General features: G+C 61.4%; 55 protein-coding genes and 1 pseudogene (2 of these 56 cut by a window edge). 31 read left to right on the top strand and 25 right to left on the bottom strand.

The genetic code is table 11. The annotated features are described in order from the left end of the window. Both BFP95_RS16925 and BFP95_RS16920 read left to right on the top strand, forming a co-directional pair. Window positions 1-939: the 3' portion of an MFS transporter gene (locus tag BFP95_RS16925; protein ID WP_065882120.1), read on the top strand. The gene continues 384 nt to the left of window position 1, outside the view; only the last 939 of its 1,323 coding nucleotides appear in the window; its start codon lies beyond the left edge, outside the window; its stop codon occupies window positions 937-939. 55 nt (window positions 940-994) lie between these two features. Next, window positions 995-2,314 carry an MFS transporter gene (locus tag BFP95_RS16920; RefSeq protein ID WP_175405784.1) on the top strand — a complete coding sequence of 440 codons (1,320 nt, stop codon included), beginning with the start codon at window positions 995-997 and terminating at the stop codon, window positions 2,312-2,314. On the opposite strand, the gene BFP95_RS16915 is transcribed toward BFP95_RS16920, so the two are convergent. Then, complete coding sequence (locus BFP95_RS16915) at window positions 2,292-2,471, bottom strand: hypothetical protein (RefSeq protein WP_049709480.1); 180 nt, start codon at window positions 2,469-2,471, stop codon at window positions 2,292-2,294. The genes BFP95_RS16920 and BFP95_RS16915 overlap by 23 nt on opposite strands. A gap of 129 nt (window positions 2,472-2,600) precedes the next feature. Here BFP95_RS16915 and BFP95_RS16910 point away from each other — a divergent pair, with 129 nt between their 5' ends. Next, complete coding sequence (locus tag BFP95_RS16910; protein ID WP_065874789.1) at window positions 2,601-3,524, top strand: LysR substrate-binding domain-containing protein; 924 nt, start codon at window positions 2,601-2,603, stop codon at window positions 3,522-3,524. Window positions 3,525-3,573: 49 nt separating this feature from the next. Further along, window positions 3,574-3,936, top strand: a complete 363-nt coding sequence (locus BFP95_RS16905; protein WP_065874790.1) for a 5-carboxymethyl-2-hydroxymuconate Delta-isomerase — start codon at window positions 3,574-3,576, stop codon at window positions 3,934-3,936. Window positions 3,937-3,967: 31 nt separating this feature from the next. Here BFP95_RS16905 and BFP95_RS16900 read toward each other — a convergent pair whose 3' ends face one another. From BFP95_RS16900 to BFP95_RS16885, 4 genes are all read right to left on the bottom strand, one after another. Beyond that, window positions 3,968-4,903: a LysR family transcriptional regulator gene (locus tag BFP95_RS16900; protein WP_065874791.1), complete on the bottom strand. Its 936-nt coding sequence runs from the start codon at window positions 4,901-4,903 to the stop codon at window positions 3,968-3,970. Between the two features lie 137 nt (window positions 4,904-5,040). Next, window positions 5,041-6,228, bottom strand: a complete 1,188-nt coding sequence (locus BFP95_RS16895; RefSeq protein WP_065910460.1) for a cyanate transporter — start codon at window positions 6,226-6,228, stop codon at window positions 5,041-5,043. A gap of 134 nt (window positions 6,229-6,362) precedes the next feature. Then, window positions 6,363-7,805: an aldehyde dehydrogenase family protein gene (locus BFP95_RS16890; protein ID WP_065874793.1), complete on the bottom strand. Its 1,443-nt coding sequence runs from the start codon at window positions 7,803-7,805 to the stop codon at window positions 6,363-6,365. Continuing rightward, window positions 7,802-9,427: a 5-guanidino-2-oxopentanoate decarboxylase gene (locus tag BFP95_RS16885; protein ID WP_065910459.1), complete on the bottom strand. Its 1,626-nt coding sequence runs from the start codon at window positions 9,425-9,427 to the stop codon at window positions 7,802-7,804. Before BFP95_RS16885 ends, BFP95_RS16890 begins: the two co-directional genes overlap by 4 nt. A 111-nt stretch (window positions 9,428-9,538) precedes the next feature. On the opposite strand from BFP95_RS16885, the gene BFP95_RS16880 reads away from it, so the two are divergent. Further along, complete coding sequence (locus BFP95_RS16880; protein WP_065910458.1) at window positions 9,539-10,417, top strand: LysR substrate-binding domain-containing protein; 879 nt, start codon at window positions 9,539-9,541, stop codon at window positions 10,415-10,417. Window positions 10,418-10,533: 116 nt separating this feature from the next. On the opposite strand, the gene BFP95_RS16875 is transcribed toward BFP95_RS16880, so the two are convergent. Together BFP95_RS16875 and BFP95_RS16870 are read right to left on the bottom strand one after the other, a co-directional pair. Then, window positions 10,534-11,148 (bottom strand): NAD(P)-dependent oxidoreductase, encoded by a 615-nt coding sequence (locus BFP95_RS16875; protein WP_065874796.1) that lies wholly within the window; start codon window positions 11,146-11,148, stop codon window positions 10,534-10,536. Window positions 11,149-11,182: 34 nt separating this feature from the next. Further along, entirely contained in the window at window positions 11,183-12,049 is an 867-nt protein-coding gene (locus BFP95_RS16870) for an MBL fold metallo-hydrolase (RefSeq protein WP_065890375.1), read from the bottom strand. Window positions 12,050-12,153: 104 nt separating this feature from the next. Between BFP95_RS16870 and BFP95_RS16865 the strand changes: the two genes are divergently transcribed. Together BFP95_RS16865 and BFP95_RS29810 are read left to right on the top strand one after the other, a co-directional pair. Next, on the top strand, window positions 12,154-13,059 hold the full coding sequence (locus BFP95_RS16865) for a LysR family transcriptional regulator (protein WP_065874798.1): 906 nt from the start codon (window positions 12,154-12,156) through the stop codon (window positions 13,057-13,059). A 100-nt stretch (window positions 13,060-13,159) separates the two neighbouring features. Next, the gene (locus tag BFP95_RS29810) at window positions 13,160-13,336 is read left to right on the top strand and encodes a hypothetical protein (protein ID WP_165448105.1); all 177 of its coding nucleotides are present in this window, start codon (window positions 13,160-13,162) and stop codon (window positions 13,334-13,336) included. Window positions 13,337-13,465: 129 nt separating this feature from the next. Here the strand turns inward: BFP95_RS29810 and BFP95_RS16860 are convergent, their stop codons facing one another. Next, a complete protein-coding gene (locus tag BFP95_RS16860) occupies window positions 13,466-14,344 on the bottom strand; it encodes a helix-turn-helix domain-containing protein (protein WP_065874799.1) in 879 nt (292 codons plus the stop codon). Window positions 14,345-14,533: 189 nt separating this feature from the next. Between BFP95_RS16860 and pobA the strand changes: the two genes are divergently transcribed. Next, window positions 14,534-15,718, top strand: coding sequence for a 4-hydroxybenzoate 3-monooxygenase (gene pobA, locus BFP95_RS16855; RefSeq protein ID WP_175405785.1), 1,185 nt, complete (start codon window positions 14,534-14,536; stop codon window positions 15,716-15,718). A 65-nt stretch (window positions 15,719-15,783) separates the two neighbouring features. Next, complete coding sequence (locus tag BFP95_RS16850) at window positions 15,784-17,301, top strand: MDR family MFS transporter (protein WP_065874801.1); 1,518 nt, start codon at window positions 15,784-15,786, stop codon at window positions 17,299-17,301. 130 nt (window positions 17,302-17,431) lie between these two features. Here BFP95_RS16850 and BFP95_RS16845 read toward each other — a convergent pair whose 3' ends face one another. Together BFP95_RS16845 and BFP95_RS16840 are read right to left on the bottom strand one after the other, a co-directional pair. Further along, a complete protein-coding gene (locus BFP95_RS16845; protein WP_065882132.1) occupies window positions 17,432-18,271 on the bottom strand; it encodes a cache domain-containing protein in 840 nt (279 codons plus the stop codon). A 40-nt stretch (window positions 18,272-18,311) separates the two neighbouring features. Continuing rightward, window positions 18,312-19,082 (bottom strand): transporter substrate-binding domain-containing protein, encoded by a 771-nt coding sequence (locus BFP95_RS16840; RefSeq protein ID WP_065874803.1) that lies wholly within the window; start codon window positions 19,080-19,082, stop codon window positions 18,312-18,314. Between the two features lie 344 nt (window positions 19,083-19,426). Here BFP95_RS16840 and BFP95_RS16835 point away from each other — a divergent pair, with 344 nt between their 5' ends. From BFP95_RS16835 to BFP95_RS16815, 5 genes are all read left to right on the top strand, one after another. Then, window positions 19,427-20,797 carry a glutamine synthetase family protein gene (locus BFP95_RS16835; RefSeq protein ID WP_065882134.1) on the top strand — a complete coding sequence of 457 codons (1,371 nt, stop codon included), beginning with the start codon at window positions 19,427-19,429 and terminating at the stop codon, window positions 20,795-20,797. Window positions 20,798-20,899: 102 nt separating this feature from the next. Then, the gene (locus BFP95_RS16830; RefSeq protein WP_065882137.1) at window positions 20,900-21,496 is read left to right on the top strand and encodes a class I SAM-dependent methyltransferase; all 597 of its coding nucleotides are present in this window, start codon (window positions 20,900-20,902) and stop codon (window positions 21,494-21,496) included. Window positions 21,497-21,618: 122 nt separating this feature from the next. Then, complete coding sequence (gene rnd / locus BFP95_RS16825) at window positions 21,619-22,752, top strand: ribonuclease D (RefSeq protein ID WP_049709462.1); 1,134 nt, start codon at window positions 21,619-21,621, stop codon at window positions 22,750-22,752. Then, window positions 22,749-23,042 (top strand): YcgL domain-containing protein, encoded by a 294-nt coding sequence (locus BFP95_RS16820; protein WP_003189597.1) that lies wholly within the window; start codon window positions 22,749-22,751, stop codon window positions 23,040-23,042. Before rnd ends, BFP95_RS16820 begins: the two co-directional genes overlap by 4 nt. A 107-nt stretch (window positions 23,043-23,149) precedes the next feature. After that, window positions 23,150-24,082, top strand: a complete 933-nt coding sequence (locus tag BFP95_RS16815; protein ID WP_065910457.1) for a D-2-hydroxyacid dehydrogenase — start codon at window positions 23,150-23,152, stop codon at window positions 24,080-24,082. Between the two features lie 32 nt (window positions 24,083-24,114). On the opposite strand, the gene BFP95_RS16810 is transcribed toward BFP95_RS16815, so the two are convergent. Next, window positions 24,115-24,699, bottom strand: a complete 585-nt coding sequence (locus BFP95_RS16810; RefSeq protein WP_065882139.1) for a nitroreductase family protein — start codon at window positions 24,697-24,699, stop codon at window positions 24,115-24,117. Between the two features lie 154 nt (window positions 24,700-24,853). Between BFP95_RS16810 and BFP95_RS16805 the strand changes: the two genes are divergently transcribed. Together BFP95_RS16805 and BFP95_RS16800 are read left to right on the top strand one after the other, a co-directional pair. Then, window positions 24,854-25,303: a YcgN family cysteine cluster protein gene (locus BFP95_RS16805; protein ID WP_065874809.1), complete on the top strand. Its 450-nt coding sequence runs from the start codon at window positions 24,854-24,856 to the stop codon at window positions 25,301-25,303. Window positions 25,304-25,315: 12 nt separating this feature from the next. Further along, complete coding sequence (locus tag BFP95_RS16800; protein WP_065882141.1) at window positions 25,316-26,533, top strand: hypothetical protein; 1,218 nt, start codon at window positions 25,316-25,318, stop codon at window positions 26,531-26,533. 120 nt (window positions 26,534-26,653) lie between these two features. Here BFP95_RS16800 and BFP95_RS16795 read toward each other — a convergent pair whose 3' ends face one another. The 3 genes from BFP95_RS16795 to BFP95_RS16785 form a co-directional block, all read right to left on the bottom strand. Further along, the gene (locus tag BFP95_RS16795) at window positions 26,654-26,995 is read right to left on the bottom strand and encodes a YgaP family membrane protein (RefSeq protein WP_065882142.1); all 342 of its coding nucleotides are present in this window, start codon (window positions 26,993-26,995) and stop codon (window positions 26,654-26,656) included. Between the two features lie 68 nt (window positions 26,996-27,063). After that, entirely contained in the window at window positions 27,064-27,531 is a 468-nt protein-coding gene (locus BFP95_RS16790; RefSeq protein WP_003189607.1) for an RNA methyltransferase, read from the bottom strand. 169 nt (window positions 27,532-27,700) lie between these two features. Next, complete coding sequence (locus tag BFP95_RS16785) at window positions 27,701-28,075, bottom strand: YajD family HNH nuclease (protein WP_003210675.1); 375 nt, start codon at window positions 28,073-28,075, stop codon at window positions 27,701-27,703. A gap of 98 nt (window positions 28,076-28,173) precedes the next feature. Between BFP95_RS16785 and BFP95_RS16780 the strand changes: the two genes are divergently transcribed. Continuing rightward, window positions 28,174-29,094, top strand: coding sequence for a ParB/Srx family N-terminal domain-containing protein (locus BFP95_RS16780; RefSeq protein WP_065910456.1), 921 nt, complete (start codon window positions 28,174-28,176; stop codon window positions 29,092-29,094). 45 nt (window positions 29,095-29,139) lie between these two features. On the opposite strand, the gene BFP95_RS16775 is transcribed toward BFP95_RS16780, so the two are convergent. Next, window positions 29,140-29,826 carry a spermidine synthase gene (locus BFP95_RS16775; protein WP_065874813.1) on the bottom strand — a complete coding sequence of 229 codons (687 nt, stop codon included), beginning with the start codon at window positions 29,824-29,826 and terminating at the stop codon, window positions 29,140-29,142. Between the two features lie 78 nt (window positions 29,827-29,904). On the opposite strand from BFP95_RS16775, the gene BFP95_RS16770 reads away from it, so the two are divergent. Further along, window positions 29,905-30,183: a hypothetical protein gene (locus tag BFP95_RS16770; protein ID WP_065910455.1), complete on the top strand. Its 279-nt coding sequence runs from the start codon at window positions 29,905-29,907 to the stop codon at window positions 30,181-30,183. Here the strand turns inward: BFP95_RS16770 and BFP95_RS16765 are convergent. Continuing rightward, a complete protein-coding gene (locus tag BFP95_RS16765) occupies window positions 30,180-30,653 on the bottom strand; it encodes a cyclic nucleotide-binding domain-containing protein (RefSeq protein ID WP_049709454.1) in 474 nt (157 codons plus the stop codon). The two genes, BFP95_RS16770 and BFP95_RS16765, sit on opposite strands and share 4 nt — an antisense overlap. Window positions 30,654-30,723: 70 nt before the next feature. Then, a complete protein-coding gene (locus tag BFP95_RS16760) occupies window positions 30,724-32,766 on the bottom strand; it encodes a S9 family peptidase (protein WP_065910454.1) in 2,043 nt (680 codons plus the stop codon). A 24-nt stretch (window positions 32,767-32,790) separates the two neighbouring features. On the opposite strand from BFP95_RS16760, the gene BFP95_RS16755 reads away from it, so the two are divergent. From BFP95_RS16755 to BFP95_RS16745, 3 genes are read left to right on the top strand one after another with little or no spacing between them, the layout of a single operon-like run. Further along, window positions 32,791-33,327, top strand: a complete 537-nt coding sequence (locus tag BFP95_RS16755) for an MFS transporter (RefSeq protein WP_065882151.1) — start codon at window positions 32,791-32,793, stop codon at window positions 33,325-33,327. Between the two features lie 21 nt (window positions 33,328-33,348). Beyond that, entirely contained in the window at window positions 33,349-34,125 is a 777-nt protein-coding gene (locus BFP95_RS16750) for a class II glutamine amidotransferase (protein WP_065874817.1), read from the top strand. Between the two features lie 11 nt (window positions 34,126-34,136). Then, window positions 34,137-34,679: a DUF2937 family protein gene (locus tag BFP95_RS16745; protein ID WP_049709451.1), complete on the top strand. Its 543-nt coding sequence runs from the start codon at window positions 34,137-34,139 to the stop codon at window positions 34,677-34,679. A gap of 206 nt (window positions 34,680-34,885) precedes the next feature. Here BFP95_RS16745 and BFP95_RS16740 read toward each other — a convergent pair whose 3' ends face one another. Further along, window positions 34,886-35,806, bottom strand: coding sequence for a LysR family transcriptional regulator (locus BFP95_RS16740; RefSeq protein ID WP_065874818.1), 921 nt, complete (start codon window positions 35,804-35,806; stop codon window positions 34,886-34,888). Window positions 35,807-35,981: 175 nt separating this feature from the next. Here BFP95_RS16740 and BFP95_RS16735 point away from each other — a divergent pair, with 175 nt between their 5' ends. From BFP95_RS16735 to BFP95_RS16725, 3 genes are read left to right on the top strand one after another with little or no spacing between them, the layout of a single operon-like run. Further along, entirely contained in the window at window positions 35,982-36,722 is a 741-nt protein-coding gene (locus tag BFP95_RS16735; RefSeq protein ID WP_065874819.1) for a 5-oxoprolinase subunit PxpA, read from the top strand. After that, complete coding sequence (locus BFP95_RS16730; protein ID WP_065874820.1) at window positions 36,719-37,423, top strand: 5-oxoprolinase subunit B family protein; 705 nt, start codon at window positions 36,719-36,721, stop codon at window positions 37,421-37,423. Before BFP95_RS16735 ends, BFP95_RS16730 begins: the two co-directional genes overlap by 4 nt. Continuing rightward, entirely contained in the window at window positions 37,420-38,334 is a 915-nt protein-coding gene (locus BFP95_RS16725; protein ID WP_065910453.1) for a 5-oxoprolinase subunit C family protein, read from the top strand. Before BFP95_RS16730 ends, BFP95_RS16725 begins: the two co-directional genes overlap by 4 nt. Before the next feature lie 106 nt (window positions 38,335-38,440). On the opposite strand, the gene BFP95_RS16720 is transcribed toward BFP95_RS16725, so the two are convergent. The 3 genes from BFP95_RS16720 to BFP95_RS16710 all read right to left on the bottom strand — a co-directional run bounded on the left by BFP95_RS16720 (window position 38,441) and on the right by BFP95_RS16710 (window position 41,640). Continuing rightward, window positions 38,441-39,619, bottom strand: coding sequence for a vWA domain-containing protein (locus tag BFP95_RS16720; RefSeq protein WP_065910452.1), 1,179 nt, complete (start codon window positions 39,617-39,619; stop codon window positions 38,441-38,443). Further along, on the bottom strand, window positions 39,619-40,464 hold the full coding sequence (locus BFP95_RS16715) for an AAA family ATPase (protein ID WP_003210690.1): 846 nt from the start codon (window positions 40,462-40,464) through the stop codon (window positions 39,619-39,621). The genes BFP95_RS16720 and BFP95_RS16715 overlap by 1 nt, the downstream gene beginning before the upstream one ends. Before the next feature lie 99 nt (window positions 40,465-40,563). Next, complete coding sequence (locus tag BFP95_RS16710; RefSeq protein ID WP_049709445.1) at window positions 40,564-41,640, bottom strand: DUF748 domain-containing protein; 1,077 nt, start codon at window positions 41,638-41,640, stop codon at window positions 40,564-40,566. Window positions 41,641-41,765: 125 nt separating this feature from the next. Here BFP95_RS16710 and cysK point away from each other — a divergent pair, with 125 nt between their 5' ends. Both cysK and BFP95_RS16700 read left to right on the top strand, forming a co-directional pair. Beyond that, the gene (cysK, locus tag BFP95_RS16705) at window positions 41,766-42,740 is read left to right on the top strand and encodes a cysteine synthase A (protein ID WP_065874822.1); all 975 of its coding nucleotides are present in this window, start codon (window positions 41,766-41,768) and stop codon (window positions 42,738-42,740) included. Window positions 42,741-42,849: 109 nt separating this feature from the next. After that, on the top strand, window positions 42,850-43,785 hold the full coding sequence (locus tag BFP95_RS16700) for an aspartyl/asparaginyl beta-hydroxylase domain-containing protein (protein WP_065874823.1): 936 nt from the start codon (window positions 42,850-42,852) through the stop codon (window positions 43,783-43,785). A 125-nt stretch (window positions 43,786-43,910) separates the two neighbouring features. On the opposite strand, the gene acnA is transcribed toward BFP95_RS16700, so the two are convergent. Next, entirely contained in the window at window positions 43,911-46,652 is a 2,742-nt protein-coding gene (gene acnA, locus BFP95_RS16695) for an aconitate hydratase AcnA (RefSeq protein WP_065882175.1), read from the bottom strand. A gap of 191 nt (window positions 46,653-46,843) precedes the next feature. On the opposite strand from acnA, the gene rlmM reads away from it, so the two are divergent. Both rlmM and tusA read left to right on the top strand, forming a co-directional pair. After that, window positions 46,844-47,920 carry a 23S rRNA (cytidine(2498)-2'-O)-methyltransferase RlmM gene (rlmM, locus tag BFP95_RS16690; protein WP_065874825.1) on the top strand — a complete coding sequence of 359 codons (1,077 nt, stop codon included), beginning with the start codon at window positions 46,844-46,846 and terminating at the stop codon, window positions 47,918-47,920. A gap of 132 nt (window positions 47,921-48,052) precedes the next feature. Next, window positions 48,053-48,304, top strand: coding sequence for a sulfurtransferase TusA (tusA, locus tag BFP95_RS16685; RefSeq protein WP_065874826.1), 252 nt, complete (start codon window positions 48,053-48,055; stop codon window positions 48,302-48,304). On the opposite strand, the gene BFP95_RS16680 is transcribed toward tusA, so the two are convergent. Continuing rightward, entirely contained in the window at window positions 48,301-49,695 is a 1,395-nt protein-coding gene (locus tag BFP95_RS16680) for an MATE family efflux transporter (protein ID WP_065874827.1), read from the bottom strand. The two genes, tusA and BFP95_RS16680, sit on opposite strands and share 4 nt — an antisense overlap. Window positions 49,696-49,835: 140 nt before the next feature. Here BFP95_RS16680 and pdxB point away from each other — a divergent pair, with 140 nt between their 5' ends. Continuing rightward, on the top strand, window positions 49,836-50,978 hold the full coding sequence (pdxB, locus tag BFP95_RS16675) for a 4-phosphoerythronate dehydrogenase PdxB (protein WP_065910451.1): 1,143 nt from the start codon (window positions 49,836-49,838) through the stop codon (window positions 50,976-50,978). 58 nt (window positions 50,979-51,036) lie between these two features. Here pdxB and BFP95_RS29805 read toward each other — a convergent pair whose 3' ends face one another. After that, window positions 51,037-51,204, bottom strand: a complete 168-nt coding sequence (locus tag BFP95_RS29805) for a PA1571 family protein (protein ID WP_175405982.1) — start codon at window positions 51,202-51,204, stop codon at window positions 51,037-51,039. 237 nt (window positions 51,205-51,441) lie between these two features. On the opposite strand from BFP95_RS29805, the gene BFP95_RS16670 reads away from it, so the two are divergent. Both BFP95_RS16670 and BFP95_RS16665 read left to right on the top strand, forming a co-directional pair. Next, on the top strand, window positions 51,442-53,217 hold the full coding sequence (locus BFP95_RS16670; RefSeq protein ID WP_175405981.1) for an ABC transporter transmembrane domain-containing protein: 1,776 nt from the start codon (window positions 51,442-51,444) through the stop codon (window positions 53,215-53,217). A gap of 63 nt (window positions 53,218-53,280) precedes the next feature. Beyond that, a pseudogene (locus tag BFP95_RS16665) lies at window positions 53,281-54,045 on the top strand (Fic family protein); the annotation flags it as partial. 118 nt (window positions 54,046-54,163) lie between these two features. Here the strand turns inward: BFP95_RS16665 and BFP95_RS16660 are convergent. After that, on the bottom strand, window positions 54,164-55,596 hold the 3' portion of the coding sequence (locus BFP95_RS16660) for a transglycosylase SLT domain-containing protein (RefSeq protein WP_065910449.1). The gene runs 496 nt beyond the window's last position; the window shows 1,433 of its 1,929 coding nt (coding positions 497-1,929); the start codon falls outside the window, past its right edge — the gene reads right to left on this strand; the stop codon is at window positions 54,164-54,166.

Here is a 55,596-nt window from a genome sequence, read left to right as displayed (position 1 = left end):
TGGGGCGAGCCGGTCGGGGTGAGCAACACCGCCGAATGGTGGCCGGTGGAGCGTCGCGGGTTTGCCCTGGGCGCGCACCATACGGGCTACCCGATTGGCGCCATGCTCAGCGGCATTGTCGCGAGTTTTGTCATCACCGTGTTTGGTGAGGAGAACTGGCGCTACGTGTTCTTCTTTGCCTTCGTGGTGGCGCTGCCGCTGATGATCTTCTGGGCGCGTTATTCGACGGCAGAGCGCATCACCGCGCTGTACGTCGACATCGCCGCCAAAGGCATGACCCCGCCGGACAACGCCCCCGCCAGCCAAGTCAAAGGCGAGGCCTGGCGTACGTTTATCGCCACCTTGCGCAACCGCAATATCGCCCTGACCGCCGGTAATACGATGCTCACGCAAGTGGTGTACATGGGCGTGAACATTGTGCTGCCGGCCTACCTTTACAACATCGCCGGGCTGTCGCTGGCGGAGTCGGCGGGGATGAGCGTGGTGTTCACCCTCACCGGGATTCTCGGGCAATTGGTGTGGCCGTCGCTGTCGGACATCATCGGCCGGCGCACCACTCTGATCATCTGCGGGCTGTGGATGGCGGCAAGTGTCGGCGCGTTCTACTTCGCCAATACGCTGACCTTGATCATCGTGGTGCAACTGCTGTTCGGCCTGGTAGCGAATGCGGTGTGGCCGATCTACTACGCCGTGGCCTGCGACTCTGCCGAGCCGTCGGCGACCTCCACCGCCAACGGCATCATCACCACCGCGATGTTTATCGGTGGCGGCCTGGCGCCGGTGCTGATGGGCAGCCTGATTGCCATGGGCGGCGGCTGGACCACGCTGCATGGCTACACCGTGTGCTTCTTCGTAATGGCCGGCTGCGCCCTCGGCGGTGCGCTGCTGCAGCTGTTTTCCCATCGCCCGCCGGCGTTGGCTGTGCAACTCGACTCCTAGAACAACACCGATGCGCCCCCCAGCCCGGCTGGCGGGGCGCCAAGAGGAATTGCCGATGACTATCGCCACCCCCGCCCGCGAGCCGCAGGCGTTGAACAAACTGATGTTCGTCAAGCTGATGCCCTTGCTGATCATCGCCTACATTTTGAGCTTCCTGGACCGCACCAACATTGCCTTGGCCAAGCATCACCTGGATGTCGACTTGGGCATCTCTGCCGCTGCATACGGATTGGGCGCGGGGCTGTTTTTCCTGACCTATGCGCTGTCGGAAATCCCCAGCAACTTGATCATGCACAAGGTCGGCGCGCGGTTCTGGATTGCCCGGATCATGGTGACCTGGGGCCTGATCTCGGCGGCCATGGCCTTTGTACAGGGCGAGACCTCGTTCTACGTGCTGCGCCTGTTGCTGGGAATTGCCGAAGCCGGTCTGTTTCCCGGTGTCATGCTCTACCTCACCTACTGGTTCAACCGTGAACAACGGGCGCGGGCCACCGGTTACTTCCTGCTCGGCGTGTGTTTTGCCAACATCATCGGCGGCCCGGTGGGCGCGGCGTTGATGCGCATGGACGGTCTGCTCGGCTGGCACGGCTGGCAGTGGATGTTCCTGCTCGAAGGTTTGCCGGCGGTGGCGTTTGCCTGGGTGGTCTGGCGCAAACTGCCGGATCGTCCGAGCAAGGCGCCGTGGCTGTCGGCCGAGGAAGCGCGCGGGATCGAACAGCGCATCGCCCTGGAAACCGAAGAAGGCGCGGGCGAGGGCGGTCACTCGTTGAAAAACTGGCTGACCCCGCAAATCCTGCTGGCGATCTTTGTGTACTTTTGCCATCAGATCACCATCTATACGGTGATCTTTTTCCTGCCGAGCATCATCAGCAAATACGGCGAACTGAGCACCATGAGCGTCGGCCTGTTGACCTCATTGCCCTGGATCGCGGCGGCGCTCGGCGCGGTATTGATTCCGCGTTTTGCCACCACGCCGGGGCGTTGCCGTCGCTTGTTGGTCACGGGGTTGCTGACCATGGCGTTGGGCCTGGGTATTGCTTCGATATCGGGGCCGGTGTTCAGTTTGCTGGGCTTTTGCCTGTCGGCGGTGATGTTCTTTGTGGTGCAGTCGATCATCTTTTTGTACCCAGCCTCGCGCCTCAAGGGTGTGGCGCTGGCGGGCGGGCTGGGTTTCGTCAACGCCTGTGGGCTGTTGGGCGGGTTTGTCGGGCCGTCGGTGATGGGGGCGATCGAGATGAGCACCGGCAATGCGATGAACGGCTTGAAAGTGATTGCGGTCGTGTTGGTGATCGCGGCATTGGCAGCCTTGCGTTTACGTCAGGGCCAGGAGCAGGCGCCCGCGCCACAGGCAATCATGAAACCAGCAACGAAATAGGAAAGCCCGACGCCAGCACCACATACGCCACCATCGCCGCCAGGCACAGACCGACAAACACTCGCAACAGTGTGCGGGCGGTGGGGTTGGCAATCAGCTGGATGACCCAGATACAAAACCCGGCCAATACAATGGCCGAGGCGAGAATGACCAGCACGGTAGTGTTCCTGCGAGCTTGGAGAGCTGTTTTATAGCCGCAAAGCGGCTGGATGAACAGTGTGCACATAGACGCAGGCCCCCGCGCTTTCTAAACTGCGGCTTGTCTTGGGGAAAGGGGCAGGCGCCGATGAATCGCAATGAATTACGCAAGGCTGACATCAACCTGATGGTGGTGTTCGAAGCGCTGATGCTCGAGCGCAATGTCACGCGGGTGGCGGAGAAGCTGTTTCTCGGCCAGCCGACCATCAGTTCGGCCCTCAACCGCTTGCGCACCTTGTTCAATGACCCGCTGTTCATTCGTGTCGGCCATCGCATGGAGCCCACCGCGCGCGCCGAGGAAATCATCCAGCACCTGTCGCCGGCCCTGGACTCATTGTCATCGGCCCTGAGCCTGACCCACGATTTCGACCCGTCCATCAGCACCATGACTTTTCGCATCGGCCTGTCCGACGATGTCGAGTTCGGCCTACTGCCACCGTTGCTGCGCGCCTTGCGCCAGGAAGCGCCGCAAGTGGTGTTTGTGGTGCAGCATGTGGACTACTGGCGCATTCCGGACCTGCTGGCCTCCGGTGATATCACCGTCGGCATCACCCAGACCCGTGGCTTGCCGGCGAATGCCAAGCGCAAGCTGCTGCGCCATATCCGCCCGCGTTTGCTGCGCGCCGATGCCTCCGACACACCGCTGACCCTCGATGAATATTGCTCACGGCCCCACGTGTTGGTGTCCCACACCGCCAACGTGTCGGGGTTTGCCGATGAGTGGCTGGCGGAAATCGGCCGCAAACGCCACGTGGTGTTGTCGGTGCCGCAATACAGCGCGCTGCCGGCGTTGCTCGCCGGCACCGACCTGATCGCCAGCCTGCCGGACTACACCGCCGAGGCCATGGCGGTGTCGGGCCACCTGTTCTGTGAGCCGTTCCCATTCGAGACGCCGACCCTGGATTTGTCCATGGTCTGGCTCAGTCATGTGGACACTGACCCGGCTGAGCGCTGGGTGCGTTCACGGCTTGAGGCCTTCATGAGTGATCGAGGGTTGGCGACCCAGGCCTGACTCGCGTGGTATACCTGCGAAACTTCCTACAAAAAATTTGGAGCTCTTCATGCCACACCTGCACCTGGAATACACCGCCAACTTGACAGGCCTGGCCGTCGAGAAAGTCCTGTTGCGGCTCAACAACGTGCTGATGGTGTCCGGCCAGTTCGGTTCCGAGTTCGATATCAAGAGCCGTGCGCTCAAGGTCGAGAGTTTCCAGGTCGGCACCTCTCTCGACCCCCGTGGGTTTGTCGCGTTGAAGCTTTCGCTGCTCAGCGGGCGGTCACCACAGGTCAAGAAGCAGTTGTCGGAAAGCTTGCTGGCGGCGTTGCAGGACGCGGGCGACTGGCCGGCGGATATACAGGTTCAACTGAGTGTCCTGTTGGTGGACATGGACCGCGATTCCTACAGCAAAGCCGTCATCGGCTGACACCGCAACGATGCCATCGGCGTAGGGGCGATCACAGCAATCCCTGGTCCGCGCAGACTTTTACAACCTGCTCACGAAACCAGGTATTGGCACTGTCCTGTCCACTGGTTTCATTCCACTGCATCTCCAGCGTGAACCCCGGCAAACCGTTGGGCGCCTCGCAATGGCCGAACACCGTCACAGGCGCTAGCAGCTTTTGCACGCGGCGCGGCAGGGTGACGATAAAGTCGGTGCCGGTGATCATCTTCAGCGCCGCGCTGTAGCTGTTGGCGCGGGCGATCACTTGGCGCTTGTGCGCCTGGCGCGCCAGCCAGCCGTCGATCATGTTGGTGTCGGAGGTCCAGGGCGTGGGGAACACGTGGCGCCGCTCAACGAACGATTGCAGGCTGAAGGCCGGCTCGCGCGGTGCCGAGCGTTTGTCGAACACGCACACAAGGTCGTCTTCGAGCAGCATCTGGGTGCGGAAGTCTTTATGGGCGCGGTGGAAGTTGGGGCCGAAACAGATCACCAGATCGAGACGGCCATCGCGTAGGTCGTCGGCGGGGATGTCGGTTTCCAGCTTTTGCACATTGACGATCACCGGCAGGTCGGCGCGGTCAAAGTGCTTCAACAGGCGCGGCAGGATCAACTGTTCGAAATATTCCGGCGCGCACACGTTGAAGGTCACGGCCTGCTGCGTCGGGTCGAAGGCCTGGCCACCGGCGTGGCACAGGTTGATGCTCTCGAGGATTTTCTGCACATGGCCGTACATGGTGGTGGCCTTGTACGTCGGCCGCATGCCCGCCCGTGTGTTGATAAACAGCTCGTCTTCGAAACTGGTGCGCAGCTTCTTCAGGCTGTAGCTCACGGTGGACTGGCTGACAAACAGCGTTTCGGACACCTCGGTAACGCTGCTCTGGTCATAGACGGCGATAAACACCATCAAGTCCTGCATATCGAGCTTTCTGAGCAAGTTACTGTTTAGCATCGGTTTCGTCCGTAAACCCGTTGTACCGAACTCAGTACAAGACAGCGCAAAAGCTTAACGGAACGGACGTGCCAATAGAAAGCGCTGTAGGGCGTTTCTATGTTTGGCGTGAGACAAATACTGTTTGCAACACGACCTCAGCGGATATGCCGCGCGTAATGCTTTGGGTTGAAGCGCGTGACGATCAGCAGCATCACTACAATGACCGCCGTCAACGACCACCAGGCCCATTCGAAGCTGCCCAGTTGATCGCGGATCATCCCCGCGATCAGCGGCGACAGCCCGGCAATCAAGTAGCCGATACCTTGCACAAACGCGGTGAGGCCACCGGCGCGGCGGGGGTTGTCCAGGTGGTCGAGGGATAGGATCAAGCTCATCGGGAACAGACCGCCAATGCCCAGGCCGAGCAGGCAGGGCCACAGCAGGCTCAGGTATTGCGGGCTGAGAATCAAACCGCAGAAACCGAGGATGATCAGCACAAGCAGCACCGCAACCACACCGCGTTTATCCCGGCGACGGTTGGCGATGGCGGGGGTGATCAAGCCGGACACCACTTCCATTGCCGTCAAAAAGCCCAGCAGCAAACCAGCGTTCTGTTCGCTCCAGCCTTGCTCCACGTAGTACGGCGCGAGCCAGGCGAGTACGCAGGTGTAGGCCGCAGTACCAAGGCCGAAAAAGACGGCCAGCAACCAGGCCCGGCCGTTACCGAAAAATGATTCCTGCGGGCCGGTGGACGCTTGCGGCAACGGCGGCAGCACCGAGCGCTGTGCAAACCAGAATGCCAGCGCCAGTACTGCGAGCACTGCCCAGATTGCCAGGCCGATGCGCCAACTGCCGGTCTGCACTTGCACGAACGGCGCAAACGATGCCGCCAGCGCGGCACCCCCCATGATCGCGGTGACGTACAGGCCCATGAACAGCGAGACGTTATCGCTGAATCGCGACTTGATCAGCGCTGGCATCAACGCTTGGATCATCGCAATGCCCACTCCGGCTGCGATGGCGCTGATGATCAACTCCAGCGCCGAATCCAGGAACAACCGCGACAGCGTGGCCACGCCAATCACCAGCAGCGACAGCACAATGCTGCGGTGCTCGCCAAAACGCTTGGCCATGGCCATGCCAAAGAACATCGCCAAACCCATGGCCATCACCGGCAACATGGTCAGCAACGCCGCGCTGCTGAAACTCAACGGCACGTCGCCGCGAATCGATGACAACAATGGGCCCACGGCGGCCATTGATGGCCGCAGGTTAAGGGCGACCAGCACGACACTGATCATCAGCCAGAGGGCGGTGGTGGGTTTTGTTTGAACGGTTTCCATGGGAGGGCCTTGAGTGAGCAAGGGCGAATCAGGCCATGGGTGGGAGAAGGGCGGCAAATGAGAAAGTCGCAGGGGCTATCTAAAAATTGCATTCAACTGACACACCAAAAATCAAAAATGTGGGATCTTCGGTGTTAGTTGGACCGGATCACATGCTTGATCTCCTGAAACGCCGCCAACCCCCACGGCCCTAGCTCGCGGCCGATGCTGCTCTGCTTGTAACCGCCCCACGCCGCTTGCGCAAAGATCACTTGCGGCGCGTTGATCCACACCAGCCCGGCCTGCAAGGCATTCGCCACGCGCTCGGCGGTTTCGTTGTCACGGCTGACCACGCTTGCCACCAAGCCGAAATCGCTGTCGTTGGCCAGGGCAATTGCCTCGTCCTCAGTTGCGAACCGTCGTACACACAGCACCGGGCCGAAGATCTCTTCATTCCACAACGCGCTGTCCAGTGGCACATCGGTGAACACAGTCGGGCGAATGAAAAAGCCCTTCGGCAAATCCGCCGGCCGTGCACCGCCACACAGCAATCGCGCGCCATCCTCAACGCCACGCTGTATGTGCCCCAGCACACGTTGATACTGCACACGGTTGATCAGCGCGCCCATTTCCACCTCATCGGAAAAAGGGTCAGCCACACGGATTCCTTCAACACGTTTGTGCAACCGCTGCAGGAATGCATCCGCCAGGCTGTCAGCGACCAGCACACGACTGGTGGCGGAACACATCTGCCCGGCGTTGAAAAATCCACCGCCACAGGCCAGCTCCACCGCCAGGTCCAGGTCGGCGTCCGCCAGCACCACCAGTGAAGATTTACCGCCCAATTCCAGGCTCACACCCTTGATGGTTTCAGCCGCGCGCTGCATCACCTGCACGCCGACTGCGTTGCTGCCGGTGAAGGAAATTTTCGCCACCCGTGGATCCGCCGCCAACGGCGCCCCGACCGCCAAGCCCGTGCCACACACCAGGTTAAACACCCCGGCCGGGAGCCCCGATTCAGCGATTATTCGCGCCAGTTGCAGCTCTGCCAATGGCGTCACTTCTGACGGCTTGAGCACCACGCAGCAACCCGCCGCCAGTGCCGGGGCGAGTTTCCAGGCAGTGGTCACCATCGGGAAGTTCCACGGCACGATCAGCCCCACCACGCCACAAGGTTCACGGCGCAGGCGAGCGCTGAAGTCAGCGCTGGGCAGGTCCACCGGGCAATCCTGGCCGGCGTCCATCGCTTCGGCCACGCCGGCGTAGTACTCGAACGTGGCGATCACGTCGTCCACATCAATCGCGGCTTCAAACAGCGGTTTGCCGTTGTTGCTCGACTGCAGGTGCATCAGCAGTTCGCGCTGCTCGCTCACCCCTCGGGCGATTTTGCGCAGCAGGGCGGCGCGATCACGGCCGGTGCTTTTCGACCAGTCACTGAAGGCCGCGCTGGCCGCGTCGACCGCTTGTGTCACGGCCAGCGCATCGCCCACGCTCACCTGGGCCAACATCGCTTCGGTGGCCGGATTGATTACTTCCAGCACGGTATGGCCGGCACGCCACGCACCACCGACATACACACCGTTCAATACCGTGCTCATAGCGCCAACTCCGTCATCCAAAGGCCCTGGTCGATTTCAATCAGTGTCGGCCCCGGGCGATCAACTGCGGCGCGTAGTGCCACGCGTAACGACTCAACACCCTTAATACTATCGGCCGCGCAGCCCAGCGCCTTGGCGACGCCGATGAAGTCCGGGGTGTAGATGTCCACACCGACCGGTTCGATCGCCCGGTTGACCATGTATTTCTTGATCTCTTCATAGCCGTGGTTATTCCACAGCAGCACGATGATCGGCACGCGTGCTTCCACCGCGCTGGCGAGTTCCGGCAGGGTGAATTGCAGGCCGCCGTCGCCGATCAGGCAGACCACCGGCTGCCCGTCGCCACGCCCCAGCCAGGCGCCGATGGCGGCGGGCAGGGCGTAGCCCAGGGTGCCGTAGCCGGTGGACGAGTTGAACCAGCGGCGCGGGTGGTCGAGGTTCAAGGTGAGGTTGCCGCTGTACACCGGTTGGGTGGAGTCGCCCACTATGACGGCGTTGGGCAATGCCGCCAGGACGGTGTTGAGGAACAGGGTTTGCGCGCGGGTGGCGGCGTCCCAAGTGGGGGTCAGTTCGGCCCACAAGCGGGCGACGCGGTGAGCGCCCCACGTGCTGTTGCGTGGCGGCAATGGCTGGCGGTCCAGCTCGGCCAACAAGGCGTCGGCGGCGATTTGTGCATCGGCGACCAGCGCCACTTGCGGGGGGTAGTTGCGCACGGTCTGGTCCGGGTCGATGTCGATGCGCAGCAAAGCGCCCGGAATCTCGAAGCCGCCGGCGAAAGTGACGTCGTAGTCGGTCTCCGCCAGCTCTGTTCCGATAGCCAGCACCACGTCCGCTTCGGCCACCAACGCGCGGGTGGCGACCAGGGTTTGGGTCGAGCCGATCAGCAGCGGGTGATGGGCGGGCAGCATGCCTTTGGCGTTGATGGTCAGGGCCACCGGCGCGCCGAGCGCCTCGGCCAGTCGCGTCAGTTCTGGCGCCGCGTCAATGGCGCCGCCACCTGCCAGGATCAGTGGCTTCCTGGCTGCCGCGAGCAACTGGCTCATCTGCTTGACCGCCGATGGCGCCGCGCCGGCACGGGCCACGCTGACCGGCTCAGTGCCCAGCAGCGCGTCGGCATTTTCCACCAGCACATCCAGCGGGATTTCGATATGCACCGGGCGCGGCCGCCCGGCTTGGAACACTGCAAAGGCCCGCGCCAACACGCCGGGCAACTCCGCCGCCGACATCAAGGTGTGCGAGAACGCCGCCACGCCGGCCATCATTGCTGCTTGGTTCGGCAGCTCATGCAGCTTGCCGCGCCCGCCACCCAACTGGCTGCGCGACTGCACGCTGGAGATCACCAGCATGGGGATCGAGTCAGCATAGGCCTGGCCCATGGCGGTGGTGATATTGGTCATGCCGGGGCCGGTGATGATGAAGCACACGCCGGGCTTGCCGCGGGTGCGCGCATAACCGTCGGCCATGAACCCGGCGCCCTGTTCGTGGCGCGGGGTGACGTGGCGGATGCTGGAACGGGCCAGGCCGCGATACAACTCCACCGTGTGTACGCCGGGGATGCCAAATACCTGATCCACGCCGTAGCCTTCCAGGAGGTTGACCAATACTTCGCCGCAGGTGGCCATAAATGTCGCTCTTATTGTTGAGATAAGGCGGTATTGGACCGGCTGGCCGGTAGCGGCAACAATCGATAAAAAGTCATACTAGCCATGTTCTCACGTCATGGCTCAGCCCTTATGAAGCGCCTTCCGCCGCTGCCCGCGCTGCACACCTTCTGGGTCACGGCCCAGTGCTGCAACTTCACCCGTGCTGCCGAGCAATTGCACATCACCCAGGGCGCGGTGAGCCGGCAGATCGCCGGGCTGGAAAGCCATTTGGGCTACGCGCTGTTCCGACGCCAGGCGCGCGGCTTGAGCCTGACCGAAGAAGGCCGTGAATGGTCACTGCGCGCCCAGCAAGTGTTTGGCCTGATCGGCGAGGCGGTGGAGCAGATCGGCAACCGCCGCCAGACCCTGCAGCTCAAAGCGTCCACCTGCGTGATGCGCTGGCTGCTGCCGCGCCTGATGCAGTGGCAAAAGGAGCGCCCGGACGTGCCGGTGGAACTCACCACCACCGTGGCCTACACCGTGGACTTTCGTCGCGAGCAATTCGATGCGGCGGTGATCTATGCGCCCACCGCCGAGCAGTCGGCCGAGGCGCGGCATTTATTCGATGAACAGCTCACGCCCGTCTGTGCGCCAGCGTTGCTGGATGTTTTGCACACGCCCGCAGATTTGCAGCAACAGGTACTGCTGCACCCCACGCGGGACGAGCGGGATTGGGCGTTGTGGCTTTCGGCTGCGAACACGCAGTTGAGCAATTTGAGCCAGGGGCATCATTTTGAAACGCTGGACTTGGCGATGACGGTGGCGTCCCAAGGTTCCGGCGTGGCGATTGGCGACAGTGCGTTGATTGGCGAGGATGTGAAGGCAGGACGGTTGGTGATGCCGTTTGAACTGCAGGTGCCGACGGGGATGGGGTATTACCTGGTGTATCCGCCGGGGACGGCGCCGTCGGCCGGGCTTGAAGCCCTGATGAACTGGTTAGTGAGCCAGGCGCAATATCCGGAACACTGAAGATCACAACGTGGGAGCTGGCTTGCCTGCGATAGCGGTCGATCAGTCAGTACATCATTGACTGACACACCGCTATCGCAGGCAAGCCAGCTCCCACAGTTTTAAACCGCGTTGGGTCAGTAGCCCACGGTGAAGCGCTGGCGGGAGTGCTTTGGTGCTTCGACTTCGTCGATCAAGGCGATGGCATAGTCGGCGAAACTGATCCAACTACGCCCCTCACTGCTCACCAGCAAATCATCCTGGCCTACACGGAATTTACCGGTGCGTTCGGTCTCAACGAACTCCGCCGATGGCGACAGGAAGGTCCAATCCAGTTCCTTCTCCTGACGCAGCGCATCGAGAAACGCGGCCCCCGCACTGGCCTCGGCTTTGTACTCTGCCGGGAAGCCTTCGCTGTCGATCACCCGACCGCCACCCGGCAGTAACAGCGAACCGGCACCGCCCACCACCAGCAGGCGTTGCACCCCGGCTTTTTTCACCGGCCCGATCACGGCGCTGGCGGGCAGGGTGGCGAAGTGTGCGGCGCTGATTACCACATCGCTGCCGCTGACGGCGTGTTGCAGGGCGTCTGCGTCCAGCGCATCAACCTGTTTGACGGTGACGCCAGGGCGAACGGCCAGCTTGTCGGTATTACGTGCGATGGCTACAACGCTATGCCCACGGCGCAGTGCTTCTTCCAGCAGTTGGCTACCGGCACGGCCAGTGGCCCCAATGATTGCAATCTTGCTCATGACGTTCTCCAGTACGGTTAAGGTTTGAAACGCTTCACCACTTCATTTCGCCCTTGGCGACTTTGGCGCTCAGTTCCAGCGAGCTTTCGTCGGCGAGGGTCGGGTAACGTTTTTTCATGGCCGCGATCAGGGCAGCGGAATCCTTGGCCTTGGCGGTCTCGGCGTCAAAGGCCTTGATGTAGTTGGCGGTAAAGGCCACCGATTTCAGCGACGGTGTGCCCAGGTAGTGGCCTGGAACCACGGTGCGAGGTTTGAGCTGTTCGATGCGTTGCAAAGTGGCGAGCCAATCTTTGTGGGATTGCGCGCTCTGGGTGTCGGCCATCCACAGGTGGATGTTTTCAGCGACGACCACACCACCGACCACGGCCTTGATCGACGGGATCCACACAAAGCTGCGATCCGGCTGCGGGCCATCCAGGCCGATGACATCCAGTTGTTGGCCTTCGAGGCTCAAGCTGTGGCCTTCAAGCACCTGCGGCACGATGGTTTTGGCCGGCTTGTCGGCGCCCATTTTCGGGCCCCAGAACTCAAGTTTGCCGGCAACAGTCGCCTTGATATGGTCGACCACCGGTTGCGCTGCCAGCACCTTGGCGTCGGGGAACGCGGCGGTGAGGGTATCGAGGCCGAAGTAGTAGTCCGGGTCGCCATGGCTGATGTAGATGGTGGTGAGGTGTTTGCCGCTGGCGCGGATCTTTTGCACCAACTGCTCGGCCTGGCCCTTGCCGAATTGAGCGTCCACCAGGATGGCGTCCTTGGCGCCGCTGACCAGCACCGAGCTGACCGGGAAGATCGCGGCTTCGCCAGGGTTGTACACGTCCAGCGTCAGGTCGGCGGCAGCCGCATGTGCGGCGAAGGCCAGGGCGGCGGTGGCCAGGGTCAGGCGCTTGAAGGTTGAGAACATCGGGCAGCTCCAGCATGGGTAGGGGACGCACAGAGCTTAGTTGCACAAAACCAGACTAAAAATGCGATGCTGGGACATAGTTTGTTTCTAAAATCGGGCAAATCATGGATCGTCTTCAAGCAATGCGCGTGTTTGTCACGGTGGTGGACCTGGGTAGCCAGTCTGCCGCCGCCGACCATCTGGACCTGTCGCGGCCGGTGGTGTCACGCTACCTGGCCGAGCTGGAAGACTGGGTCGGCGCACGTTTGCTGCACCGCACCACGCGCAAGCTCAGCCTTACGGCGGCCGGCAGTGAAACCCTGCCGCGCTGTCGGCAAATGCTGGAACTGTGCGGCGATATGCAGGCCGCCGTCAGCGAGCCCGACGACGCGCCCCGTGGCCTGCTGCGCCTGAGTGTCAGTACGTCTTTCGGCCAGGCGCAATTGGCGCAGGCCATCGCCGAGTACGTCAAGCGCTACCCGCTGGTGACGGTTGACCTGCAGATGCTCGACCGCACGGTGAACCTGGTGGATGAGCGTATCGACCTGGCCATCCGCACCAGCAATGACCTGGACCCCAACCTTATCGCCCGGCGGCTTACGGTGTGTCGCTCAGTGGTCTGCGCCACGCCGGCTTATCTGCTGGAGCATCCGGCCCCGCAGAAAGTCGAAGACCTGGCCGGGCACAACTGCCTCACCCACTCTTATTTCGGTAAAAGCCTGTGGCATTTCGAAGAGCGTGGCGAGCACGTCTCGGTGCCCATCAACGGCAATATCACTTCCAACGAGGCCAGCACTTTGTTGCGCGTGACGCTGGCCGGGGCAGGGGTGTCGATGCTGCCCAGTTACCAGGCCGGCGACTACATCCGTCGCGGTGAACTGGTGCGCCTGCTGCCCGATGCCGAGCCTCGCCGGATGAACATTTACGCGGTATACGCCTCGCGCAAGCACATGCCATCGGCGCTGCGCAGCCTGTTGGATTTCCTGGTGCTGCGGTTCCCGGAAGAGCCCGCATGGGATGCGGGTCTCTAGGTCGACATAAACGTGTTGAATGTCGCCCGATAATGGCAACTCGCGCGCGTTGACCTATGCTTTGGAGAGCACCGTGTAGATCCGCTCAGAGGTCTGTGCCATGAGTATTAAAACCAGAAAGTACCTGATGATTTTCAGCCTGTGCGCACTCGCCAGCGCGCTGTACGGGACTGCCGCCTACCGTGTCGAGCAAACGCGCATGCAGCCGACCTTTGCGATCAGTTGCCATCAGGATCAATGCGTTCCGCGTACCGGCAGTTTCAGTGCTCTGCGATAAGGATGACGCGCTGAATATCCAAATGTGGGAGCGGGCTTGCTCGCGAATGCGGTGGATCAGTTTGCAGATATGTAGCTGACCCAGCGCATTCGCGAGCAAGCCCGCTCCCACAAAAGCCCGCTCCTACATTCAGCTATGTGGTGCCTCGGCTTTAAGTTGTTCACGAAACGCCTTGGGCGAAAACCCGACCCGTCGGCGAAACAGCCGTGAGAAGTTGGTCGGGTCGGAAAAACCCAACACCTCCGACATTTCATTAATGGTCATGCTGGTGTAAGTCAGCAAACGCTTGGCTTCCAGCAATTGCCGGTCATGCATGATCTGCAGCGCAGGCTGCCCGCCCAACTCTCGACATGTTCCGTTCAAGTGTGAGACCGAGATCCCGAGCTTGTGGGCCAGGTCCTCGATCTTCGGGTGTTCGCGGTAATGCTGCTCGACCAGCTGGGTAAAGCGCCGGAAGTATTCACGCCCCCTGGGCGCCCGAGGGTGGCGATGCTGGATGGCCTGGCGGCTGATCCACACCAGCAGCACGCTGACCAGCGCATGCAGCATCATGTCCCGCGCCGGTTGATCGTCGGCGTATTCAACCTGCAGGCGGGCGAACTGACTGTTCAGATAATCACTGTCTTTGCCTGCCGGGTAACTGCCCAATGCCTGCAATCCGTCTACCGTTGCGCCCAGCTGTGCTTGCAGATGGCTGACCAGTGGCGCTGCCAGCGTCACGACATAGCCTTCAACATCCTCGGGAAAGCGAAACCCGTGCACACACAACGGCGGCAATACCTGCAGGGTCGCTTCGTTCAGCGTGGTGCGCTGGCCTTCGATTTCCAATTGTGCCTGGCCTTTGTGCACGTAGAGCAACTGGCACAGATCCGCGTGCCGGTGGGGCTGGATTTCCCACTGGTATTCCCGACTGCGCCGGGAAATGGTTTCACAGTGCAACAAATCGGGGGTCGGCCATTGCTGGTCTTCCCCGTAAAGCTTGAAGACCGGAATCGCGGTTTTGGTCATGGTTTCAATCCGATACTCAGGACAGTGGTGCGGTAATCGCCCCAATTGGCAAAAAGCGCAGGCTTTGGCTCAGTTTTCACCTTCTTATGCTGCTCGCTCAAGTGAAAAATGTCAGCAACAAGACCAATGACAACTCTTTCACCCTGTCTGTTCGGGTGGAATTTGCGGGCCATAAAAATAATGAAAACGCTGAAAACCCAAGTCGCCATCATCGGCGCCGGTCCCTCTGGACTGCTGCTCGGTCAACTGCTGCACAATGTGGGTATCGAGACCCTTATCCTAGAGCGCCAGAGCGCCGATTACGTGCAAGGGCGCATTCGTGCCGGGGTGCTGGAGCAAGGCATGGTCGACCTGTTGAGGCAGGCCGGCGTCAGCCAGCGAATGGACAGCGAAGGCCTGGTGCATGACGGATTCGAGCTGGCGCTGAACGGCCAGCTCACCCATATCGACCTCAAGGGCTTGACCGGCGGCCAGTCGGTGATGATCTACGGCCAGACCGAAGTCACCCGCGACCTGATGGCCGCGCGTGCCGCCGCTGGCGCCACCACGTTTTATGAAGCCCATAACGTGCAGCCCCACGGCCTTAAAAGTGATCGACCCTGGCTGACGTTTGAGCACCAGGGTGAGGCGTTTCGCCTGGAGTGTGACTACATTGCCGGTTGCGACGGCTACCACGGCGTTGCGCGCCAATCGATCCCGGCCGAATCGCTCAAGGTCTTCGAACGGGTCTACCCCTTCGGCTGGTTGGGTATCCTGGCCGACACACCGCCCGTGCACGCTGAGCTGGTCTACGCCAAGCACGCGCGCGGCTTTGCCTTGTGCAGCATGCGTTCGTCGACCCGCAGCCGCTATTACCTGCAAGTGCCGCTGGAAGAACCTATTGATGAATGGCCTGACGCACGTTTCTGGGACGAGCTGAAAACCCGCCTGCCCAGCCACCTCGCCGAGAACCTGGTGACCGGTCCGTCGATCGAAAAAAGCATCGCGCCGCTGCGCAGTTTCGTGGTGGAACCGATGCAGTACGGCCGCCTGTTCCTGCTGGGCGACGCGGCGCATATCGTGCCGCCCACCGGCGCCAAGGGCTTGAACCTGGCGGCGAGTGACGTGAGCACCCTGTATCGGATTCTGCTCAAGGTCTACGGCGAGGGGCGCGTGGATTTGCTGGAACGCTATTCCGCCATCTGCCTGCGGCGGGTGTGGAAGGCTGAGCGGTTTTCCTGGTGGATGACCTCGATGTTGCATCAATTTCCCGAGGCGGACGGTTTCAGCCAGCGCATTGCTGAGAGTGAGCTTGAGTACTTCATCCACTCCGAGGCGGGGCGCAAAACCATCGCAGAAAATTACGTCGGACTTCCTTACGAAGCTATCGAATAGCCTGCTATCGTATCGAGCATTCCCGCGGGCCGACTTTCCCGCGGGCTCTGCTCGAAGGTCTTGCCGTGACGCACCTCAATCAGCCCGCTCCGCCGCTTCCCGCTGTGCGCAGTATCCTCGCCTCACTGATGATGGCGATCTTCCTGGGTGCACTGGACCAGACCATTGTCGCCGTGTCGATGCCCGCCATCTCCGCGCAGTTCCACGACGTCAACCTGCTGGCTTGGGTGATTTCCGGCTACATGGTGGCGATGACTGTGGCCGTGCCGATCTACGGCAAGCTCGGCGACCTGTATGGGCGCCGGCCGATGATGCTGATCGGCATGGGCCTGTTCACCCTGGCCTCGCTGTTCTGCGGCATGGCGCAAAGCATGGAGCAACTGGTGCTGGCGCGGATCCTCCAGGGCATCGGCGCCGGCGGCATGATTTCGGTGAGCCAGGCGATCATTGGCGACATCATCCCGCCCCGTGAACGCGGACGCTACCAAGGCTATTTCAGCAGTATGTACGCGGTGGCCAGCGTGGCCGGGCCGGTGCTCGGCGGCTACATGACCGAGTACTTGTCGTGGCGCTGGGTATTTTTGATCAACCTGCCATTGGGCGCCGGCGCCTGGTACGTGGCCCACCGCACCCTGGTGGGGCTGCCGGTGCCGCAGCGCAAGCCGATCATCGATTACCTCGGCACCGTGCTGATGATCGTCGGCCTGACGGCGTTGCTGCTGGGCATCACCGAAATCGGCCAGGGCCATCATTGGCGTGACAATGAAGTGCTGGGCCTGCTGGCGTGTGCGCTGCTGGCGTTGAGCCTGTTTGTCTGGCACGAACGCCGTGCGCGGGAGCCGTTGTTGCCGATGCATTTGTTCGCCAACCGCAGCGCGGTGTTGTGCTGGTGCACGATTTTCTTCACCAGCTTCCAGGCGATTTCCCTGACGGTGCTGATGCCGCTGCGTTATCAGACGGTGACCGGCTCGGGTGCCGACAGCGCGGCCTTGCACCTGCTGCCGCTGGCAATGGGTTTGCCGATGGGCGCCTATTTTGCCGGGCGCATGACCTCGGTGACCGGGCGTTATAAACCGATGATCCTCAGCGGCGCGCTGTTGAGCCCCTTTGCGATTTTCGGCATGGCCTTGAGCGCGCCTCAGGCGGTGTGGCTGACAGCCGTGTTTATGCTGCTGTGCGGGATCGCGGCCGGCATGCAATTTCCCACCTCGCTGGTGGGCACGCAGAACTCGGTGGAACAACGCGATATCGGCGTCGCCACCAGCACCACCAACCTGTTCCGTTCCCTCGGCGGGGCAGTGGGGGTGGCGTGTATGTCGGCGCTGTTGCTGGCGCTGTTGCAGGATTCCAGCTTCGCCCACCTGGCCAGCGGCGCGCTGGCCGTTGAAGGCAGCTCCGGTAACGTGTTGCTTGACGGCCTCAACGCCGCACCCGGCCCGGCGCAGGACGCCTTGCGCGGGGAATTGGCGGTGACGTTCCGGCATTTGCTGATGGTGAGTGCGGCGGTGTCGTTGTTGGGCTTGGCGGCGGCGATTGCGATGCCCAACCGGGTGCTGCGCGGCCGCGAAGACAAAGCGCGCTAACTGACCCTGTGAAGATCAAACTGTGGGAGCGGGCTTGCTCGCGAATGCGGTGGTTCAGTTGAAGCATCTGTAACTGACACACCGCATTCGCGAGCAAGCCCGCTCCCACAGTTTTGACCGCGCTCCAGCTTCAGGGGCTGTAGTAACCCACCGCCACCATGAAATGCCCGGCCTTGCGCACATACGCATGCTTGTTCTCGACCTTGCCGGTCACCGGGTTTTTCCAGCGGTATTTGTATTCGCCCTGGTCCTGCTCGGCCATCAGCTTGAGGATCGGTTCGCCCACCGGCTTGCCGTCGGGGTCCTTGATCTTGCCGAAGTCGGTGTTGATCAGCCGCAGGGTGGTGCCGTGGGCCACGTAGCGTCGGGTATTGAGGTCGACGACAAACACGTAGAGGTCATCCTGCAAGAAGCCGCCTTGCAAGGAGTTGATCGCCTTGAGCGTGCCCGACTCATCCTTGAGCAATGCGTTCACCGCCTTGTTGCGCAGGGCCCGCGCCTGTTCCGGTGTGGCCCGTGGCAAGTAATAACCCACCGCCAGGATGCGTTCGCCCACGCGCTGGTAGAACACGTGCTTGTGCTCGACCTTGCCATCGTTCCAGTTCTGCCAGCGGTAATCGGCCTGCTGGATGCCCTGGCCTTCCGGCACCTTCAGCGCGTCTTTAAATGACTGGCGCAGATCCGGTCCCAGTACTTCGGATACATCGCGGCCGATCAAGGCGGAGGAGGGCCCGCCACTGGCCAGCAGCACGCCCTGGGTATCGACCACGAACACATAGCGATCCTGCTCAATAAACTCCCCCTGGCGACTGAACGCGGCAAAGGCCTTGTCGCCGTTGCTCTGGTAGTAGGCCACGGCTTTCTCCAGCAGCGCCTTGGCCGCCTGCGCATCCTCATCCTGAGCCGTCGCGGCATGCACCTGGCTGAAACACAACAGCAGCAGCCAGGTGATTCGAAGCAATCGCGTCATAACCCATCCCTCGTTCTTATTGATGTGACAAGAGCGTAGCTCAGGGCGCCGCCAGCCATTGACTGACGATGCCGTCATACACCCCGGTGGCCACGCTCAGGTGCAACCATTGGTCGACATAGCTTTTCCACGCCACATCATCGCGGGGCAGCATGAAGGCTTTTTCGCTGTACTGCATCTGCCGCTCAGGGTTGACCGCGCACAGCCCTGGCTTGAGCTTTTGCTGGTAACGCGCTTCGCTGGCGTCGGTGATCATCACGTCGGCCTTGCCCGCCAGCAGTTCGTCGAAGATGGTCACGTTGTCATGCAAGCGGATTTGCGCCTGGCCCAAGTGGGCGCGGGCGAATACTTCGTTGGTGCCGCCGGCGGGCTCGATCACGCGGACCTGCGGTTGGTTGATCTGCTCGACGGTCTGGTAACGCTGCACATCGGCGCAGCGCACCAGCGGGATCTTTCCGTCGACGCCGAGGGCCTGGCTGAAGAAGGCTTTTTTCTGGCGCTCCAGCGACACTGAAATGCCGCCCACGGCAATGTCGCAGCGTTGGGCGAGGAAGTCCGGCATCAGGGTTTTCCAAGTGGTGGGCACCCACTGGATGTTGGCGTTGAGGCTCTTGGCCAGGGACTCGGCCATGGCGATGTCGATGCCTTCGTAGCTGCCATCGGCGCGCAGGGAGGTGTAGGGCTTGTAGTCGCCGGTGGTGCAGACGCTGAGCGTGCCGCGTTGGAGCACCTGGTCCAGGCGCGAAGGGGCGGCGTCGGCCAGGACGCTGGTGGCCACGCTTAATACACACAGGGCAAAAAGAGCTTTCATGCGGTCGAGTCCTTGGGGCATGGTCTTGGGCGGTCATTATTTCCAGCGTTGGGCGGGGTGGCAAGGCGCTGCGAATGTTTAGCCAAGTCGCAACCAAACTCCATCAACCCTGGATTTACCCACCTATGCAGGCGTGTGAGGCTGGCCGCTATCTTCAGCACTGTGATCCCTGCATGGACGGCTCTCTCGACACCCACCCCGCGACACTGCCGTCCGATCTCGCGTTCTGGGCCCTGTTCCACTGCCGTCACGCACGCCCACCAGATACTTCATTCCTACGTTGATCCATCCCTTGGATGGCGTGCACCTGCGCGTCTGCTTTACACACACGTATGAGAATGCCCATGAGTGTTTTTGCCTGCCTGAACGAAGCCCAGTCTTACCTCGAACACAACCCAGACATCGAACTGTTCGAGCTGTTTATCCTCGACAACAATGGGGTGCCACGCGGCAAGTTGCTGCACCGCGATGAACTGCTGGCGGTGTACGAGAGCGGCCGGCCCTTGCCCAGCACTATCCTGGGCCTGACCATCAATGGCGACGACGTGGAAAACTCTGGGCTGGTGTGGGAGGTGGGCGATATCGACTGCCGCGCCTACCCGATCAGCGGCAGTTTGCAACGCATGCCGTGGCGGCTGATCCCGACGGCGGCGGTGCAGGTCAGCATGCACCCCACCGAAGGTCTGCCCGCCACCGTGGCGGATCCCCGGCATTTGCTGGCCAAAGTGATCGACGGGCTCAAGGCCGATGGTTATTACCCGGTGATGGCGGCGGAGTTGGAGTTTTACCTGCTCGACCAGAAACCCGACAGCAATGGCCGGCCACAACCGGCACGGGATGTGGATGGCGGGCGCCCGCGTTCGACCCAGGTCTACGGCCTGCGCGAGCTGGAACAGATCGAGCCGTTCCTCGCCGACCTCTACAGTGCCTGCAAACTGCAAGGCATCCCGGCGCGCACGGCGATTTCCGAATACGCCCCCGGCCAGGTGGAAATCACCCTGGAACACCGTACCGACGCCCTGCAAGCCATGGATGAAGCGGTGCGCTATAAACGGCTGGTGAAGGGCGTGGCGCACAAACACGGGATGACCGCCTGCTTTATGGCCAAGCCGTTCGATGACCTGGCCGGCACTGGCATGCACATGCACGTGAGCCTGGCGGACGCCGCGGGCAATAACCTGTTCGCCAGCGAAGCCACTGACGGCACGCCGCTGCTGCGCCAGGCGGTGGGTGGCATGCTCAGCACCTTGCTCGATTCGCTGTTGCTGTTCTGCCCCAATGCCAACTCTTACCGTCGCTTCCAAACCAACAGCTACGCGCCGCTGGCCGCCACCTGGGGCGTGGACAACCGCACCGTCAGCCTGCGCGTGCCTGGCGGGCCGGCCAACTCCCGGCATATCGAACACCGCATCTGCGGCGCCGACGCCAACCCTTACCTGGCGGCTGCCGCCATCCTGGCCGGCATTCACCGTGGCATCCGTGAACAGCGCGACCCCGGCGCTCCGGTGGAAGGCAACGGTTACGCCCAGGCCAAGGAACTGCTGCCGACCGACTGGCTTACCACGCTGCGCGCACTGGAAGGTTCACGCTGGGCGCGGGAGGCATTTGGCAGTGAATTCCTCGGCGTGTACCTGGCGGTAAAACGCGCTGAGTATCGCCAGTTCATGGGCGAGGTAGGGGAGCAGGATTGGCGCTGGTATTTGCATCAGGCGTGAGCCGGTGACAGGGCAGTGGTGGCTTCGACCTTTTTTTCACGTTCTGCTGTTTAAGCTGCCAATCAAGGTCGTTCACTACCGTTCTACTGACATGAGCCCGCGATGCCGTCACCACCATCCTCCATCGAGATCGAATACGCCGAGCGCTGTGACCGTGAGCACGCTCGGGTCTGCGGCGATACGCGCCCGCCGGGACTGCGGCGGCGCCTGGCGTCGTGGCGCGACGAGTGGCTGGTGCGCCAGGCGTTGAAAGTCGCCGGTGAACCGGGGCTGGTGCTCGATCTGGCCTGCGGTTCCGGGCGTTTCTGGCCGGTGTTGGCCGAACACGTCAACCGGGTGATCCTGGCATCGGACAATTCCCAGGACATGCTCGACCACGCACGCAGTCACCACCCGGCGTCCTTGCTCAAGCGAGTCAAGACGTTTCAGGGCTCGGCTTTTTCCATCGGTTTGTCGGCGAATGCAGTGGATTGCATTTTCTGCCTGGAGTTGTTTCGCCATGTCCCCAGCAGCGAAGGGCGCTTGGCGTTACTGCGCGAATTTCACCGGGTCAGCCGCGACACGGTGATCGTTTCTGTCAATTCTCGTACCGCCGTAGAGGACGAGTTTCGGCAGGCCGGCTTCAAGGTCCTGAATCATCAGGAATTCATGCCAGGCTCAAGCCTGTGGCGGGTCTACGTACTGCGTAAGAGAGGATAAGTCCCGCCTGTCGGACTATTCTTCAAGTCTTGTATGAGTTTTCATGGTCGCCTCTGCACTGCGGATGCTCGCAAGTCCCTTTCGCGATATATACTGCGCGCCATTCTTCAAGGGAGAGCCGTGTGGCCATCGATATTCACTGGATCTGCGACAACGATAGCCTCGGCCAGCATTGCGCCGAATGGCAGCAGTTGCCATTCGTCGCCCTCGACACCGAATTCATGCGGGTCGACACCTTTTATCCCATTGCCGGGCTGATCCAGATCGGTGATGGCGTGCGCGCTTACCTGATCGACCCCCTGACCATCGACAACTGGCAACCGTTGGCCGCCCTGCTGGAAAACCCGGCGGTGATCAAGGTGGTGCACGCTTGCAGCGAAGACTTGGAAGTGTTGCTGCGCCTGACCGGCAGCCTGCCGGTGCCGTTGTTCGATACCCAATTGGCTGCCGCTTATCTGAATCTTGGCTTCTCCATGGGCTATTCGCGCCTGGTGCAAGCCGTGCTGGATATCGAACTGCCCAAGGGCGAGACACGTTCGGACTGGCTGCAGCGACCGTTGTCCGAGACGCAGATCAGCTACGCCGCCGAAGACGCGCTGCACTTGGCCGAGGTGTACATCCGCCTGCGTCCGCAGCTGTCCGACGATAAATACGCCTGGGTGTTGGACGACGGTGCCGAATTGGTCGCCAACCTGCGCCGCGAAGTCGACCCGTACGAGGTGTACCGCGACGCCAAGCTGGCGTGGAAACTCTCACGTGCCCAACTCGCCGTGCTGCGTGAGCTGTGTGCCTGGCGCGAGCAGCAAGCCCGCGCCCGTGACCTGCCGCGCAACCGCATCATCCGCGAACACTCGTTGTGGCCCCTGGCCAAATCCCAGCCGGATAACCTCGCCGCCCTGGGCAAGATCGAAGACATGCACCCGCGCACCGTGCGTCAGGACGGCCAGTTCCTGCTCGACCTGATCAAACGTGCCGGCAGCGTGCCGATGGACCAATGGCCACCCGCCGTTGCCGAGCCTTTGCCGGTGGATGCCGCGGCGTTGATCAAGCAACTGCGCGCCTTGGGCCAAACGTTCGCCGAGCGCCTGGACATGGCACCGGAATTGATGCTGCGCAAGAAAACCCTCGAGGCCCTGGTCAAAAGTGGCTATCCCGATGGGCCTTATAAATTGCCAGACTCGCTGCGTGGCTGGCGCCGCGAGTTGATGGGCCAGGCGCTGCTCGACAGCCTGGCCACTGCCGGAGAACAGCCTTGAAACGTATTTGCTCCATCTATCGCAGCAAGAAAAAAGACGGGATGTATCTCTACGTGCTGAAAAGTGATGCCTTGGAGCGCGTGCCTGAACCCTTGATGGAAGCCTTCGGCAAGGCGCATCACGCGTTTGACATGGTGCTGACGCCGGAGCGCAAACTGTCCCGTGAGGACATCGCCGTGGTCCTGGAAAACCTCGACAAGCAGGGCTACCACCTGCAAATGCCGCCGGCCGAGGACGAGTACATCGAACACTTGCCCGAAGAGCTGCTGCGCCGTAACGACCCGATGTGATGGGTGAGTGCCCTGTTCAGGGCACAGTCTTCAATGGAATCGTATAAGTGGGCGGTGGCCGTAAGGATGCGGGCGGCCGTCCGTATTGTTTTTGAAAGGTTTGAACCATGCGTGTTCTGATTGCTGAACAGGATCACCCGCTCTACGCCCGATTGCTGGGTGACCTGGCCCCGGACCTTGAGGTGCTGACCAGCGGCGACTCCGCCGAACTGTCGCGCCTGGCCGCTGATTGCCCGGTATGGCTGGGCCAGCCCGACCTGCTGGCGACGTTGTTGCGCCAGGGCCATCACCCGCAATGGCTGCAGTCGACCTGGGCTGGCATTACGCCGCTGCTGGCTGAAGGCTTGCCGCGCGACTACCGCCTGACCCGCGCGGTCGGCATCTTTGGCCAGGTCATGGCTGAATTTGTCCTCACCTATATGCTCGGCCACGAGCGCGAAGTGTTGGCGCGCCTGGTCAGCCAGGTCGAGCGCAAGTGGGACAACCGCTTGGGCCAGAGCCTGGCGGGGCGCAAGGCGTTGATCGTCGGCACCGGCGATATCGGCCAGAGCGTTGCCGGGTTCCTCGTGCCGTTTGGCGTGAAGCTGTATGGCATCGCAAGCGAAGCGCGTGAGCAGGCACCGTTTCTCGAAGTGGCTGGGCTCGACCAACTGGGCCGGCTGGTGGGGGAGGTGGACTACGTGATCAACCTGCTGCCCAACACGCCGAACACCCATGATGTGTACGACGCAGCGCTGTTCAAGCAATTCAAGCCGACGGGGTTGTTTATCAACGTCGGGCGCGGTGTGGCGGTGGTGGATGCTGACTTGGTCGAGGCCTTGAAGGAAGGGCATTTGGCGGGCGCAGTCATCGATGTCTGCCGTCAGGAGCCGCTGCCGCAGCGTCATCCGTTCTGGACCGCCTGGGGGTTGTTGTTGACGGGCCATAGCTCGGCGCCGACTTCGCCGCAATTGATGGTGGAGTTGTTCCTACAGAACCTGCGCGCGTACCAGGCCAAGGAAGCGCTGCGCGGCGAAGTGGATTTCGACCGCGGTTACTGACACAACGCTCCCACAGGGGATCTCGGCCAGGTTTAGAGGCTGAAATCACCTTCCGACACCAGCTCGCTCAACGGCCGGCGCGGGCTTGGCACTTCACGGCCTTGCAGGTATTCCGGCAAGGTCGACTTGTCACCCAGCTTGCCAATCGCCACGGCTGCATGCAGCGCATAACCGTCTGGAATCTTCAGCTCTTTGCGGGTCAGCTCCTGATCGAAGCCGGCCATGCCGTGGGTGTGCCAGCCGCTGAGGCTGGCTTGCAACGCCAGGTGGCCCCAGGCCGAACCCGTGTCGAAGGTGTGCCACAGCGCCGGGGTTTCTTCGGTGGCGCCCGGGGCGGTGAATTCGGTTTTCGACGCGATGATCACCAGGGCCGACGCGTGTTGCGCCCAGCCACGGTTGAATTCATTCAGCAAACCCAGGAAACGCTCCCAGTCCGGCGTGTCGCGGCGCGCGTAAAGAAAACGCCATGGCTGTGAGTTGTAGGCGGACGGCGCCCAGCGTGCGGCTTCAAAGAAACTCAGCAGGGTTTCCTGGGAGATGGTTTCGCCGGTGAAGGCGCGGGGTGACCAGCGGTCGGTGAACTGGTTATGGATCGGATAGTCGGCAACACGTGTCATGGAGCAGTTCCTGATCGTCAATTCGGCGTTCAAAGTTACTGCGCGCCCACTAGACTGACAAGTGGTGTTACACCGCCAGTCGTAAGCGCTTGGCCCCAGGGGCCGTGGGCACTAGACTGGCGGCCTTTTCACCTACCGATACTGATGTAGAGCCATGGCCGCCAAAGTCGAACCTTTCTGGATACGCAAAACCCTTGAACACCTCGACCAGGAGGAGTGGGAGTCGTTGTGCGACGGCTGTGGCCTGTGCTGCCTGCAGAAGCTCGAGGACGAAGACGACAACAGCGTCTATTACACGCGTATCGCCTGTAAACTGCTGGACCTGAACACCTGCCAGTGCACCGACTACCCCAACCGCCGTGCGTCGGTGCCGGACTGCATCCAGCTCACCCCCGGCCAGGCGGATCAGTTCAAATGGCTGCCGCCGACCTGCGGCTATCGTCTGGTCAGCGAACGCAAGGACCTGCCACTGTGGCACCACTTGGTCTGCGGCGACCGTGATGCTGTGCACCAAGAACGCATTTCCCAGTCCGGGCGCATGCTCAGCGAAGGCAGCGTGCCCGAGGACGACTGGGAGGATTACCTGATTTTCCGTGCGGGCTAAAAAGGAGTGTGTATGAAGGGGGGGCGGCTGGGGGTGAGCCTGGTACTGCTGGCACTGAGCATGCCAGCGTGGAGCGCGAAGAAAATCGACTTGGATTATCACGTCAAACTCCTGCCCCAGAGCGATCAGGCCGAGGTGCGCGTAAACCTGTCACAGGGCTCGGCGGTGCGCAGCCTGAACTTTGACCTCGGCCACGACGGTGACTACAGCGACTTCAAGGCCGATGGCCAGTGGAGCATCACTGAGCACCGTGGCCTGTGGCAACCCAGCGCCAACAAGGCCAGCCTGACCTACCGCGTGCGCCTCACCCACGCGCGCAAGCCCGGCATCTATGAAGCGCGCATGACGCCGAGCTGGGCGCTGTTTCGCGGCGAAGACCTAGTGCCCCCGGCGCGGCTCGACCAGCAAGACGGTGTCGAGTTGGTCTCCCGGCTGGTGTTCGAACTGCCGGCAGGCTGGAAAAGCGTCGAGACCGTATGGCCGCGTATCGGCAAGAACAAATTCCGCATTGATAACGTCTCCCGCCTGTTCGACCGGCCCACCGGCTGGATGCTCGCCGGTACCCTCGGCAGCCGTCGCGTACGCCTGGGCGAGACGGAAGTCACCGTGGCCTCGCCCAAGGGCCAGGCCATGCGGCGCATGGATGTGCTGACGTTGCTGACTTTTGTCTGGCCGCAGGTGGAAGCAGCGTTCCCGCGTCATCCGGCCAAGCTGCTGGTGGTGGGCGCCAGTGACCCGATGCGCCGTGGTGCGTTTGCGGCACGCGACTCGATCTACCTCAATAGCCGCACGCCGCTGGTCGGCGAAAACGGCAGCAGCGCGTTGATCCGTGAAGTGGTGCAGGCGATTGGGCGCTTCAACGATCACGACACCAGTGACTGGGTCAGCGAGGGTTTGGGCGAGTATTACGCAATTGAACTGCTGCGCCGAGCCGGAGGCATTACTGATGAGCGGTATGAGGCCATCCAGGCGCGCCTGGCGAAGGAAGGCAAGGACGTGACCAGCCTGCGCGGCGAGCACGCCAGCGGCGCGACGGTGGCACGGGCGGTGGTGGTGTTGCAGGAGTTGGATCGCGAGATTCGGGTGAAGACCCACAACAAACGGTCGCTGGATGACCTGGCTCAGGCGGTGATGCGGACAGACAGCATCACCACGGCGGAGTTTGTAAAGCTGGCTGAGAGCATTATTGGCGAGCCCTCAGTGGTGCTCGACAGCAAATTATTGCGTTGACGCAAATCATTGTGGGAGCTGGCTTGCCTGCGATAGCGGTCTATCAGCTACTGAACCAGCAACCTGACACACTGCTATCGCGGGCAAGCCCGCTCCCACATTTAACCGAGTTCGGCTGGACTACTTGGTTGCTTTTTCAGCCGCCACTTCCGCCTTGGTCTTCAAGTTCTGCAACTCTTCCCCGGCCCGCTCGATCTTCGCACGTACCGTGTTCATTTCCTGGCGGCCCTGTGCAAGTTTGTCCTTGAGCGAACTGTGCCCGGTGAACCCACGCGCCAGCGCCACACCGCCGATCGCCACTTGGATCAAGCCGAAAATCCCGCCACGGCGCAGGCCTTTGCCCACCATCATCACGCCACCCGCCACCGAGCCGATGCGTTCCCAACCGTGCACGTTTTGCTGCGGCTGCGTTTCAAACGGGGTGTGTTCGATGATAGGGCGCAAGGTTTTGCTGTCGCTCATGATCTGTCTCCAACGTTGGCTAGTGATATGTAGCTGACTGCTGGCACTTGCCGGATGTTCCGAAAAAATCAGTACTTGGGGCCCGAACGGGTGTTGTTGCCCTTGGCCAGTCGATCGTAGAGCACCACGTTGACGGTGGCGGCGAGGTTCATGCAGCCGGTGGTCGGGATGTAGACCACGTCTTCGCACCAGTCGCGGATCTCTTTGTCGAGGGAGCCGTCTTCCGGTCCGAAGATGTACAACGCGCGGTCGGGGTGGGTGTATTCAGGCAACGGGCGAGCGCCTTCCACCAGCTCCACGGCGACGGGGATGCAGCCCAGGGGCAGGATCTTTTTCAGGTCATCAATGCCGATCAGCGGAATGTCATGGTGGACTTTCTTGGTGTCGGTAATGAAATCCCGGGCGCGCTCGTAGCGCACGCCGGTGTAGAACACCGAGGCCACGCCGTAGCAGCCGGCGGCACGCATGACCGAGCCGACGTTTTCGGGGGATTTGGGGTTATACAGACCGATGCAGCTGTAGCGTTTATTGCCCACGGGGAAGGGTGCCTTGGAGGAAAACGGCGATTATACGGCCTGGAAGTGATGCATTGCTTGGGCGATCGCCTTCGCGAGCAAGCCCGCTCCCACATTTTGATTTGTGAACACCTTCAAAATGTGGGAGCGGGCTTGCTCGCGAAGAGGCCAGACCAGGCAAAGAAGATCTTCAGTCGTCTTTCTTCATAAGGCCAGCCAACGCCGCAAACGGGTTATGCGTCGCCTTGGCAATCGTCGGGCTGCTGGTGGAGCCTTCGCCGAAGTACTGCTGGTCGGTGTAGCGCGAGTGTTCGTTGTCGTGGCAATACAGGCAGAGCAACTCCCAGTTGGAACCGTCCTGGGGATTGTCATCATGATTGTGGTTGCGGTGGTGTACGGTCAGCTCACTCAGGCGTTTGCCGGCGAACTCACGGGCGCAGCGGCCGCACACGTGGGGGTACATCTTCAAGGCTTTGTCGCGATAGCCCATTTCCCGGTCGCGCTGGGCATCGGCGAGGATACGATCCAGCTTGGCGGTGTGGGAGGGCGGGTTGGTCGAGCTCATCATGGCTCCTGGCTATTGGGTGGTTCACGGATAAGGTTGATTCTAGCCGCTTGCGTTGTAAATGACCGCTTCACTTTATCGATAAGGAGCTGAACATCATGCGTCTGCAATCATGGACTGTTGCGTTGTTGCTGTGTGGGGTGGTTGCCCAGGCCCAAGCGTTCTCCACGCCAAAGCCCGGCCAAGTGATCGAGGTTGCACTCGAACAATTGCACCCGACCCAGGCCGTGGTGGGCTTCGACCAGGTCTATTACAGCCTTGGGCTGTTCGCCGACAAACCCGCCAAGGCCTTCGATGAGTACTGCGAAACCAACGGCCAAGGCGAAGCTGACAAAGTGCCCAAGGACGCAGAACTGCACAAACCCTCCAGTTTCACCTGCAAGGACCCGGTGGGCACTCATCCCGAGGACATGAAAACCGTGGTGGTCGGCCCCGCTGGCCAGCTGTACCTGACCGACGGTCACCACAGCTTCACCACTTTATGGGAAGTGCCCGGCGGTGGCCCTCGGTTGAAGATGTGGGTCAAGGTGACCGACGACTTTAGCAGCAGCCCGACTTTGGCGAGCTTCTGGCAGCGTATGGAAGCAGCGCGCAAAGTCTGGCTCAAGGACAACAGGGGCCAGACGCTGCCGCCCGAGCAGTTGCCCGCGCACCTGGGCTTCAAAAACCTGCAGGACGACACCTTCCGCAGCCTGGTGTATTTCACCCGCAAGGCGGCCTATGGCAAGCCGGACGCTGGGGAGATCGCACCGGAGTTCCTGGAGTTTTACTGGGGCAACTGGTTACGTACGCAGATTGACTTGAGTGCCTTCAATCTGAACAAGAAGGGCGGCTACAAGGACGCCATTGAGGCCGTTGCTAAGCGGATGGTCAGCCTGGCGCCGGGGTCGCAGGTCGGGGATAGCGGTTTTACCGCCCATCAGCTGGGTGGCATGCCGAAACTGGATCGGGATGAGCTGGAAAAAACCGTCGACAAAAAAGTGCCGTACGTGATCGATTACCGCAATTCCCAAAACTGACGCCGATCAAAAATGTGGGATCTTTGGTGTCCTGACAATCGCGGCTCAACTCTTGAGCTTCTCCGCAATCCAGATGGTGTGCCGCGTGCCCTTGTTGCCATGGGCAAACACCTGCACTTCCTCGGCCTTGAAACCGGCCTTGCGCAGTTTGTCGCTGAACAGCTTGTCAGCGCTGGCCGACCATACGGCCAGCACGCCTTTGGGGCGCAGGGCCTTGGCGCAGGCGGCCAGGCCACCGGCGGAGTACAGCCAGCTGTTGGCTTTTTGCGTGAGGCCTTCGGGGCCGTTGTCGACGTCCAGCATGATCGCGTCAAAGCCCTGGGGCTCGACTTGCAGCACCTTGGCCACATCTTCCATACGGATCACTGTGCGCGGGTCCAGTAGCGGGCGGCCGGATTTTTCTCCCAGCGGCCCACGGTTCCATTCCACGACGCCCGGCACCAACTCTGCAACCACCACTTCGGCGGTCTTGCCCAGGTGCTTCAGGGCTGAAGCCAGGGTAAACCCCATGCCCAACCCGCCGATCAACACCCGCGAATCCGGGCGCCCGGCGACCTTGCGGCAGGGAATTTCCGCCAGGGCATCTTCGGAACCGTGCATACGTGTGTTCATCAACTGGCCGCCGTCACCGCCCTGGATCTTGATGACAAAATCTTCACCGTATTCGAACAGGCACAAGGCACCGCCGTTGTCGGGGATCGGGGTGGTGTCGAGCAGAACGAAACGTTTCATGGAAATCTCATTGGGAAGGGCATTCTTGCGCGGTTGGGAGTAGCCTTGTGACATTCCGGTCAGGCCATGGAGCCATCGATGAAGTGCAGCATTCTAACGGTCATTGTGTTGAGCGCGCTCGCATCCGGTACAGCGCAGGCTCAAGAGTTGCAAACCGTACCGATCGCGCCGGCCCCTACGCCAGGTGCGCCGGGCACCCCGACGCCGACGCTGTACCCGCAAGTCACCCCGCCGACCGTGCCCAAGACCAACGGCTCGCCGCCCTTGGCGCCTATCGTGCTGCCGACGCCGCCGAAGGACCAGACGGTGCCTGGACTGCAGCAAAACGACAGCAAACCGAAGACGCCCGGCGGTTAAAACTGCTGCGATAACAATTGCCCATCGGCCATGCGCAGGCGCTTGGACAGGGCGATGGCAATCGCGCGGATGATCTTGGCGGCAACCCTGGGGGTTTCGTTGAGCATCTTTTCCAGGGCGTCCTTGCCCAGGTTGAGCAGCACGCAGTCACTGGCCGCCACGCAACTGGCGGAGCGCCGCTCGCCATCAAGCACCGCCATTTCACCAAAGGCCCGGCCACTGCGCAGGGTAGCGATGGTCAGGCGTTGGCCGTCGCTGTTGGTTTTTTGCACCGCCACCTGGCCGCTGTGGATGATGCACATGAAAGTGCCGGCGTCGCCCTCTAGGAAAATCGCTTCGTCACGGGCAATGCTGCTGATATTGAAGTAGCCGGCGGCGACATGAAAATCTTCCGGCAATAGCGGGTCGAACAGGCCGCAGTCCATGAGCATGTCGCGGATTTCGTCGTTGAGAAGCGTGGGTAGTGTCATGGCTGCAGTATTGATCCATCAATCATGTAGGGCGGTCCTGTGTTCAGACAGAACCGCCGCCCTAAGTTCCTTAAACCAGCCCCAGTGCCTTGAACACAAAGCCATATTCGAGTGCTACGTCACGTAATCCCTGGTAACGACCGCTCATGCCACCATGGCCGGCGCCCAATTCGGTCTTGAGCAGCAACAGGTTGTCGTCCGTCTTGGTGTCGCGCAGCTTGGCCACCCACTTGGCCGCTTCCCAATACTGCACGCGACTGTCGTTGTAGCCGGCGATCACCAGCATGGCCGGGTAGGCTTGGGCGCTGACGTTTTCGTACGGCGCATAGGCCTTGATGCGCGCATACACCTCGGGCTCTTGCGGGTTGCCCCACTCGTCGTACTCGGTGATGGTCAACGGCAATTCCGGGTCGAGCATGGTGTTAAGCACGTCGACGAAAGGCACTTCGGCAATCGCCGCCTGGAACAGCGCCGGACGCTGGTTAAGCACGGCGCCGATCAACAGGCCGCCGGCACTGCCGCCGCTGATCGCCAGTTGTTTGGAGGTGGTCAGGCCCTTGGCGATCAAGTGTTCGGCGCAGGCGATAAAGTCGCTGAAGGTGTTCTGCTTGTGCTCCTGCTTGCCATTGCGGTACCAGGCCTCGCCCAGCTCACCGCCGCCGCGCACATGCGCAATGGCGAAGGCCACGCCACGGTCGAGCAGGCTCAGGCGTGCGTGGGAAAACCACGGGTCGAGGCTCGAACCGTAGGCGCCATAGCCGTACAGGTACAGCGGCACCGGCTTGCCCAACTGGTCGCGCTTGACCACCAGGCTGATCGGCACCTGTGTGCCGTCCGCCGAAGTCGCCCACAGGCGCTGGCTGACGTAATCGTCGGCATTGAACACGCCAAGCACCGGGGTTTCCTTGAGCACCTGCTGTGCGCCGTTGGCCAGTTCCAGCTGGCGAACCTGGGCCGGGCGGTTAAGCGCCTCATAGCGCAGGCGTATCTTATCGCTGACAAATTCCAGGCTGTTTTGAACGTAGAGGCTGTAGGCGGCGTCGGGCAATTCCACTCGATAAGCTGGCACGCCTTGCGGGTGAACTTCGATCACGGGCAGCCCACCTATGCGCAGGCTCAGGGTCATGGCGCGGGCATTCAGGCTCACGCCGTCGAGCATGACGTCATCGCTGTGGGGGATCAGGTTTTGCCACTCTGCCTCGGTCGGCACGTCGCCAATGTCGGTCGCCACGAACAATGCGTAGTTGATGCCATCACGGTTGCTGCGGATAAACCAGGTCCACGCGCCATTCAACTGACCGTGGTCGACATCGTATTCATGGTCTTCGACCCGTGGCGCCAGGCAGGTAAAGTCCAGCTGCGGCTGGTCGGCGTCCAGCGCCCAGATTTCGCTGGTGGTCTTGCTGCCCAGCGCCAGCAGCAACTGGCGCTCGGAGCTGGAGCGGTAGCAATGCAGGAAGAAACGCCCGTCCGGCTCATGGAACACTTCCTGCGCCGCCGTGCCATCCAGGCGATAGCGGTAGAGCTTGTGCGGACGGTGGGTGTCGTCCAATTCGCCGAAGAACAGGGTCAGGCTGTCATTGGCCCAGGTCATGCTGCCGTCGCAGTCCTGGAACTCCAGTTCACTGACCTTGCCACTGGCCAATTCCTTCACGTACAGGGTGTAGACCTCTTCACCGCTGGTATCGAGGCTGTAGGCCAGGCGCTGGTGGTCGGGGCTGATGCTGAACGCGCCAAGGGAGAAGAAGCCGCCATTGGCCAGTACGTTCGGGTCGAGCAGCAATTCTTCGCTGCTGTCATCCACTTGGTTGCTGTCGTCGTCCGGGCGGCGGCAGCGGTAGTGGCGGGCGTATTCGTCACCGGCGGTGGTGCGGGTGTAGTACAGATACAGTCCCCAGGGCGAGGGCAGCGACAGGTCAGTCTCAAGAATGCGCCCCTTGATCTCCTCGAACAGGCTCTCGCGCAGCGCCTGCTGGTCGGCGAGCTGGGCTTCCTGCCAGGCGTTTTCGGCCTTGAGGTAATCGAGCACCTCAGCGCTGTCACGCGTTTGCAGCCAGGCGTACGGATCTGGGCCTTGGGCCTTGCGGGCAATCGGGGGTGTCGACATAGGCATGGATTATTCTCTATCTGGCAGACGGTGGCAGGCATTGCAGCCGCGACACGCAAAAGCCGTTATCATAGCCGCCTGTTTGCCAACCTTGCCATGGACACCATGACCGAGAACGACTATCTGACCGCTTGGGGCCTTTACGCCTTCGCTGCCTTGGGCTGCCTGTTGGTGTGGTGGCGCATGACCCGCTGGATCTGGCGCTGGCTGCGCGAGCCGTTGCAACTGCTGATGGCGGTGCTGCTGTTCAGCCCGACCATCGTCGATCCGGTCAAGACCCAGTTCGCGCCGGCCGTGGCCATTACCGCCCTGGACCTGGTGCTCAAGGTCGGCAACAACGCCTGGCGGGCCATTTCCGATTTGTTCATGTACACCATGATCGCCTTTGGCGTGTACCTCGTGATCGTATTGATCCGCTGGCCCATCGAGCGCGCCGCCAACGCCCGCCGTGAGCGCAAGGCCGCCGCCGATGCGGCACTGGCCGCTGAACCTGAAAGCGATGACGATGACGTGCCTTTCCGCCGTCCTGCGCCTGTGAGCGGTATGCGGGTCGAACCGCGCCTTTAACGTTGTAGCGAGAGCCCTGGCATGTGTGAATTATTGGGCATGAGTGCCAACGTCCCCACCGACATCGTGTTCAGCTTTACCGGGCTGATGCAGCGCGGTGGGCGCACTGGCCCGCACCGCGACGGTTGGGGCATTGCGTTTTATGAAGGGCGTGGCCTGCGCTTGTTCCAGGACCCGGCCGCGAGCAGTGAGTCGGAAGTCGCGTTGCTGGTGCAGCGTTACCCGATCAAAAGTGAAGTGGTGATTGGCCATATTCGCCAGGCCAACGTCGGCAAGGTCAGCCTGGCCAATACCCATCCGTTCGTGCGCGAACTGTGGGGGCGCAACTGGTGCTTCGCGCATAACGGCCAGCTGGCAGACTTCAATCCCCGCGCCACGTTCTACCGCCCGGTGGGCGATACCGACAGCGAAGCGGCGTTCTGCGATTTGCTCAATCGCGTGCGCGAAGCCTTTCCTGAGCCGGTGGAGATTGAGAAAGTCTTGCCGGACCTGATTGCCGCCTGTTCCGAGTACCGCAGCAAAGGTGTGTTCAACTGCCTGCTCAGCGATGGCGACTGGCTGTTTTGCTACTGCTCGACCAAATTGGCGCAGATTACCCGCCGCGCACCTTTTGGGCCGGCGCGCTTGAAAGATGTCGACGTGATCGTCGATTTTCAGGCCGAAACCACACCCAATGATGTCGTCACCGTGATCGCCACCGAGCCTTTGACCGACAACGAAAACTGGACCCGTTACGAACCGGGCCAATGGAGCCTGTGGCGACGCGGTGAATGCGTCAGCCAGGGCATCACCGAGTAAGGATATCGACCATGTTGCTCAGTTATCTGCGGTTGGTGCTGTTTGCCATCGGCCTGTTGGTCGGCGTGCAAGTGCCCGGGTTTATCAACGACTACGCCAAGCGCGTCGAGGCTCACCTGATCGAGGCCCAGACGGGCCTGAGCGGGTTCGAAACCACCGCGCGGCAGTTCTTCAACGGTGACTTGCAGGCGTTGGTGGCGCATTACCGCGCCAGCGATGATCCTGTGTTCCAGAGCGACGCCAACAGCCTGGGCGCCATGCTTGACCGCCAAGTGGCGTTGGATAAGCAGTTCCAGGCGATGCAAGGGCCTTGGTACATCCGCGCCCTGCAAGTGGCGGTGGCGGCGGACCCGGATATTCGCCAGGAAACCTGGAATGGCTACAGCTACCAGATCCTGCTGACTCCCGAAGCCATGGGCTGGGGGTTGGGCGGGGCGATGCTGTTGTCGTTTGGCATCGAATGCCTGTTCCGCCTGATCGACTGGGTGGTGTTGGGCGGCAAGCGCCTGCGCCAGAGCCGGCCGATTGAAGAGCGTGACCTCAAAGGCCTCTAAAGACCGACGCGGTCAAATGTGGGAGCTGGCCGCAGAGGTATAGCGAGTCTCTGCGTAGCAGCTGTCGAGCTTGGCGAGGCTGCGTCAGCGGTGTATCAGACAGACCGCAAACGCAGCCTCGCCAAGGCTCGACAGCTGCTACGCGATATCACATTTAGAATGTGTAGATACCGATGGCTATCGCAGGCAAGCCAGCTCCCACAGTTTTAATCGAGTTGAGCCAGCACCATCCGCTCCTCGCCGACTACCCCGGCATAGCGGGCAACGACTTTCTGACACAACCCCACAATCTCCTCCACCAACTCCACCCCCACGCGCCACGACACCACCACCTGCAAGTTCGGCAAGCGCTGCGCCATCGGCAACATCACCAATTCCCCGCGCGCCAGCTCTTCGCTGACCAGCACCGGCGGCAACGCGCCAATCCCAAAGCCATCGCGCAGCAAGCGGGTAATCGCCGACACCGAGTTCACGCAGTTCATCCGCGGCGCGGCCACGCCGTTGGCCTGCATCAGGCTGATGACGTCCTGGTGCGGGTGGGAATTTTTCGAGTAGGTGATGATGCGCTCCTGGGCCAGTTCGGCGAGGGAGGCGTAATCCCGGTTGTAGATCGACTGGCTGGCGACGATCCAGGCCATGGGGTGGCTGGCAAGCTCCAGGCTGCGTACGGTTTCGAGGCGCAGCAGGTCGGTTTGCAGGATCAGGTCGAGAAAGCCTTTTTGCAGCTGATCGCTGAGGTTCAGCGCGGTATCGGCGACCAATTCGATTTCTACCAATGGGAAATGGTCCATCAGTTCCGCCACCAGCGGGCTGAGCCACGTGTGGATCACCGTGTCCATGGCGCCGATGCGGATGCGCCCGACCTTGCTGCTGGTGGTCTCCAGGGATTGCTTCAACCCCTGCATCGTCACCATCATCTGCTCGGCATAATCGAGTACCTTCAAGCCTTCCGGGGTCAGGCTCACGCCGCGAGAGTCGCGCAGAAACAACTTCACCCCCAGCTCGCTTTCCAGCACGGCAATGCGGCTTGAGATCGAGGCCTGGGTGGTGAACAACTTCTCGGCGGTCAGGCGGAAGCTCTTGAGCTTGGCCACCCAGACGAAGGTTTCGAGGAACTTCAAATTCATGGGATCAACTTTTTCTTATGCATGGATCGGTTTTTATTAGTTGGACGCCGCACCGGGCCAGCGCCAAAAATCGAGCTATTCCACGATAAGCGCCGTTGGGGTGTCAGGACAAGTTGCGAGTTCTGCGTAAAAAATCCCACACTACAAAAAAACAAAGCCTACAGGAGCACCTACCGTGAGCCGCTTGCTACTGAATTGCGATATTGGCGAAAGCTTCGGCAACTGGACCATGGGTCTGGACGCCGAGGTCATGCCGTTCATTGATTGCGCCAACGTGGCGTGCGGCTTTCATGCCGGCGACCCGAGCATCATGCGCAAAACCGTCAGCCTGGCGCTCAAGCACGGCGTGCAAATCGGCGCGCACCCGGCCTACCAGGACCTGCAAGGCTTCGGCCGTCGCTCCATGGCTTACACGCCGCAGGAAATCCAGGACCTGTTGCATTATCAGATCGGCGCCCTTGAAGGTATCTGCCGGGCGCAAGGCGGGCGGGTCAGCTACGTCAAACCCCACGGCGCGATGTACAACGACATGATGGCCAACCCTGTGCAGTTGCGCGCCGTGATCCAGGCCGTCGCCGCTTATGGCGAGCTGCCGCTGATGCTGCTGGCCACTCGCGACAACAGCGTGGCCCAGGCGTTGGGTAACGAATATGGGGTGACCCTGTGGTTCGAAGCCTTCGCCGACCGGGCCTACGACAACAATGGCCATCTGGTGTCCCGCCAGTTGCCCGGCGCGGTGCACCACGATTCCGAGACCATCGTGCAGCAGGCCCTGACCATTTCCCGTGGCGAAGCACTCACCGCCAGCGACGGCAGCCCGCTGGTCTTACAGGCCAATACCCTGTGCGTGCACGGCGACAACGCCAGTTCGGTCGCGGCGGTACAGCGCATCCGCGAGGCGTTGAAACCAGCATGAAGCCACGGATTGAAGTGGTGGCCATTGACGGCCTGATGGTGCGTCTGTTCGATGTGATCGCCGAAGCCAATATGCCGTGGATGCTCGCGGCTACGCAGCGCCTGCGCAGCGCTTTTGGCGCGGCACTGGTGGACCTGGTGCCGTCCTACACCACCTTGATGGTGCATTACGACCTCTGCGCATTGAGCCCAGCCCAGGCACGGGAGCTGATCACTCACGCCCTCACCGACCTGCAACCGCAAGCCCAGGGCGGCGGCCAGCGCCACGTGCTGCCGGTGTGGTACGACCTGAGCGTCGGCCCGGAATTGACCTTGCTCAGCCAGCGCAGCGGGCTGGCCATCGACGACGTGATCCGCCGCCACAGTGCCCACGAATATCAGGTGTTCGCCCTTGGCTTCGCGCCTGGCTTTGCCTTTATGGGGCTGGTGGATGAAATCCTCGCCACGCCACGCCTCAGCACCCCGCGCAAGCGCGTGGCAGCCGGCAGCGTGGGCATCGCCGAACGGCAAACTGCCGCCTACCCGGTGGTATCCCCGGGCGGCTGGAACCTGATCGGCCGCACCCCGGCCAAGCTGTTCGACCGCGATCGCGACGGCTACAGCCTGATGCAGCCGGGCGACACCGTACGTTTTGAACCGGTCGATCACGCCCAATTCATCAAATTAGGTGGCGATGACACGCCGTTGGAGGCGCAGGCATGAGTCGCTTGATCATCGAGGCCAGCACGCCGCTGTGCCTGCTGCAGGACGCCGGTCGCTTTGGCGTGCGCCACTTGGGCGTGACCCAGGGCGGCGCGCTGGATTGGGTGTCGATGTCCTGGGCCAACTGGCTGCTGGGCAACGCACTGGACGCGCCAGTGGTGGAAATCACCCTCGGCGGCCTTACCGTGCAAGCCGAGGATTATTGCCTGCTGGCTCTGGCCGGTGCGGACCTGGGCGCGTATGTCGACGAGCGCGCTATCAGCCCCGGCCGCAGTTTTATCCTGCAAAAGGGCCAGCGTTTGCGCTTCACCCAGCCCTTCAGTGGGGCGCGGGCGTACTTGGCAGCACCGGGCGGGTTTGATGCGCCGGATGTGCTCGGCAGCTGCGCCACCGTTGTGCGCGAGGAATTGGGCGGGGTAGACGGTTTTGGCAAGGCGCTGGCCGAAGGCGGGCGCTTGGCCTATTCCGGTACAGGCGGTGCAATGAAGGTGCTGAGTGCCCCGGAGGGGCCATCCGGTAAACCGCTGGACGTGATTGTCGGCGCGCAGATCGGCCAGTTCAGCGGCCAAAGCCTGTTCGACGCGTTCAACACCGAATGGGCCCTCGACAGTCGTGCTGACCGCATGGGCATGCGCTTGCTGGGCACGCCGTTGCAGTATCAAGGGCCGTCGCTGATTTCCGAGGGGATTCCGCTGGGGGCGATCCAGGTGCCGCCGGATGGGCAGCCGATTGTGTTGCTTAATGATCGGCAGACGATTGGGGGGTATCCGCGCCTGGGGGCGTTGACGCCGCTGTCGCTGGCGCGGCTGGCGCAGTGTTTGCCGGGGGAGAAGGTGAGGTTGGCGCCGGTCGTGCAGGAGACGGCGCATCGGCAGCACATCGACTTTTTGCAGCGTTTTGCAGAGTGCTAACAGCATCGCAGGCAAGCCAGCTCCCACATTTGAATGCATTTCAACGTTGGAATGCATTCTCCTGTGGGAGCTGGCTTGCCTGCGATGGCGTCGGTGAATACGCCGCCTATTTGGAGAGAAACCGCATCCCTTCTTCCAACCCCCGCAGGGTCAACGGATACATCTGATCCTCGACCAACTCCCGCACAATCCCCGTCGACGCCGTATACCCCCAGGTGTCCTTCGGATACGGGTTAATCCAGATCAGCTTCTTGTACTTGGCCATGAAACGCTGCATCCACACATACCCCGGCTCTTCATTCCAGTGCTCAACGCTGCCACCCGCCTGGGTAATCTCATACGGCGCCATCGACGCGTCGCCGATAAAGATCACTTTGTAATCAGCGCCATACTTGTGCAGCAGGTCCTGGGTTGACGTGCGTTCGGACGTGCGGCGCAGGTTGTTCTTCCACACCGATTCGTACACAAAGTTGTGGAAGTAGAAGTACTCCAGGTGTTTGAACTCGGTCTTGCACGCGGAGAACAGCTCTTCGCAGATTTTCACATGGGCATCCATCGAGCCGCCGATATCGAACAGCAGCAACAGCTTGATGGTGTTACGCCGCTCCGGGCGCATCTGGATATTCAACAGCCCGGCATCGCGGGCGGTGTGGTCGATGGTGCCGTCGATGTCCAACTCTTCCGCCGCACCCTGGCGCGCGAATTTGCGCAGGCGGCGCAGGGCGATCTTGATATTGCGCGTGCCCAGTTCGACCTGGTCGTCGAGGTTCTTGTATTCGCGCCGGTCCCAGACTTTCACCGCCTTGCCCTGGCGCTTGCCGGCATCGCCGACACGAATACCCTCGGGGTTGTAGCCGCCGGAACCGAACGGGCTGGTGCCGCCGGTACCAATCCACTTGTTGCCGCCGGCGTGGCGTTCCTTCTGTTCTTCCAGGCGTTTCTTGAATTCTTCGATCAGCTTGTCGAGGCCGCCGAGGGACTGGATTTGCGCGCGCTCTTCATCGCTCAGCGAGCGTTCGAACTCCTTGCGCAACCAGTCTTCGGGGATCAGTGCCTGCAGGTGGTCGTCGAGTTTTTCCAGGCCGTTGAAATACGCACCGAAGGCGCGGTCAAACTTGTCGAAATGCCGCTCGTCCTTCACCAATATCGCCCGGGCCAAGTAGTAAAACTCGTCCATGTCGGCGAAGGTCACGCGCTGTTTCAGCGCGTTGATCAGGTCGAGCAGCTCGCGCACCGACACCGGCACCTTGGCGGCGCGCATCTCGTTGAACAGGTTGAGCAGCATCAGCGATTACCGCGACGGCTCATGAACGCCAGACGCTCCAGCAACTGCACGTCTTGCTCGTTCTTCACCAGCGCACCGGCCAGCGGCGGGATGGCCTTGGTCGGGTCGCGCTCGCGCAGCACGGCTTCGCCGATGTTGTCGGCCATCAGCAGTTTGAGCCAGTCGACCAGTTCGGAGGTGGACGGTTTTTTCTTCAGACCGGGTACTTTGCGCACGTCGAAGAACACGTCCAGCGCTTCGCTGACCAGGTCTTTTTTGATGTCGGGGTAGTGCACATCGACGATTTTTTGCAGGGTGGTGCGGTCGGGGAAGGCAATGTAATGGAAGAAGCAGCGGCGCAGGAACGCGTCCGGCAGCTCTTTTTCGTTGTTGGAGGTAATGATGATGATCGGGCGCTTCTTCGCCTTGATGGTCTCGTCGATTTCGTAGACGTAGAACTCCATCTTGTCGAGTTCTTGCAGCAGGTCGTTGGGGAACTCGATGTCGGCCTTGTCGATTTCATCGATCAGCAGGATTACCCGCTCTTCGGACTCGAAGGCTTCCCAGAGCTTGCCCTTCTTCAAGTAGTTGCGCACGTCGTGCACCTTGTCCACGCCCAGTTGCGAGTCGCGCAGGCGGCTGACCGCGTCGTACTCGTAGAGGCCCTGATGGGCCTTGGTGGTGGACTTGATGTGCCAGGTGATCAGCTTGGCACCGAAGGATTCGGCCAGTTGCTCGGCAAGCATGGTCTTGCCCGTGCCAGGCTCGCCCTTGACCAGCAGCGGCCGCTCCAGGGTGATGGCGGCGTTGACGGCCAGTTTCAGGTCGTCGGTGGCAACGTAGGCCTGGGTGCCTTCGAACTTCATCGGTATTTCCTCGAATTCATCAATGGCCGGACTATACCGCGCAGCCCCGGCGACTGTGAACGCAGACGGGCTATTCAGTCTCTGAATGGTCAGTCAGGCCTAATCCGCTGAGGGCTTGGGCTGTTCATATCGCGCATTGAATGCCTGGATGAATCCATTACGCAAAATCGAGATAAAGGCCGAGAACGCGCTGACATCCTGCTGGTGCACGCTGCCACTGAGCTCGACGCGGGTGGCGAACTGGTTTTTGCTCTGGTTTTTCAGCACCGTCTCACTGGCGCCGACCACGGCTTCCCAGATCGAGCGGAAGATGTTCTTGTCCTTGTTCTCCACGTCCTGCTTCCAGTCGAACACTTCCACGTTGCGCAGCAGCGGTTTGATGTAACCCGTGAGTTGGCCTTTTTCGGCCTGGGCTTCGATCACCACGTCGCCAGTGCCGGCCTTGAAGTCGAACTTGCCGTAGGCCGAGGCGAAGTCATTCATGCGCTTGAGCTGCAGGTCGCGGGCGCGGAAGCGAAACTCGAATTCTTCAAAGTCGCTCAGCGGATCAAACGTCGCCGTGGCCTCCAGTGGCGCCTGGCCTTGCAGCAAGGCCTTGCCTTCGAAGCGTGCGTCGCGCTTGCCTTTGACGTCCACCACGTTGGTGAGGTTGTAGAAACTGGCGTTGACCGAGGTGGCGTTGATGTTCACCGGCGGTTTGGAATTGAAGTTGTGGAACGAAATCTTGCCGTCTTCAATGCGCATTTCATTCAGGGTGATCGGCAGCAGTTTGCTCAACTGTTCCTGCCAGTCGGTGCCTTTACCCGTCTGTGACGCCTGCTTGTTGGCGCCGCCGTCGACGAAGTTGACCTCCGGCTTGACGAAATGCCCCTCGGCGACCACCGCATGGTCGTACCACAACGAGTGCCAGCTCACGGCAAATTCGATCAACGGCGCGTTGACGAACGGTACGGGCACCTTGCCGTCGACCTTGACGATCTTCAGGCCATTGATGCGATAGGCTCCGCGCCACAACGCCAAGTCCACATCGGTGACTTCGCCACGGTAGTCACCCATGTCGGCGAGCTTTTCATTCAAATAGTTGCGCACCAGATAGGGCAGCGCGATGTTCAAGGCAACCAGTACCACCACCAGCCCGGCGACGGTCCATAGCGGCCAACTGTAACGACGTTTCATGGTGCAGATCTCCTGACAGTTAGGAGATTGACTGTTTTGAATGCGCCAACGTTCCTCCGACTGGACGCTTCGAGAGGTGAGGCATACCCTTGGTCCTTTCTGGAAACTGCCAAATAGGACCCGTCATGAGCCGTATCTTTGCAGACAACGCGCACTCCATCGGTAACACGCCCCTGGTTCAGATCAACCGGATCGCACCGCGTGGCGTGACCATTCTGGCCAAGATCGAGGGGCGTAACCCGGGTTACTCGGTGAAATGCCGCATTGGCGCAAACATGATCTGGGACGCTGAAAGCAACGGCAAACTCAAGCCGGGCATGACCATTGTCGAACCCACCTCCGGCAACACCGGCATCGGCCTGGCGTTTGTCGCCGCTGCCCGTGGCTATAAATTGCTGTTGACCATGCCGGCGTCCATGAGTATCGAGCGGCGCAAAGTGCTTAAGGCCTTGGGGGCAGAATTGGTGCTGACCGAACCGGCCAAGGGCATGAAGGGCGCTATCGAAAAGGCTGGCGAAATCGTCGCCAACGATCCGGCCACTTATTTCATGCCGGCTCAATTCGAAAACCCGGCGAACCCGGCGATCCACGAAAAAACCACCGGCCCGGAAATCTGGAATGACACCGATGGCGCCGTGGACGTGCTGGTCGCGGGCGTGGGGACCGGCGGCACCATCACCGGCGTGTCGCGCTATATCAAGAACATTCAGGGCAAGCCGATTCTGTCGGTGGCCGTCGAGCCGATCGTGTCGCCGGTGATCACCCAGGCGCTGGCCGGTGAAGAGATCAAGCCGAGCCCGCACAAGATCCAGGGCATCGGCGCCGGTTTCGTGCCGAAAAACCTCGACCTGTCGATGGTCGACCGCGTGGAACTGGTCACCGACGACGAATCCAAAGCCATGGCCCTGCGCTTGATGCAGGAAGAAGGGATTCTGTGCGGCATCTCCTGCGGCGCCGCGATGGCCGTGGCGGTGCGCCTGGCCGAGAAGCCGGAAATGCAAGGCAAGACGATCGTGGTGATTCTGCCGGACTCCGGTGAGCGTTACCTGTCGAGCATGCTGTTCAGCGATTTGTTTACCGAACAAGAAAACCAGGCTTGATGTGAATCAGCGCAGGTGAGCTAGGCCTTCTGCATACTGGCCCAAATGTTTATCATGGCCGGCTGCTACGTCTGCTGTTGGCCAGGCGCTTATTTCCAGGAGTTGCTGCATGACCTTTTCTTTGGCCGCCAAACTGTCGGTGTTGCTGTTGTTTATTGGCAGCACGCTGTATGTGCACCTGCGCGGTAAGGCCCGTTTGCCGATGTTGCGCCAATTCGTCAACCATTCGGCGCTGTTCGCCCCATATAACGCCTTGATGTACCTGTTCTCGGCGGTGCCGTCCAAACCTTACCTGGACCGCAGCAAGTTCCCGGAACTGGACGTGCTCAAGGACAACTGGGAAGTGATCCGCGAAGAGGCCATGCACCTGTTCGACGAGGGTTACATCCGCGCTGCCGAAAAGAACAACGACGCCGGCTTCGGTTCGTTCTTCAAGAAGGGCTGGAAGCGTTTCTACCTCAAGTGGTACGACAAACCCCTGCCGTCGGCCGAGGCACTGTGCCCGAAAACCGTGGCACTGGTGAGCAGCATTCCTAACGTGAAGGGCGCGATGTTTGCGCTGTTGCCGGGCGGCAGCCACCTCAACCCGCATCGCGACCCGTTTGCCGGCTCGCTGCGTTACCACCTGGGGTTGTCCACGCCGAATTCCGACGCCTGCCGGATCTTTGTTGATGGCGAGGAATACGCTTGGCGCGACGGTGACGACGTGATGTTCGACGAAACCTACGTGCACTGGGTCAAGAACGAAACCGAGCAGACCCGTGTGATTCTGTTTTGCGACATTGAGCGGCCGCTGAGCAACCGCGTGATGACCCGCGTCAATCGCTGGGTCAGCAAGCAGTTGGGCCGCGCGACGGCGCCGCAGAACCTGGATGACGAGCGGGTTGGCGGGATCAACCAGGCGTATGCCTGGAGCAAGACCTTCAGCGACACGTTCAGTGGTGTGGTCAAGCAGTGGAAGCGCAAGCATCCCAAGGCCTACCGGATTGCCCGGCCGGTGCTGGCGGTAGTCGTGCTGGTGCTGTTGTGGCGCTGGTTGTTCTGATCGGAGTGCGGTCAAAAATGTGGGAGCGGGCTTGCTCGCGAATGCGGAGTGTCAGTCGATACATACTTGACTGATACACCGCATTCGCGAGCAAGCCCGCTCCCACATTTGATTTGCAGTGTTGCTTAGGACGCGATCAGTTGGCGCAGTACATAGTGCAGGATGCCCCCCGCCTTGAAGTACTCCACTTCATTCAACGTATCGATCCGGCACAGCACCTCTAGCTTCTCTGTACTGCCGTCCTCCCGCGTAATCACCAGCGTCAGGTTCATGCGCGGCACGATCTCTGCGTCCGTCAGCCCAAGAATGTCGACCTTCTCCTTGCCCGTCAGCTTGAGCGACTTGCGGTTCTGATCCAGCTTGAACTGTAGCGGCAACACGCCCATGCCCACCAGGTTAGAGCGGTGAATCCGTTCGAAACTCTCGGCAATCACCGCCTTCACACCCAGCAGGTTGGTGCCTTTGGCCGCCCAGTCACGGCTTGAGCCTGTGCCGTACTCCTGGCCGGCAATCACCACCAGCGGCGTGCCCGAAGCCTGGTATTTCATCGCGGCGTCGTAGATCGGCATTTTCTCGCCGGTAGGGATATACAGCGTATTACCGCCTTCCTCGCCGCCGAGCATTTCATTGCGGATGCGGATGTTGGCAAAGGTGCCGCGCATCATCACTTCATGGTTGCCTCGGCGTGAGCCATAGGAGTTGAAGTCGCGTGGCTCCACGCCTTGTTCGCGCAGGTAACGGCCTGCAGGGCTGTCGGTTTTGATGTTGCCGGCGGGGGAGATGTGGTCGGTGGTGACCGAATCGCCCAGCAGGGCCAGCACGTTGGCGCCTTGGACGTCCTTGATGACCGGCAAGGGACCTGCGATGTCATCGAAGAATGGCGGGTGCTGGATGTAGGTGGAGTCCTTCTGCCACACGTAGGTGGCGGCCTGTGGCACCTCAATGGCTTGCCACTGTTCGTCACCGGCAAACACCTCGGCGTATTCCTTGTGGAACATGCCGGTGCTGACTTGGGCCACCGCGTCGGCGATTTCCTTGCTGCTCGGCCAGATGTCCTTGAGGTACACCGGGTTGCCGTCCTGATCGTTACCCAGCGGCTCGCTGCTGATATCGATGCGTACGGTGCCGGCCAGGGCATAAGCCACGACCAGGGGCGGTGACGCCAGCCAGTTGGTCTTGACCAGCGGATGCACGCGGCCTTCGAAGTTGCGGTTGCCGGAGAGCACCGACGCTACGGCAAGGTCAGCCTTCTGGATGGCTTTCTCGATCGGCTCGGGCAACGGCCCGGAGTTGCCGATGCACGTGGTGCAGCCGTAACCCACCAAGTCGAAGCCAAGTTTATCCAGATATTGGGTGAGGCCTGCTGCCTTGTAGTAATCAGTGACCACCTTGGAGCCCGGGGCCAGCGAGGTTTTTACCCATGGCTTGCGGGTGAGGCCCTTTTCCACGGCCTTTTTCGCCACCAGCCCGGCCGCCATCATTACGCTGGGGTTGGAGGTGTTGGTGCAGGAGGTGATCGCGGCGATCACCACGGCACCGTTTTTCAGGCGGTAAGTGCGGCCGTCGTATTCGTAGTCGGTTTCGCCCACCAGGTCAGCATTGCCCACGGCAACCCCGCCGCCACCTTCGCTTTCCAGGCGGCCCTCTTCCTTGTTGGTGGGTTTGAATTGCAGGTCGAGGAAGTCGCTGAATGCTTGGCCGACATTTGGCAGCGACACGCGGTCCTGTGGGCGTTTTGGCCCGGCCAGGCTGGCTTCGACGCTGCCCATGTCCAGCGCCAGGCTGTCGGTGAATACCGGCTCTTGGCCAGCGTTGCGCCACAGGCCCTGCGCCTTGGTGTAGGCCTCGACCAGTTTTACGGTTTCCGTAGGTCGGCCGGACAAACGCAGGTAGTCCAGCGTTACTTCATCCACCGGGAAAAAGCCGCAGGTGGCGCCGTATTCCGGGGCCATGTTGGCAATGGTCGCGCGGTCGGCCAGGGGCAGGTCGGCCAAGCCATCGCCGTAGAACTCGACGAATTTACCCACCACGCCTTTTTTGCGCAGCATCTGGGTCACGGTCAGTACCAGGTCGGTGGCGGTGATGCCTTCCTTCAATTTGCCGGTGAGCTTGAAGCCGATCACTTCGGGGATCAGCATCGACACCGGCTGGCCGAGCATCGCGGCTTCCGCTTCGATCCCGCCCACGCCCCAGCCGAGTACGCCGAGGCCGTTGATCATGGTGGTGTGGGAGTCGGTGCCGACCAAGGTGTCGGGGAAGGCGTAGGTGCGGCCGTCTTCGTCTTTGGTCCACACGGTGCGGCCGAGGTATTCGAGGTTGACCTGGTGGCAGATGCCAGTGCCCGGTGGCACCACGCTGAAGTTATCGAAGGCGCTCTGGCCCCAACGCAGGAAGGCGTAGCGTTCGCCGTTGCGCTGCATCTCGATGTCGACGTTTTGCTCGAAGGCGTCGGCGTTACCGAACTTGTCGACCATCACCGAGTGGTCGATCACCAGGTCCACCGGCGACAGCGGGTTGATACGCTGCGGGTCGCCACCGGCCTTGGCCACGGCGGCGCGCATGGCGGCCAGGTCGACCACGGCGGGCACACCGGTAAAGTCTTGCATCAATACCCGCGCCGGGCGGTACTGGATCTCGCGGTCGGACTGGCGCTCTTTGAGCCAGGCGGCGATGGCCTTGAGGTCGGCGCCGGTGACGGTCTTGTCGTCTTCCCAGCGCAGCAGGTTTTCCAGCAGCACCTTGAGGGACATGGGCAATTTATCCAGGTCACCCAGGCTCTTGGCGGCTTCGGGCAAGCTGAAGTAGTGATAGGTTTTGTCGTCGATCTGTAGGGTTTTAAGGGTTCTCAGGCTATCAAGGGATGACATTACATGACTCCTTATGGTCCGCACGGCTACGGACCTGACGGGACGAACAGAGCTTTCAACTTAGCCCTGTTTTCATTAGCAGGCTAATAACTGGACTCTATCGTTAAGTCCAAGGTTCCGAACTCGGCTATCATGCGCGCGTTTTCATGACAGGACTTGCGCTACAGCAAGCCCAGTTGCCAGGAGATTCAATGAACACCCTTTTTATGCACTGCCGTCCGGGTTTTGAAGGCGAAGTCTGTTCCGAGATCGCGGAGCACGCTGCGCGCCTGAACGTTTCCGGCTACGCCAAGGCCAAGACCGGCAGCGCTTGCGCCGAATTTGTCTGCACCGAAGAAGACGGCGCCCAGCGCCTGATGCACGGCCAGCGCTTTGCCGAGCTGATCTTCCCAAGGCAGTGGGCGCGCGGGGTATTCATCGACCTGCCGGAAACTGACCGCATCAGCGTGATCCTCGCTCACCTGCAGGGTTTCCCGGTGTGCGGCAGCCTGTGGCTGGAAATGGTCGACACCAACGACGGCAAGGAGCTCTCGAACTTTTGCAAAAAATTCGAAGTGCACCTGCGCAAAGCTTTATTGAACGCCGGCAAGCTGGTGGATGACCCGAGCAAGCCGCGCCTGCTGTTGACCTTCAAAAGCGGCCGTGAAGTGTTCATGGGCCTGGCCGAGCCGAACAACTCGGCCATGTGGCCGATGGGCATCCCGCGCCTCAAGTTCCCGCGTGACGCGCCCAGCCGCTCGACCCTCAAGCTGGAAGAGGCCTGGCACCACTTTATCCCCCGCGACCAATGGGACGAGCGCCTGCACGGCGACATGACCGGCGTCGACCTCGGCGCAGCGCCGGGCGGCTGGACCTGGCAACTGGTCAACCGCGGCATGCTGGTGACTGCCATCGACAACGGCCCCATGGCTGAAAGCCTGATGGACACAGGCCTGGTGCAGCATTTGATGGCAGACGGCTTCACCTTCGTGCCCAAGCAGCCGGTGGACTGGATGGTCTGCGATATCGTCGAGAAGCCTGCGCGTAACGCCGCGCTGCTGGAAACCTGGATCGGCGAGGGGCATTGCCGCGAGGCGGTGGTGAACTTGAAGCTGCCGATGAAGCAGCGTTACGCCGAAGTGAAGCGCTTGTTGGAGCGCATCGAAGACGGTTTCAAGGCGCGCGGCATTCGCGTGGAGATCGGCTGCAAGCAGCTGTACCACGACCGTGAGGAAGTGACCTGCCATTTGCGTCGGTTGGAAACTGCCAAGAAACCCAAAACCCGCTGACGGCGCAGTTCAAAATGTGGGAGCGGGCTTGCCCGCGATAGCGGTATAACAGTCGAAATTTATAGTGAATGTGCCCCTTATCGCGGGCAAGCCCGCTCCCACAGGAGAGCGGGTCTGTTTCAGGAGTGATGTATGAATCAGCCCCTCGATTTGCCCGTAGACGCTGTGCTGGACGCCACCGGCCTCAACTGCCCGGAACCGGTCATGATGCTGCACCAGCACATCCGCGACCTGCCGCCTGGCGGCTTGCTCAAGGTGATCGCGACCGACCCGTCCACGCGCCGCGATATCCCCAAGTTCTGCGTGTTTCTTGACCACGAACTGGTGGATCAGCAGGAGCAGGCCGGTACGTACCTGTACTGGATCCGCAAGAAGTCCGCTTAACCCCGCGCCTTGTCTGCGCGAATGCGCCGGCGTGCACTGCGCGCCAGGCGCACCAGCAACATCCCCGCCGCGCAGCTCAGGCCCACGATCAGCCCTTGCCATAAGCCGCTTGGGCCGCTCGGCTCGCCCAGCCAGTCGGTCAGGCCCAGGGCGTAACCCACCGGTAGCCCCACGCCCCAATACGCGAACAAGGTCAGCACCATGGTCACGCGGGTGTCCTGATAGCCACGCAGTGCGCCTGCCGCCGTGACCTGGATCGAGTCGGAGAACTGGAACAGCGCGGAGAACACGATCAACATCGACGCTAAGTGAATCACCACCGGGTCCGGGGTGTAGATCGCCGCAATCTGCTCGCGAAACACCAGCATCAGGCTGCAAGACACGCAGGCATACGCCAACGCAGTGCCCATGCCGACACCGGCGGCGAAGCGCGCTTCACGCGGTTCGCCACGGCCCAGGGCTTGGCCGACGCGCACGGTGACGGCCATGCTCAAGGAGTAGGGGATCATGAACACCAGCGAGCTGACGTTCAGGGCGATCTGATGGCCGGATACCACCGTGGCCCCCAGGCTGCCGAGCAGCAATGCAATGACCGCGAAAATGCTCGATTCGGCAAAAATCGCGATGCCAATCGGTAGGCCAATCCCCAGTACACGCTTGATCACCGCCCATTGCGGCCAGTCGAAGCGCTTGAACAATTCGCTGCTCTGGTAGGCCGGCCCCCAGCGGGTCCAGCCGGCCAGGCCGAGCATCATCACCCACATCGCAATGGCTGTGGCCCAGCCACACCCTACGCCACCCATGGCCGGCAGGCCGAGGTGACCGTAGATGAAGATGTAGTTCAGCGGAATGTTCAGCGCCAGGCCACACAGGCCCATCACCATGCTCGGTCGTGTGCGGCCCAGGCCATCGCTGAAACAGCGCAGCACGTAATACAGCGCAATGGCCGGCATACCGGCGGCAATGCCATGCAGGTAGCCCATGGACGGCGCGATCAGGTCGGGCTCGACCTTCATCGCACGCAGGATCGGTTCGGCGCAGAGCAACAGCAGCGCTCCCGTGATACCGACCACCACCGCCAGCCACAAGGACTGTCGCACCAGCGGTCCGATCTCGCTGAACTGGCCCGCACCGTAGCGCTGGGCGACTTTCGGCGTGGTGGCCAGCAGGGTGCCGGTCATCAGCAGGTACACCGGGATCCAGATCGAATTGCCCAGGCCTACGGCCGCCAAGTCCTGGGGGCTGACGCGTCCGGCCATCACCGCATCGACAAAGCTCATCGCCGTGGTGGCCAGTTGGCCGATGATGATCGGCAAGGCGAGCGTCAACAGGCCGCGCACTTCCCGGCTGATGCGGGCGGGGCGGGTGAGGGTGGCGGTGGCAGTGTTCACGTACAGGTGTCCAGTAGAAGGCAGCGCAAGGACGGCGGATTCTACGCCTTGACGCATCAGTCAGGAAAAAACCTGTGTTAGCGATTTGTAAGCGCGGGCTGCGATCCCTGTACACTGCCGGTCTGCCAAAGGAGCCTGCCATGCTGATTGTTGCCGACGAAAATATTCCGCTGCTCGATGCATTCTTCCAAGGGATTGGCGAGATTCGCCGCGTGCCCGGCCGATCCATCGACCGCGCTACAGTCGAGCAGGCCGATGTGTTGCTGGTGCGCTCGGTGACCAACGTCAACCGGGCCCTGTTGGAGGGCAGCGCGGTGCGCTTTGTCGGTACCTGCACCATCGGCACCGATCACTTGGACCTCGACTATTTCAGGCAGGCCGGCATCCAATGGGCCAGCGCCCCCGGCTGCAATGCACGCGGTGTTGTGGACTATGTATTGGGCAGCCTGCAGACCCTGGCTGAAATCGAAGGCGCCGACCTCAATCAGCGCACTTACGGCGTGGTCGGTGCCGGTGAAGTCGGTGGGCGGCTGGTGAAGGTGCTCAAGGGCCTGGGCTGGAACGTACTGGTCTGCGACCCGCCACGGCAGATCGCCGAAGACGGGGATTACGTCAGCCTGGCGCAGATCATTGAGCAATGCGATGTGATCAGCCTGCACACGCCGCTGACCAAATCCGGCAATGGCTCTACCTGGCACCTGCTCGACCGCCAGCGTCTTGAGCAACTCAAGCCTGGCACCTGGCTGATCAACGCCAGCCGTGGCGCAGTGGTGGACAACGCCGCCCTGCGCGACGTACTGCTGGAGCGCGAAGACCTGCAAGCGGTGCTGGATGTATGGGAGGGCGAGCCGCAAGTGGACGTCGACCTGGCGGACCTGTGCGTGCTGGCCACGCCGCATATTGCTGGTTATAGCCTGGAAGGCCGGCAGCGCGGCACGGCGCAGATTTACCAGGCGTTCTGCGCGCACCTGGGCCAGGCGCCGAGCATCCAATTAAGTGATCTGCTGCCCACGCCGTGGCTGGCCGAGGTGCATTTGAACGCGTCGACCGAACCGGCTTGGGCGCTGGCAACCCTGTGCCGCAGCGTGTACGACCCGCGCCGCGATGATGCGGATTTCCGCCGCAGCCTTGTAGGAACCGTGGACGAACAGCGTAAGGCCTTCGACCTGCTGCGCAAGCATTACCCCGCACGCCGAGAGATCGACGGTTTGAAAGTGCGAATCAACGGAGAGTCGACGGCGCTGGCCAATATCGTTTCCGCATTGGGCGCGCAGACGATTTAAACGCCACTAAAAAACCCGGCCACCAGGGCCGGGTTTGCAAGAGCGTGGCGCGTTAGCCTTACTGGGCAGGCTTGACCAATTTTTCTTCCAGTTCGCTGCACGCTTGCTGGACCATCTCTTCGGTGATCTGCACTTCACGGCCCTGAGCGTCGATGTACGAGCAAGGCAGCTGCTGCGGTTGGCGGATCACTTCAATCTTGGCATCGCTGCTGTTTTGCAAGGTCATGGCCTGTCTCCTCATCAGGTTGTGTACCTACTGTAAAACCCTCCCGTGACCGGGCTGTTACAACTCCCTAACCCGTTCAGCGGTTCTGACACCCAGTCGACCAGAAACCGATACAAATTTCCAGCCAGGCGTTAGACCGATAGCCTCTAGGGGCCAGCATCGGGGGGCATAATTAACCTGACTCATTGTTATTTACGCAAGTTCCCCCAATGTTGATGTACAGGTTCCTCATTGGTGATGCCCTCCATGTTCTCAGTCCGTCAACGCCGCGCGATTCGCCTGGCCAGCCGTTTCATTGCGCCCTACCGCTGGCAGGCGCTCGGCGCCCTGTTGGCGCTTATCGTCACGGCCGGTATTACCTTGTCCATGGGGCAGGGCATTCGCCTGCTGGTGGACCAGGGCTTCATGACCCAGTCACCGCACCTGCTCAACCAGTCCATCGGTCTGTTCATGATCCTGGTACTGGGATTGGCGGTGGGCACGTTTGCGCGGTTTTACCTGGTGTCGTGGATTGGCGAGCGGGTGGTGGCGGATATCCGTCGGCAGGTGTTCAACCACCTGATCTACCTGCATCCAGGCTTCTATGAGAACAACCGCAGTTCGGAGATCCAGTCGCGGCTGACCACCGACACCACCTTGCTGCAGTCGGTGATCGGCTCGTCGCTGTCACTGTTCCTGCGCAACGCCTTGATGGTCATCGGTGGCATCGTGCTGCTGTTTGTCACCAACCCCAAGCTCACCAGTATCGTGGTGGTGGCGTTGCCGCTGGTGCTGGCGCCGATCCTGATTTTCGGCCGGCGCGTGCGCAGCCTGTCGCGACAAAGCCAGGACCGCATCGCTGATGTGGGCAGCTATGTGTCCGAGACCCTCGGTCAGATCAAGACCGTGCAGGCGTACAACCACCAGGTACAGGACGAACAGCGCTTCGCCGTGACCGTGGAAGACGCATTCACCACCGCGCGTAAACGCATCACCCAGCGCGCCTGGCTGATTACCCTGGTGATCATGCTGGTGCTCGGCGCCGTGGGCGTGATGTTGTGGGTCGGCGGCATGGACGTCATCAGCGGGCGCATTTCCGGTGGCGAGCTGGCGGCCTTTGTGTTCTACAGCCTGATCGTCGGCAGCGCCGTCGGCACCCTCAGCGAAGTACTCGGCGAGCTGCAACGTGCCGCCGGTGCGGCCGAACGCATCGGCGAACTGTTGCAGTCCACCAATGAAATCCAGGCGCCGGCCGCTGGCATTGTGCAATTGCCTGAGCGGGTCAGTGGCCGCCTGGAGTTGCAGGCCCTGCGCTTCTCCTACCCTTCACGGCCGGACAGCTACGCCATCGACGGCTTGAACCTGACCATCAACCCAGGCGAAACCCTGGCGCTGGTCGGCCCGTCCGGCGCGGGTAAATCGACGATTTTCGACCTGTTGCTACGTTTCTACGATCCCCAGCAAGGCCGGATCCTGCTTGAAGGCCACGCGCTGACCGATCTCGATCCCATGGACCTGCGCCGTCACTTCGCCCTGGTGTCCCAGAGCCCGGCGCTGTTCTACGGCAGCGTCGAAGAAAACATCCGCTATGGCAACCCGACGGCCACTGCGGAACAAGTCGAAGCCGCCGCGCGCATCGCCCATGCCCACGACTTCATCCTGCAAATGCCCGACGGCTACCAGACCCATCTCGGCGACGGCGGCATGGGCCTCTCCGGCGGCCAACGCCAACGCCTGGCCATCGCCCGCGCGCTGCTGGTGGACGCGCCGATCCTGCTGCTGGACGAAGCCACCAGCGCGCTGGATGCCCAGAGTGAGCACCTGATCCAGCAAGCGCTACCGCAGTTGATGCAAGGGCGTACCACCCTGGTGATCGCGCATCGACTGGCGACCGTGAAGAATGCGGATCGGATTGCGGTGATGGACCAAGGCAAGCTGGTGGCAGTGGGCACGCATCAGCAGTTGATTGCGAGCAATCCGCTGTATGCGCGGTTGGCGGCGTTGCAGTTCAGTGATGGGGTGGAGGTTGATTGAAGCTGCGAAGTATCAGGGCCTTGAGGCATCATGTGGTCTTTCGCTATGGAACTGGATGAGGACATGAGCCGTTATCAACCTCCGCTGACCCTGACCACAAAGATGCTGGCCCTGGTGGCCGATATCAGTGAGCAGATTGGTCAACTCTCAGTCGGCGACGATAGCCGTCAGACGCCTCAGTTAAGGCGTGGTAATCGGATTCGCACCATTCAGGCTTCGCTGGCGATCGAGAACAACACGCTCAGCGTCGAACAAGTAACCGCAGTTCTGGAAGGTAAGCGAGTGCTGGGCTTACCGCGAGAAATCCAGGAAGTACGTAATGCATTTGCTGCTTACGAGGCCATGCCGCAGTGGATTCCCGGTGATCGTGTGGACCTGCTTAAGGCACACGAGCTGCTCATGTTTGGATTGATTGACGATGCTGGTCGGTTTCGACAGGCGGGTGTTGGTATCTATCGCGGCGAGCAACTGGTTCACATGGCTCCGCCCGCAAGCCGTGTAACGCATCTAATGGACGATTTGTTGCAATGGTTGACGGTTTCGGATTGGCACCCGTTGATCGCCAGTTGCGTATTCCATTACGAGTTCGAATTTATCCATCCTTTTGCAGACGGAAATGGGCGAATGGGTCGTCTCTGGCAAACCCTGATCCTCAGCCAGTGGCGCCCTGTATTGGCTTACCTACCGGTGGAAGCGGTGATTCGTGAACAGCAGGATGCCTACTATGCCGCGTTGTCGGCAGCCGACCAGCGGGCGGAGGCAACCCCTTTCGTTGAGTTCATGCTGCAGGCGTTGAGCCTGGCTTTGGCTGAAGCGGTGCAAAGCGAGCGCCCGGCGGCCCCATAAAAAATGCCCGCATCTCTCAATGCGGGCATTTTCATTGTGGCGGGCAAAAAGCGCGCAGCCTCGTTTTACTCGACAGCGCCTACCTGACCGGCATTACCGGTCATTGATCATCAAAATACCGCTCATGCCAATCCACCAGCGGCTGTGGTGAGTTGAGCTTCTGCCCGTAGATCACCGAATAAGACAGCACGTTCTGTACATACTGGCGGGTTTCGTCGAACGGGATGCTTTCTACCCACACGTCGAAGCTCAAGTGATCGGCACCGCGCAGCCATTGGCGCACACGGCCAGGGCCGGCGTTGTAGGCGGCGGAGGCGAGGACGCGGTTGCCGTTGAACTGGCTGTGCACCTGGCTCAGGTAAGCCGCGCCGAGCTGGATGTTTTTGTCCGGGTCCAGCACCTGGGCCGGTGAGGCCAGCGGGATGCTGAACTTGCGCGCCGTTTCCTTGGCGGTGCCGGGCATCAGTTGCATCAGGCCGCTGGCGCCGACGCCGGAGCGGGCGTCATCCATGAAGGCGCTTTCCTGGCGAGTGATCGCGAATATCCAGCTCGAATGCAGGCCGCGTACCTTGGCTTCACGCACCAGGGTGTCGCGGTGGGCCATCGGGAAGCGGATGTCCAGGTCGTCCCAGTACTGCGCCTGGCTGATGGTACGGATGGCCGGGAAGTACCACTTCATGTCGTAGGCCAGCTTGGCCTGGGCGACCATTTCGTCACGGTTGAAGTGACGGCTGACGTGGTACCACTCGCGGCGGCCATCGACGATCTGGCCGCGCGCATAGAACTCCAGGGCACGGCGCACGCCAGGCGTGTTGCGCACCTTGTTCACCAGCGCCTGGCTCATCACCAGCGGCTTGTTGTTCAGCTGGTAGGGCGCCTTGGAGCGGTCAGCGGCGAGAAAACCGTAGAAATCCCGCTCGCGCGACAGGTTCTTGTACAAGACCAGCGCTTGCGGGTTTTTCGGCTCGGCCAGCTCCAGGCTACGGGCCTGCCAGTAGCGCCAGCGGTTGGTGGTCGCCAAGTCTTGTGGGAGTTTGCGAGTCAACTGGTAGGCATCTTCCCAGCGGGCCAGGCGCAACAGCAGGCGCAGGCGCCATTCTGAGACGGTGTTGTCGCGCAACTCAGGGTCGTACTTGGTCATGACTTCAAGCGCACGTGGGTCGAAGCGCTTGGCCAGGGTCAGGCCGATCTCTCGGGCAATCGACACTTTTTCGTCACGGGAGAAGTGCATGCTGCTGGCGTAGCCGTCGAGCAGGGCCATGGCCTTGTCCGGATCCTGGCGTGCCAGGCGTCGCAGGCCCAGCCCCACGGCATCAGACATGGCCTCGGTGGCCGGCAGGAAGCGTGATGGGTCGCTGAGCATGTCGGGCTTTTGCGCCACATCCACCATCAAGCGGCCTTGGGCGCCGAGGGTGGGCAGGGTTTTCACCAGGCTGTTGGCCAGTGCGTAGTTGCGCGCTTCGGCGGCGAGCTTGGCGCGGTCCCAGATTTTCTGTTCGGTGAGTTGGCCGTCAGCCGCCCATTGGCCGAAGG

Origin of the sequence: Pseudomonas sp. 58 R 12 (genome assembly GCF_900005865.1) — a bacterium.
GTDB lineage: Bacteria > Pseudomonadota > Gammaproteobacteria > Pseudomonadales > Pseudomonadaceae > Aquipseudomonas > Aquipseudomonas tritici.
Note: the sequence above shows the minus strand (reverse complement) of the source record. Positions and strands in the feature narration are given on the sequence as shown.

Excerpts from the sequence above, each read along its gene's own strand:
- BFP95_RS16730 (WP_065874820.1), top strand. The coding sequence starts at position 36,719 with ATGAAGCCACGGATTGAAGTGGTGGCCATTGACGGCCTGATGGTGCGT.
- BFP95_RS16785 (WP_003210675.1), bottom strand. The coding sequence starts at position 28,075 with ATGAGCTCGACCAACCCGCCCTCCCACACCGCCAAGCTGGATCGTATC.
- BFP95_RS16760 (WP_065910454.1), bottom strand. The coding sequence starts at position 32,766 with ATGCCTATGTCGACACCCCCGATTGCCCGCAAGGCCCAAGGCCCAGAT.
- BFP95_RS16740 (WP_065874818.1), bottom strand. The coding sequence starts at position 35,806 with ATGAATTTGAAGTTCCTCGAAACCTTCGTCTGGGTGGCCAAGCTCAAG.
- BFP95_RS16890 (WP_065874793.1), bottom strand. The coding sequence starts at position 7,805 with ATGAGCACGGTATTGAACGGTGTGTATGTCGGTGGTGCGTGGCGTGCC.
- BFP95_RS16780 (WP_065910456.1), top strand. The coding sequence starts at position 28,174 with ATGCGTCTGCAATCATGGACTGTTGCGTTGTTGCTGTGTGGGGTGGTT.
- rlmM (WP_065874825.1), top strand. The coding sequence starts at position 46,844 with ATGAACACCCTTTTTATGCACTGCCGTCCGGGTTTTGAAGGCGAAGTC.
- BFP95_RS16875 (WP_065874796.1), bottom strand. The coding sequence starts at position 11,148 with ATGAGCAAGATTGCAATCATTGGGGCCACTGGCCGTGCCGGTAGCCAA.
- BFP95_RS16895 (WP_065910460.1), bottom strand. The coding sequence starts at position 6,228 with ATGGAAACCGTTCAAACAAAACCCACCACCGCCCTCTGGCTGATGATC.
- BFP95_RS16725 (WP_065910453.1), top strand. The coding sequence starts at position 37,420 with ATGAGTCGCTTGATCATCGAGGCCAGCACGCCGCTGTGCCTGCTGCAG.
- BFP95_RS16770 (WP_065910455.1), top strand. The coding sequence starts at position 29,905 with ATGAAGTGCAGCATTCTAACGGTCATTGTGTTGAGCGCGCTCGCATCC.
- BFP95_RS16775 (WP_065874813.1), bottom strand. The coding sequence starts at position 29,826 with ATGAAACGTTTCGTTCTGCTCGACACCACCCCGATCCCCGACAACGGC.
- BFP95_RS16910 (WP_065874789.1), top strand. The coding sequence starts at position 2,601 with ATGAATCGCAATGAATTACGCAAGGCTGACATCAACCTGATGGTGGTG.
- BFP95_RS16765 (WP_049709454.1), bottom strand. The coding sequence starts at position 30,653 with ATGACACTACCCACGCTTCTCAACGACGAAATCCGCGACATGCTCATG.
- BFP95_RS16860 (WP_065874799.1), bottom strand. The coding sequence starts at position 14,344 with ATGACCAAAACCGCGATTCCGGTCTTCAAGCTTTACGGGGAAGACCAG.
- BFP95_RS16795 (WP_065882142.1), bottom strand. The coding sequence starts at position 26,995 with ATGAGCGACAGCAAAACCTTGCGCCCTATCATCGAACACACCCCGTTT.
- BFP95_RS16750 (WP_065874817.1), top strand. The coding sequence starts at position 33,349 with ATGTGTGAATTATTGGGCATGAGTGCCAACGTCCCCACCGACATCGTG.
- pdxB (WP_065910451.1), top strand. The coding sequence starts at position 49,836 with ATGCTGATTGTTGCCGACGAAAATATTCCGCTGCTCGATGCATTCTTC.
- BFP95_RS16835 (WP_065882134.1), top strand. The coding sequence starts at position 19,427 with ATGAGTGTTTTTGCCTGCCTGAACGAAGCCCAGTCTTACCTCGAACAC.
- BFP95_RS16810 (WP_065882139.1), bottom strand. The coding sequence starts at position 24,699 with ATGACACGTGTTGCCGACTATCCGATCCATAACCAGTTCACCGACCGC.
- BFP95_RS16840 (WP_065874803.1), bottom strand. The coding sequence starts at position 19,082 with ATGAAAGCTCTTTTTGCCCTGTGTGTATTAAGCGTGGCCACCAGCGTC.
- cysK (WP_065874822.1), top strand. The coding sequence starts at position 41,766 with ATGAGCCGTATCTTTGCAGACAACGCGCACTCCATCGGTAACACGCCC.
- BFP95_RS16800 (WP_065882141.1), top strand. The coding sequence starts at position 25,316 with ATGAAGGGGGGGCGGCTGGGGGTGAGCCTGGTACTGCTGGCACTGAGC.
- BFP95_RS16845 (WP_065882132.1), bottom strand. The coding sequence starts at position 18,271 with ATGACGCGATTGCTTCGAATCACCTGGCTGCTGCTGTTGTGTTTCAGC.
- BFP95_RS16710 (WP_049709445.1), bottom strand. The coding sequence starts at position 41,640 with ATGAAACGTCGTTACAGTTGGCCGCTATGGACCGTCGCCGGGCTGGTG.
- tusA (WP_065874826.1), top strand. The coding sequence starts at position 48,053 with ATGAATCAGCCCCTCGATTTGCCCGTAGACGCTGTGCTGGACGCCACC.
- BFP95_RS16720 (WP_065910452.1), bottom strand. The coding sequence starts at position 39,619 with ATGCTGCTCAACCTGTTCAACGAGATGCGCGCCGCCAAGGTGCCGGTG.
- BFP95_RS16900 (WP_065874791.1), bottom strand. The coding sequence starts at position 4,903 with ATGCTAAACAGTAACTTGCTCAGAAAGCTCGATATGCAGGACTTGATG.
- BFP95_RS16865 (WP_065874798.1), top strand. The coding sequence starts at position 12,154 with ATGGATCGTCTTCAAGCAATGCGCGTGTTTGTCACGGTGGTGGACCTG.
- BFP95_RS16870 (WP_065890375.1), bottom strand. The coding sequence starts at position 12,049 with ATGTTCTCAACCTTCAAGCGCCTGACCCTGGCCACCGCCGCCCTGGCC.
- BFP95_RS16805 (WP_065874809.1), top strand. The coding sequence starts at position 24,854 with ATGGCCGCCAAAGTCGAACCTTTCTGGATACGCAAAACCCTTGAACAC.
- BFP95_RS16745 (WP_049709451.1), top strand. The coding sequence starts at position 34,137 with ATGTTGCTCAGTTATCTGCGGTTGGTGCTGTTTGCCATCGGCCTGTTG.
- BFP95_RS16815 (WP_065910457.1), top strand. The coding sequence starts at position 23,150 with ATGCGTGTTCTGATTGCTGAACAGGATCACCCGCTCTACGCCCGATTG.
- BFP95_RS29805 (WP_175405982.1), bottom strand. The coding sequence starts at position 51,204 with ATGACCTTGCAAAACAGCAGCGATGCCAAGATTGAAGTGATCCGCCAA.
- BFP95_RS16905 (WP_065874790.1), top strand. The coding sequence starts at position 3,574 with ATGCCACACCTGCACCTGGAATACACCGCCAACTTGACAGGCCTGGCC.
- BFP95_RS16670 (WP_175405981.1), top strand. The coding sequence starts at position 51,442 with ATGCCCTCCATGTTCTCAGTCCGTCAACGCCGCGCGATTCGCCTGGCC.
- BFP95_RS29810 (WP_165448105.1), top strand. The coding sequence starts at position 13,160 with ATGAGTATTAAAACCAGAAAGTACCTGATGATTTTCAGCCTGTGCGCA.
- BFP95_RS16920 (WP_175405784.1), top strand. The coding sequence starts at position 995 with ATGACTATCGCCACCCCCGCCCGCGAGCCGCAGGCGTTGAACAAACTG.
- acnA (WP_065882175.1), bottom strand. The coding sequence starts at position 46,652 with ATGTCATCCCTTGATAGCCTGAGAACCCTTAAAACCCTACAGATCGAC.
- BFP95_RS16880 (WP_065910458.1), top strand. The coding sequence starts at position 9,539 with ATGAAGCGCCTTCCGCCGCTGCCCGCGCTGCACACCTTCTGGGTCACG.
- BFP95_RS16700 (WP_065874823.1), top strand. The coding sequence starts at position 42,850 with ATGACCTTTTCTTTGGCCGCCAAACTGTCGGTGTTGCTGTTGTTTATT.
- BFP95_RS16830 (WP_065882137.1), top strand. The coding sequence starts at position 20,900 with ATGCCGTCACCACCATCCTCCATCGAGATCGAATACGCCGAGCGCTGT.
- BFP95_RS16715 (WP_003210690.1), bottom strand. The coding sequence starts at position 40,464 with ATGAAGTTCGAAGGCACCCAGGCCTACGTTGCCACCGACGACCTGAAA.
- BFP95_RS16885 (WP_065910459.1), bottom strand. The coding sequence starts at position 9,427 with ATGGCCACCTGCGGCGAAGTATTGGTCAACCTCCTGGAAGGCTACGGC.